Source organism: Leeuwenhoekiella parthenopeia (assembly GCF_020782115.1).
GTDB classification, from domain to species: domain Bacteria; phylum Bacteroidota; class Bacteroidia; order Flavobacteriales; family Flavobacteriaceae; genus Leeuwenhoekiella; species Leeuwenhoekiella parthenopeia.
On the sequence record NZ_JAJGMW010000003.1, the window covers coordinates 57672 to 112991 of the forward strand.

Annotated in this window: 66 protein-coding genes and 1 pseudogene (2 of these 67 running past the window's edge); 31 read left to right on the top strand and 36 right to left on the bottom strand. The window is 41.7% G+C overall.

Translation table 11 applies throughout. From position 1 onward, the window contains the following. A pseudogene (locus LLW17_RS02895) lies at window positions 1–175 on the top strand (glycosyltransferase) (its annotated part extends 146 nt beyond the left edge of the window); the annotation flags it as partial. Window positions 176–262: 87 nt separating this feature from the next. Here the strand turns inward: LLW17_RS02895 and LLW17_RS02900 are convergent. Both LLW17_RS02900 and LLW17_RS02905 read right to left on the bottom strand, forming a co-directional pair. Continuing rightward, window positions 263–1348: a sensor histidine kinase gene (locus LLW17_RS02900; RefSeq protein ID WP_228228767.1), complete on the bottom strand. Its 1086-nt coding sequence runs from the start codon at window positions 1346–1348 to the stop codon at window positions 263–265. Beyond that, entirely contained in the window at window positions 1349–2032 is a 684-nt protein-coding gene (locus LLW17_RS02905; RefSeq protein ID WP_099645649.1) for a response regulator transcription factor, read from the bottom strand. 161 nt (window positions 2033–2193) lie between these two features. Between LLW17_RS02905 and LLW17_RS02910 the strand changes: the two genes are divergently transcribed. Next, a complete protein-coding gene (locus LLW17_RS02910) occupies window positions 2194–3171 on the top strand; it encodes a LuxE/PaaK family acyltransferase (RefSeq protein ID WP_228228768.1) in 978 nt (325 codons plus the stop codon). A 140-nt stretch (window positions 3172–3311) separates the two neighbouring features. Here the strand turns inward: LLW17_RS02910 and LLW17_RS02915 are convergent, their stop codons facing one another. Both LLW17_RS02915 and LLW17_RS02920 read right to left on the bottom strand, forming a co-directional pair. After that, window positions 3312–3782, bottom strand: coding sequence for an Lrp/AsnC ligand binding domain-containing protein (locus LLW17_RS02915; protein WP_099645646.1), 471 nt, complete (start codon window positions 3780–3782; stop codon window positions 3312–3314). 98 nt (window positions 3783–3880) lie between these two features. Then, a complete protein-coding gene (locus tag LLW17_RS02920) occupies window positions 3881–5245 on the bottom strand; it encodes a saccharopine dehydrogenase family protein (RefSeq protein WP_228228769.1) in 1365 nt (454 codons plus the stop codon). 139 nt (window positions 5246–5384) lie between these two features. Here LLW17_RS02920 and LLW17_RS02925 point away from each other — a divergent pair, with 139 nt between their 5' ends. From LLW17_RS02925 to LLW17_RS18925, 4 genes are all read left to right on the top strand, one after another. Further along, window positions 5385–5771, top strand: coding sequence for a DUF423 domain-containing protein (locus tag LLW17_RS02925; protein WP_228228770.1), 387 nt, complete (start codon window positions 5385–5387; stop codon window positions 5769–5771). 71 nt (window positions 5772–5842) lie between these two features. Next, window positions 5843–7453: a phosphoenolpyruvate carboxykinase (ATP) gene (pckA, locus tag LLW17_RS02930; RefSeq protein ID WP_228228771.1), complete on the top strand. Its 1611-nt coding sequence runs from the start codon at window positions 5843–5845 to the stop codon at window positions 7451–7453. Window positions 7454–7531: 78 nt separating this feature from the next. Continuing rightward, window positions 7532–7771, top strand: coding sequence for a hypothetical protein (locus tag LLW17_RS02935; protein ID WP_228228772.1), 240 nt, complete (start codon window positions 7532–7534; stop codon window positions 7769–7771). Continuing rightward, entirely contained in the window at window positions 7762–8079 is a 318-nt protein-coding gene (locus LLW17_RS18925; RefSeq protein WP_228228773.1) for a type II toxin-antitoxin system RelE/ParE family toxin, read from the top strand. Before LLW17_RS02935 ends, LLW17_RS18925 begins: the two co-directional genes overlap by 10 nt. A 56-nt stretch (window positions 8080–8135) precedes the next feature. On the opposite strand, the gene LLW17_RS02945 is transcribed toward LLW17_RS18925, so the two are convergent. Both LLW17_RS02945 and LLW17_RS02950 read right to left on the bottom strand, forming a co-directional pair. Continuing rightward, entirely contained in the window at window positions 8136–8885 is a 750-nt protein-coding gene (locus tag LLW17_RS02945) for a uroporphyrinogen-III synthase (RefSeq protein ID WP_228228774.1), read from the bottom strand. Between the two features lie 17 nt (window positions 8886–8902). Beyond that, entirely contained in the window at window positions 8903–9643 is a 741-nt protein-coding gene (locus LLW17_RS02950; RefSeq protein ID WP_228228775.1) for a DUF4271 domain-containing protein, read from the bottom strand. A gap of 31 nt (window positions 9644–9674) precedes the next feature. Here LLW17_RS02950 and LLW17_RS02955 point away from each other — a divergent pair, with 31 nt between their 5' ends. From LLW17_RS02955 to LLW17_RS02965, 3 genes are read left to right on the top strand one after another with little or no spacing between them, the layout of a single operon-like run. Further along, window positions 9675–10406: a polyprenol monophosphomannose synthase gene (locus LLW17_RS02955; RefSeq protein ID WP_228228776.1), complete on the top strand. Its 732-nt coding sequence runs from the start codon at window positions 9675–9677 to the stop codon at window positions 10404–10406. Next, window positions 10407–11747: a dihydroorotase gene (locus LLW17_RS02960; protein WP_228228777.1), complete on the top strand. Its 1341-nt coding sequence runs from the start codon at window positions 10407–10409 to the stop codon at window positions 11745–11747. Continuing rightward, window positions 11747–12223, top strand: a complete 477-nt coding sequence (locus LLW17_RS02965) for a DUF4296 domain-containing protein (protein WP_228228778.1) — start codon at window positions 11747–11749, stop codon at window positions 12221–12223. Before LLW17_RS02960 ends, LLW17_RS02965 begins: the two co-directional genes overlap by 1 nt. Here LLW17_RS02965 and LLW17_RS02970 read toward each other — a convergent pair. Next, window positions 12213–13217 (bottom strand): NAD-dependent epimerase/dehydratase family protein, encoded by a 1005-nt coding sequence (locus LLW17_RS02970; RefSeq protein WP_228228779.1) that lies wholly within the window; start codon window positions 13215–13217, stop codon window positions 12213–12215. The genes LLW17_RS02965 and LLW17_RS02970 overlap by 11 nt on opposite strands. A 193-nt stretch (window positions 13218–13410) precedes the next feature. Between LLW17_RS02970 and tyrS the strand changes: the two genes are divergently transcribed. Beyond that, the gene (gene tyrS / locus LLW17_RS02975; RefSeq protein WP_228228780.1) at window positions 13411–14709 is read left to right on the top strand and encodes a tyrosine--tRNA ligase; all 1299 of its coding nucleotides are present in this window, start codon (window positions 13411–13413) and stop codon (window positions 14707–14709) included. Between the two features lie 62 nt (window positions 14710–14771). On the opposite strand, the gene LLW17_RS02980 is transcribed toward tyrS, so the two are convergent. The 4 genes from LLW17_RS02980 to LLW17_RS02995 form a co-directional block, all read right to left on the bottom strand. Further along, entirely contained in the window at window positions 14772–15083 is a 312-nt protein-coding gene (locus LLW17_RS02980) for a type II toxin-antitoxin system RelE/ParE family toxin (protein WP_228228781.1), read from the bottom strand. A 6-nt stretch (window positions 15084–15089) separates the two neighbouring features. Further along, window positions 15090–15320, bottom strand: a complete 231-nt coding sequence (locus LLW17_RS02985) for a hypothetical protein (protein ID WP_228228782.1) — start codon at window positions 15318–15320, stop codon at window positions 15090–15092. An 85-nt stretch (window positions 15321–15405) separates the two neighbouring features. Further along, a complete protein-coding gene (locus LLW17_RS02990) occupies window positions 15406–16116 on the bottom strand; it encodes a zinc metallopeptidase (protein WP_228228783.1) in 711 nt (236 codons plus the stop codon). A gap of 200 nt (window positions 16117–16316) precedes the next feature. After that, window positions 16317–19361, bottom strand: coding sequence for a leucine--tRNA ligase (locus LLW17_RS02995; protein ID WP_228228986.1), 3045 nt, complete (start codon window positions 19359–19361; stop codon window positions 16317–16319). Window positions 19362–19598: 237 nt separating this feature from the next. Between LLW17_RS02995 and LLW17_RS03000 the strand changes: the two genes are divergently transcribed. From LLW17_RS03000 to LLW17_RS03030, 7 genes are all read left to right on the top strand, one after another. Next, a complete protein-coding gene (locus LLW17_RS03000) occupies window positions 19599–20477 on the top strand; it encodes a cell division protein FtsX (protein WP_228228784.1) in 879 nt (292 codons plus the stop codon). Between the two features lie 67 nt (window positions 20478–20544). After that, complete coding sequence (locus tag LLW17_RS03005) at window positions 20545–20850, top strand: DUF3098 domain-containing protein (protein WP_228228785.1); 306 nt, start codon at window positions 20545–20547, stop codon at window positions 20848–20850. Further along, window positions 20851–21648 (top strand): undecaprenyl-diphosphatase UppP, encoded by a 798-nt coding sequence (gene uppP / locus LLW17_RS03010; protein ID WP_228228786.1) that lies wholly within the window; start codon window positions 20851–20853, stop codon window positions 21646–21648. Window positions 21649–21678: 30 nt separating this feature from the next. Next, on the top strand, window positions 21679–22383 hold the full coding sequence (gene truB / locus LLW17_RS03015; protein ID WP_228228787.1) for a tRNA pseudouridine(55) synthase TruB: 705 nt from the start codon (window positions 21679–21681) through the stop codon (window positions 22381–22383). Between the two features lie 146 nt (window positions 22384–22529). Then, window positions 22530–22862, top strand: a complete 333-nt coding sequence (locus LLW17_RS03020; protein ID WP_228228788.1) for a type II toxin-antitoxin system RelE/ParE family toxin — start codon at window positions 22530–22532, stop codon at window positions 22860–22862. A gap of 5 nt (window positions 22863–22867) precedes the next feature. Next, a complete protein-coding gene (locus LLW17_RS03025; RefSeq protein ID WP_228228789.1) occupies window positions 22868–23167 on the top strand; it encodes a helix-turn-helix domain-containing protein in 300 nt (99 codons plus the stop codon). A gap of 108 nt (window positions 23168–23275) precedes the next feature. After that, window positions 23276–24013: a hypothetical protein gene (locus LLW17_RS03030; protein WP_228228790.1), complete on the top strand. Its 738-nt coding sequence runs from the start codon at window positions 23276–23278 to the stop codon at window positions 24011–24013. Here the strand turns inward: LLW17_RS03030 and LLW17_RS03035 are convergent. Further along, window positions 23991–24629, bottom strand: a complete 639-nt coding sequence (locus LLW17_RS03035) for a thioredoxin family protein (protein WP_228228791.1) — start codon at window positions 24627–24629, stop codon at window positions 23991–23993. The two genes, LLW17_RS03030 and LLW17_RS03035, sit on opposite strands and share 23 nt — an antisense overlap. Window positions 24630–24722: 93 nt before the next feature. Between LLW17_RS03035 and LLW17_RS03040 the strand changes: the two genes are divergently transcribed. From LLW17_RS03040 to LLW17_RS03050, 3 genes are read left to right on the top strand one after another with little or no spacing between them, the layout of a single operon-like run. Further along, a complete protein-coding gene (locus LLW17_RS03040; RefSeq protein WP_228228792.1) occupies window positions 24723–25301 on the top strand; it encodes a DNA-3-methyladenine glycosylase I in 579 nt (192 codons plus the stop codon). After that, a complete protein-coding gene (locus LLW17_RS03045; protein ID WP_228228793.1) occupies window positions 25298–25852 on the top strand; it encodes a hypothetical protein in 555 nt (184 codons plus the stop codon). The genes LLW17_RS03040 and LLW17_RS03045 overlap by 4 nt, the downstream gene beginning before the upstream one ends. Continuing rightward, the gene (locus tag LLW17_RS03050; protein ID WP_228228794.1) at window positions 25833–26507 is read left to right on the top strand and encodes a DUF2490 domain-containing protein; all 675 of its coding nucleotides are present in this window, start codon (window positions 25833–25835) and stop codon (window positions 26505–26507) included. The genes LLW17_RS03045 and LLW17_RS03050 overlap by 20 nt, the downstream gene beginning before the upstream one ends. Window positions 26508–26521: 14 nt before the next feature. Here LLW17_RS03050 and aat read toward each other — a convergent pair whose 3' ends face one another. The 3 genes from aat to LLW17_RS03065 all read right to left on the bottom strand — a co-directional run bounded on the left by aat (window position 26522) and on the right by LLW17_RS03065 (window position 28532). Next, a complete protein-coding gene (gene aat, locus LLW17_RS03055; protein WP_434084769.1) occupies window positions 26522–27160 on the bottom strand; it encodes a leucyl/phenylalanyl-tRNA--protein transferase in 639 nt (212 codons plus the stop codon). A gap of 84 nt (window positions 27161–27244) precedes the next feature. After that, complete coding sequence (locus LLW17_RS03060) at window positions 27245–27619, bottom strand: DUF3127 domain-containing protein (protein ID WP_228228796.1); 375 nt, start codon at window positions 27617–27619, stop codon at window positions 27245–27247. Window positions 27620–27650: 31 nt separating this feature from the next. Next, entirely contained in the window at window positions 27651–28532 is an 882-nt protein-coding gene (locus LLW17_RS03065) for a flavin reductase family protein (RefSeq protein ID WP_228228797.1), read from the bottom strand. A 157-nt stretch (window positions 28533–28689) separates the two neighbouring features. Here LLW17_RS03065 and LLW17_RS03070 point away from each other — a divergent pair, with 157 nt between their 5' ends. The 3 genes from LLW17_RS03070 to LLW17_RS03080 are packed head-to-tail and all read left to right on the top strand — an operon-like array spanning window position 28690 to window position 30815. Next, window positions 28690–29841: a sensor histidine kinase gene (locus tag LLW17_RS03070; protein WP_228228798.1), complete on the top strand. Its 1152-nt coding sequence runs from the start codon at window positions 28690–28692 to the stop codon at window positions 29839–29841. After that, complete coding sequence (locus LLW17_RS03075; RefSeq protein ID WP_228228799.1) at window positions 29841–30428, top strand: NUDIX domain-containing protein; 588 nt, start codon at window positions 29841–29843, stop codon at window positions 30426–30428. Before LLW17_RS03070 ends, LLW17_RS03075 begins: the two co-directional genes overlap by 1 nt. Before the next feature lie 33 nt (window positions 30429–30461). After that, window positions 30462–30815: a hypothetical protein gene (locus tag LLW17_RS03080; RefSeq protein WP_228228800.1), complete on the top strand. Its 354-nt coding sequence runs from the start codon at window positions 30462–30464 to the stop codon at window positions 30813–30815. On the opposite strand, the gene LLW17_RS03085 is transcribed toward LLW17_RS03080, so the two are convergent. Next, window positions 30808–31197 carry an HIT family protein gene (locus LLW17_RS03085; RefSeq protein WP_228228801.1) on the bottom strand — a complete coding sequence of 130 codons (390 nt, stop codon included), beginning with the start codon at window positions 31195–31197 and terminating at the stop codon, window positions 30808–30810. The two genes, LLW17_RS03080 and LLW17_RS03085, sit on opposite strands and share 8 nt — an antisense overlap. Window positions 31198–31323: 126 nt before the next feature. Continuing rightward, window positions 31324–31800, bottom strand: a complete 477-nt coding sequence (gene greA, locus LLW17_RS03090) for a transcription elongation factor GreA (RefSeq protein ID WP_099645613.1) — start codon at window positions 31798–31800, stop codon at window positions 31324–31326. Between the two features lie 167 nt (window positions 31801–31967). Here greA and LLW17_RS03095 point away from each other — a divergent pair, with 167 nt between their 5' ends. The 3 genes from LLW17_RS03095 to LLW17_RS03105 all read left to right on the top strand — a co-directional run bounded on the left by LLW17_RS03095 (window position 31968) and on the right by LLW17_RS03105 (window position 33035). Continuing rightward, window positions 31968–32417, top strand: coding sequence for a Rieske (2Fe-2S) protein (locus LLW17_RS03095; protein WP_228228802.1), 450 nt, complete (start codon window positions 31968–31970; stop codon window positions 32415–32417). A 67-nt stretch (window positions 32418–32484) separates the two neighbouring features. Next, complete coding sequence (locus LLW17_RS03100) at window positions 32485–32727, top strand: hypothetical protein (protein ID WP_228228803.1); 243 nt, start codon at window positions 32485–32487, stop codon at window positions 32725–32727. Further along, a complete protein-coding gene (locus LLW17_RS03105; RefSeq protein WP_228228804.1) occupies window positions 32718–33035 on the top strand; it encodes a type II toxin-antitoxin system RelE/ParE family toxin in 318 nt (105 codons plus the stop codon). Before LLW17_RS03100 ends, LLW17_RS03105 begins: the two co-directional genes overlap by 10 nt. A gap of 107 nt (window positions 33036–33142) precedes the next feature. Here LLW17_RS03105 and LLW17_RS03110 read toward each other — a convergent pair whose 3' ends face one another. Next, window positions 33143–35365: a TonB-dependent receptor gene (locus LLW17_RS03110; RefSeq protein WP_228228805.1), complete on the bottom strand. Its 2223-nt coding sequence runs from the start codon at window positions 35363–35365 to the stop codon at window positions 33143–33145. A gap of 283 nt (window positions 35366–35648) precedes the next feature. Between LLW17_RS03110 and LLW17_RS03115 the strand changes: the two genes are divergently transcribed. Continuing rightward, window positions 35649–38060: a hybrid sensor histidine kinase/response regulator gene (locus LLW17_RS03115; RefSeq protein ID WP_228228806.1), complete on the top strand. Its 2412-nt coding sequence runs from the start codon at window positions 35649–35651 to the stop codon at window positions 38058–38060. Here the strand turns inward: LLW17_RS03115 and LLW17_RS03120 are convergent. The 3 genes from LLW17_RS03120 to LLW17_RS03130 all read right to left on the bottom strand — a co-directional run bounded on the left by LLW17_RS03120 (window position 38050) and on the right by LLW17_RS03130 (window position 40329). Further along, on the bottom strand, window positions 38050–39408 hold the full coding sequence (locus LLW17_RS03120; RefSeq protein WP_228228807.1) for a sigma-54-dependent transcriptional regulator: 1359 nt from the start codon (window positions 39406–39408) through the stop codon (window positions 38050–38052). The genes LLW17_RS03115 and LLW17_RS03120 overlap by 11 nt on opposite strands. A 203-nt stretch (window positions 39409–39611) precedes the next feature. After that, window positions 39612–39941, bottom strand: a complete 330-nt coding sequence (locus tag LLW17_RS03125; RefSeq protein WP_228228808.1) for a hypothetical protein — start codon at window positions 39939–39941, stop codon at window positions 39612–39614. A gap of 52 nt (window positions 39942–39993) precedes the next feature. After that, window positions 39994–40329, bottom strand: coding sequence for a hypothetical protein (locus LLW17_RS03130; RefSeq protein ID WP_228228809.1), 336 nt, complete (start codon window positions 40327–40329; stop codon window positions 39994–39996). Window positions 40330–40698: 369 nt separating this feature from the next. Here LLW17_RS03130 and LLW17_RS03135 point away from each other — a divergent pair, with 369 nt between their 5' ends. Next, window positions 40699–40875, top strand: coding sequence for a hypothetical protein (locus LLW17_RS03135; protein WP_228228810.1), 177 nt, complete (start codon window positions 40699–40701; stop codon window positions 40873–40875). On the opposite strand, the gene LLW17_RS03140 is transcribed toward LLW17_RS03135, so the two are convergent. The 8 genes from LLW17_RS03140 to LLW17_RS03175 all read right to left on the bottom strand — a co-directional run bounded on the left by LLW17_RS03140 (window position 40872) and on the right by LLW17_RS03175 (window position 47444). After that, on the bottom strand, window positions 40872–41465 hold the full coding sequence (locus LLW17_RS03140; protein WP_228228811.1) for a DUF6046 domain-containing protein: 594 nt from the start codon (window positions 41463–41465) through the stop codon (window positions 40872–40874). The genes LLW17_RS03135 and LLW17_RS03140 overlap by 4 nt on opposite strands. Window positions 41466–41643: 178 nt before the next feature. After that, complete coding sequence (locus LLW17_RS03145; RefSeq protein ID WP_228228812.1) at window positions 41644–42522, bottom strand: hypothetical protein; 879 nt, start codon at window positions 42520–42522, stop codon at window positions 41644–41646. Between the two features lie 18 nt (window positions 42523–42540). Beyond that, window positions 42541–43413: an HK97 family phage prohead protease gene (locus tag LLW17_RS03150; protein ID WP_228228813.1), complete on the bottom strand. Its 873-nt coding sequence runs from the start codon at window positions 43411–43413 to the stop codon at window positions 42541–42543. 5 nt (window positions 43414–43418) lie between these two features. Continuing rightward, window positions 43419–43757, bottom strand: coding sequence for a hypothetical protein (locus tag LLW17_RS03155; protein WP_228228814.1), 339 nt, complete (start codon window positions 43755–43757; stop codon window positions 43419–43421). Window positions 43758–43782: 25 nt separating this feature from the next. Then, entirely contained in the window at window positions 43783–44217 is a 435-nt protein-coding gene (locus LLW17_RS03160) for a hypothetical protein (protein ID WP_228228815.1), read from the bottom strand. Beyond that, complete coding sequence (locus LLW17_RS03165) at window positions 44214–45044, bottom strand: AAA family ATPase (protein WP_228228816.1); 831 nt, start codon at window positions 45042–45044, stop codon at window positions 44214–44216. The genes LLW17_RS03160 and LLW17_RS03165 overlap by 4 nt, the downstream gene beginning before the upstream one ends. Before the next feature lie 20 nt (window positions 45045–45064). After that, the gene (locus tag LLW17_RS03170; protein ID WP_228228817.1) at window positions 45065–47218 is read right to left on the bottom strand and encodes a TnsB C-terminal domain-containing protein; all 2154 of its coding nucleotides are present in this window, start codon (window positions 47216–47218) and stop codon (window positions 45065–45067) included. Between the two features lies 1 nt (window position 47219). Further along, window positions 47220–47444 (bottom strand): hypothetical protein, encoded by a 225-nt coding sequence (locus LLW17_RS03175; protein ID WP_228228818.1) that lies wholly within the window; start codon window positions 47442–47444, stop codon window positions 47220–47222. Window positions 47445–47548: 104 nt separating this feature from the next. Here LLW17_RS03175 and LLW17_RS03180 point away from each other — a divergent pair, with 104 nt between their 5' ends. Together LLW17_RS03180 and LLW17_RS03185 are read left to right on the top strand one after the other, a co-directional pair. Continuing rightward, complete coding sequence (locus LLW17_RS03180; protein WP_228228819.1) at window positions 47549–48157, top strand: helix-turn-helix domain-containing protein; 609 nt, start codon at window positions 47549–47551, stop codon at window positions 48155–48157. Window positions 48158–48233: 76 nt separating this feature from the next. Next, the gene (locus LLW17_RS03185) at window positions 48234–48455 is read left to right on the top strand and encodes a hypothetical protein (protein ID WP_228228820.1); all 222 of its coding nucleotides are present in this window, start codon (window positions 48234–48236) and stop codon (window positions 48453–48455) included. Between the two features lie 217 nt (window positions 48456–48672). Here the strand turns inward: LLW17_RS03185 and arfB are convergent, their stop codons facing one another. Genes arfB through LLW17_RS03215 form a run of 6 tightly spaced genes read right to left on the bottom strand, consistent with a single transcriptional unit; the run spans window position 48673 to window position 53156 of the window. Next, window positions 48673–49098, bottom strand: coding sequence for an alternative ribosome rescue aminoacyl-tRNA hydrolase ArfB (gene arfB, locus LLW17_RS03190; protein WP_228228821.1), 426 nt, complete (start codon window positions 49096–49098; stop codon window positions 48673–48675). Next, window positions 49098–50642: a DUF4301 family protein gene (locus LLW17_RS03195; protein ID WP_228228822.1), complete on the bottom strand. Its 1545-nt coding sequence runs from the start codon at window positions 50640–50642 to the stop codon at window positions 49098–49100. Before LLW17_RS03195 ends, arfB begins: the two co-directional genes overlap by 1 nt. Next, complete coding sequence (locus LLW17_RS03200; RefSeq protein WP_228228823.1) at window positions 50639–51199, bottom strand: AAA family ATPase; 561 nt, start codon at window positions 51197–51199, stop codon at window positions 50639–50641. The genes LLW17_RS03195 and LLW17_RS03200 overlap by 4 nt, the downstream gene beginning before the upstream one ends. Further along, window positions 51160–51792, bottom strand: coding sequence for a nicotinamide riboside transporter PnuC (gene pnuC / locus LLW17_RS03205; RefSeq protein ID WP_228228824.1), 633 nt, complete (start codon window positions 51790–51792; stop codon window positions 51160–51162). Before pnuC ends, LLW17_RS03200 begins: the two co-directional genes overlap by 40 nt. 3 nt (window positions 51793–51795) lie before the next feature. Continuing rightward, window positions 51796–52527 carry a phosphoglycerol geranylgeranyltransferase gene (locus LLW17_RS03210; protein WP_228228825.1) on the bottom strand — a complete coding sequence of 244 codons (732 nt, stop codon included), beginning with the start codon at window positions 52525–52527 and terminating at the stop codon, window positions 51796–51798. Next, window positions 52524–53156 carry a 4'-phosphopantetheinyl transferase family protein gene (locus LLW17_RS03215; protein ID WP_228228826.1) on the bottom strand — a complete coding sequence of 211 codons (633 nt, stop codon included), beginning with the start codon at window positions 53154–53156 and terminating at the stop codon, window positions 52524–52526. The genes LLW17_RS03210 and LLW17_RS03215 overlap by 4 nt, the downstream gene beginning before the upstream one ends. A 57-nt stretch (window positions 53157–53213) precedes the next feature. On the opposite strand from LLW17_RS03215, the gene ahcY reads away from it, so the two are divergent. After that, a complete protein-coding gene (gene ahcY, locus LLW17_RS03220; RefSeq protein WP_228228827.1) occupies window positions 53214–54530 on the top strand; it encodes an adenosylhomocysteinase in 1317 nt (438 codons plus the stop codon). A 61-nt stretch (window positions 54531–54591) separates the two neighbouring features. Here the strand turns inward: ahcY and LLW17_RS03225 are convergent, their stop codons facing one another. Next, window positions 54592–55320 carry the 3' portion of a hypothetical protein gene (locus tag LLW17_RS03225; protein WP_228228828.1) on the bottom strand. Its footprint extends 150 nt past the window's final position, so 729 of the gene's 879 nt are visible here — the last part of the coding sequence; the start codon falls outside the window, past its right edge; it ends in the stop codon at window positions 54592–54594.

Consider the following 55320-nt stretch of genomic DNA (forward strand, 5'->3'; position numbering starts at 1 on the left):
GATTGTAAATTTTATGGAGAGTCAGGATTTACAGGCAGCAATCTGCGCCAGCGATCTGGTTATAAGCCGCTCGGGATACACAACCATTATGGATTTGCTCAAACTGGGCAAAAAAGCCTTTTTTATTCCTACACCCGGGCAGACCGAGCAGGAATATCTGGCACGCAGACTTGAGGGCAAAGGGATTATTCCGTTTGCAGAGCAGGAGCGCTTCCGGCTTAAAGATTTAAGCAAAGCGAAATTATACAAGGGATTTGACAACCTAGTTCCCGCCTACCACGTCGACAACGGGCTTTTTAGGGAGCTCTTCGGCCTTTTCAAGAGTGAACGAAAACTCAGAACCCACTCCAAAGTCGCTTTCAACATAAATCTTTTCGTCATGGGCCTCAATAATATGTTTGACGATAGAAAGACCCAATCCTGAGCCACCCTCGCGTCGCGAACCACTCTTATCAACCCGGTAAAACCGTTCAAACAAACGCGGAATGTGTTCAGAAGCGATACCTTCACCATTGTCTGTAACCCGCACGATAACCTTATTCTGAATCAGGTTTTCAATCGTTATTTCGGTGGTGCCGTCCTGTTTTCCGTATTTGATGGAGTTTACAATGAGGTTGGTAAGCAACTGCTGAATGCGCTCGCGATCTGCATTTACCATTACCGGTTTTAGGTCCGCCCGTTCAAAAGTTAACGTGATATTCTTTTTTGAGGCTTTCATCTCGAGGAGCTCAAAGGTGTGCTGCACGAGCTCTACCATATCAAAATATTCATAGCGCAGGTTAAGATCACCTACTTCAAGTTTGGCAATCATATCCAAATCGCTTACCAGGTAAACCAGACGCTCTACTGCAGCAGCGGCACGCTTGAGGTACTTTTTAAGAATGGTTTTATCTTTCATCGCCCCGTCAAGCAGGGTGAGAATATAACCCTGAGTGGTAAAAAGCGGGGTTTTGAGTTCGTGAGCCACGTTCCCCATAAACTCCTTCCGGTACTCCTCTCGTATTTTTAAGGATTCGATTTCCAGTTTTTTACTGGCTGCAAATCGTTCTACTTCTTTAGTCAATGTAGACATATCTGTAGTGATTTGCCCGCGTTTAAGCGTGGTCACATCAAGCAGGGAGACGTCATCGTAAATCTTTTTGACGCGTTTGTAAATAAAACGCTCAACCCGCACCTGAATTAGAAAAACAGACAAAACAAAACATACGGGGATAAAGCAGAGCAGAAAAATCCAGTCAAATGCATCTTTTATATAGAAAAAAACGCTCACAAAGAGCGTTAGACAGACCGTTATGTACATCGATGAGAAGATCGCAAAACGGTATGATTTTTTAAAACTGGCTGCCATTTACACTACAAATTTATAGCCTACTCCTTTAATGGTTTTAAACTTTTTGTTGCCTATTTTTTCGCGCAGCTTACGTATGTGAACGTCAATGGTTCTGCCGCCTACCACAACTTCGTTACCCCAGACCTTGTCCAGAATATCCTCGCGCTTAAACACCTTGCCGGGTTTTGAAGCCAGCAGTGAAAGCAATTCAAACTCCTTACGGGGCAAGATCATCTCTTTCTTGTCTTTGATGATTTTATATTCTTCGCGGTTGATAATGAGATCTCCAATTTTTAATGAAGCGTCAGTCTCTTCTTCCTCCTTAAGTCTGCGCAGCAAAGCTTTTACTTTACTCACTAAAACTTTAGGCTTAATAGGCTTGGTGATGTAATCATCTGCCCCGGCATCGTAGCCGGCTACCTGCGAGTAGTCTTCGCCTCGAGCAGTTAAAAAGGTAATGATGGTTTCTTCCTGACCGGGGAGCTTGCGTATTTGTTCACAGGCTTCAATCCCATCCATCTCAGGCATCATCACGTCAAGAATGATCAAATGCGGATTGTGCTTCTTAGTCATTTTTACACCTTCTTTACCGTTTGAAGCGGTAAGCACCTGGTAACCCTCGTTGCTCAGATTGTAACCTATGATTTCCAGGATATCCGGTTCATCGTCAACGAGCAAAATCTTTATCTCTTTTTTCTTCATCAGTATAAAAGATTTAATGTAGCCGTAAAGATAAGTTTTAAATCGGGCTGCACGCGGCTTGTAAAATTTGGTAACATTAAAATAAAATAACAGTTTGTTTAAAAATAATAAATGTTCGAATGGTTTTCAATTTAAATACCTTTGCAGTCCTATTTTAGCCTATGCTGCCCCAACGCATTTTTGACATAAAAACCCCCGCGCAATTTAATCTGGCTGCGCTTCAATCCTTCCGGTATCAATGGGAGCACAACCCGGTTTACCGTCAGTTTTGCGAGTACCTCAACATCAAACCGGACGCGATTACGCGGCCTGAAGACATTCCGTTTTTGCCCATTCAATTTTTTAAAGAATTTACCATTACAGCTTCGCCAGACCCGGTACAAACTATTTTTACCAGCAGCGGTACCACCGGCAGCATCACCAGTAAGCATCATGTGGTTGATCTCAAACTTTACGAGCAAAGTTTTCGCGAAAGCTTTAAACTGCATTACGGCGATGTGAAAGATTTTACCATTCTCGCCCTGCTGCCTGCCTATTTGGAGCGCACCGGTTCTTCGCTTATTTATATGGTTGACCGGCTTATTCAGGACAGTAACAAACCCAATAGCGGATTTTACCTCAATAATTATGAAGCTTTAAGCGAAAAGCTAAGCGTTTTGGACGCCGCCGGCGAAAAAGTGCTGCTTATAGGCGTCTCTTTTGCCCTGCTTGATCTGGTGGAGCGGTATGACTTTAACCTGAAGCATAGCATCGTTATGGAAACCGGAGGGATGAAAGGCCGCCGGAAAGAACTCATACGCGAAGAATTACACGCTATTTTGAAGGAAGCTTTTGGCGTAGATGCCATACACAGTGAGTACGGGATGACCGAGCTGCTTTCTCAGGGATACTCTGCCGGAAACGGGATTTTTACCCTGCCTCCCTGGATGCAGATTTATATGCGGGATACCGAAGATGCACTGCAACTGGTTGAACCCGGAAAAACCGGCGGCATTAACGTGATCGATCTTGCCAATCACTATTCCTGCCCCTTTATCGCCACGCAGGATTTAGGCAAAAAAACAGACGACAATCACTTCGAAATTCTGGGTCGTTTTGACGCTTCAGACGTGCGCGGCTGCAATCTGATGGTGCTGTAAAAAATTTTGAAAAATCGTGTAAGTAAAAAAGTATATAACCGACTTAATGAGTGTTCATAATTGGTTGGTTAGTTAAGTTGGAAAACCCGGATGCTTTTGGTTAGGAAGCGCCGGGTTTTTTAGTGTTTTTATTTTCGAAATTACACCTGTATCTGTCTTTCTATCTGCTGATTTAGTGAAATAAAAGTTTCTGTTCGGGAAACGCCGTCAATCGCCTGAATTTTCTTGTTGAGCAGGTGCATCAAATGTTCGTTGTTTTTACACAGAATCTTGATAAAAATAGACCAGTTCCCGGTGGTGTAGTGGCATTCTATAACTTCCGGAATTTCTTCGAGTTGCTTTACTGCTTTGGGGTTGCTCACCGCGCGGTCCAGATAAATGCCGATAAACGCCATGGTGTTGTAGCCTAATATTTTGGGATCGATGATAAAACGCGAACCGGTTATGAGTTTGGCTTTTTCGAGTTTGCGCAGGCGTTGATGAATAGCCGCTCCGGAGATACCCACTTTACGGGCAATTTCCAGAATGGGCTTACGGGCATCGGTCATTAGCTCTCTCAAAATGATTTTATCAATACCGTCTATCGCGATTTCTTCGTTTACAACTTTCATCTGATAATTTTAAATTGAAATTTGAAACTAAAATAGACAATAAACCAACTAAATAACATCTTAATGCCTAAAAACACTTCAGTCATCAAGCCAGAAACTTACTGATGATGTGGATTGTAACCTAAATACGGAACCTCATATTCTTTAAAATGAATCCCGTATTGGGTGAGTTCGTCAAGAATGGGTTCGTAAACTTCGCGGTCAATAGGGAGTTGCACACCGGGTTTGGTGATTTTGCCATTTAAAATTTTAAGCGCCGCGATCCCCACCGGTAAACCCACTGTTTTAGCCATAGCGGTATAGGTTTGATTTTCACCCTCCAAAACCATTGTGGCATCTATCTGCTTTTTCTCTCCGTTGAGTTCGTACCCAAACTTATGATACATCACGATCATATCTTTATCCTCGGGAGCGAGCGTCCACTGATCCTCGAGAATGCGCTGCAGGCATTGCGCGGGGCTCGCATTTTTCAATCCCAGCTGTTTGTGATCGTTAAACAGATCGAGTTCGAGTAATTTATCCCACAGTAAATCATCCTGGTCTATCTTCAGGCCATGTCTTAGTTTCAGCTCAACCGAATCGGTAGGCGAATACGGCAGAAAAAGATTGGTAAACTCCCTATACGACATGGTTTCGGTATCCTGAAGCCTGTAGCTGTCATCGGTCATCCCCAGTTGAACAAACAGGTTCCAGGCACGTGAGAAACCTACCCGGCGAATGGTGCCGCGGTATAAGGTCAAAATAGCATCCAGCCCATAAATGCTTCGGTACTTGAGTGAATTGCGGTTTGCGTAGGCTTCAAACCTTCCGTAGCCTTCCACATCCAGAAATTCGGTGCGTCTAAACAGGCGATGATACGGGATGTATTTGTAGGTCCCTTCCTGAATAAATTCCGCAGCGCCACCTTGCCCGGCAAGCACTACGTTTCGCGGGTTCCAGGTAAATTTATAATTCCACAGGTTGGTATCGCTTTGGGGAGCAACCAGACCCCCACAAAACGATTCAAAAAGCAACATCTTGCCACCTGCATCGCGTATGCGGTCTATCACCTGCATCGCGCTCATATGGTCAATGCCCGGATCAAGGCCTATCTCATTCATAAAAACAAGGCCTTTGGCTTTTACCTCGGGATCCAAAGCCAGCATCGCATCACTTATATAGGAAGCAGTAACCATGTTTTTACCAAATTTCAGACAATCGCGGGCAACCTCAATATGCAGGACCGCGGGCAACATACTTATGACCAGATGAGCTTCCTGAATAAACTGTTGCCGTGCTGCAGCATCGTCGATATTAAGCTCTACCGCTTTGGTGTTGGGGTGTGACGCACAAGCTTTGCGAGCCTGATTCAAATCGAGATCGGCTACTAGCAACTGCAATTGCTCCTCCTGAGATTTACTGGAAAGGTATTTTATGAGTTGGGCCGTTGACTTTCCGGCACCGATTATTAAGATTTTTCGCATAGGAATGTAGTATTTTTGCCAAAGTTTAATTTACACAATTGCACTGCACAAAAAAGCTGTTTTAAAAGCATTCTATGAGGTTTTTGAAGAGATCATTTGAGCATCATATAACTGCAATTGCATTAACGTTTTGCGCAACATGAAAAAGAACATGCTCATCACCGGTGCCATTTTAGGCCTTCTTGCTGTCATTCTTGGTGCATTTGGCGCCCACGGACTAAAAGAAAGCCTGACTCCCGAAGCTCTAAACTCGTTTGAAACCGGTGTGCGCTACCAGATGTATCACGCCCTACTCATGCTTCTTGCGGCTGCAAGCTTTTCACTACCGGAGAAAGCTTTAAAAGCACTTTTTTACCTGTTGCTGAGTGGTATTTTGCTCTTCAGCGGTTCTATCTATTTACTCACCACAAAATCACTCACCGGCATCGATATAAGCGCTGTAGCCTGGGTGACTCCCATCGGCGGAGCCTTGCTAATTGCGGGTTGGGCATTGCTCGTGCTTAACCTTATCAAATTCACAAAATAATTAGTTAAAATTAGAAAATTGAATTTATTATTACCGTATTTTTGTCGCGTATTTATTAAAAATTCAATTTTATGGCTTTATCTGCCCTATCTACGAAAACGATTTCGTTATCGCAATACGGAATCAAAAATGCAACAATCGCTTATCAACTGGATCCCGAAGAGCTACACGCTATTTGTGTAGAAAAGGGCGAAGGAAAGACCACCTCAACCGGTGCACTTGCGATCAATACCGGTACGTTCACCGGAAGGTCTCCAAAAGACCGGTTTATCGTAATAGATGAGCATACCCGGGACCAGGTTTGGTGGGGAGAAATCAACATCCCTTTTGATAAGACCAAATTTGAGCGCTTGCGCAGGCGCATGCTCACATACCTTTCAGACCGAAAACTTTTTGTACGTGACGCCTTTGCCTGCGCTGATACCCGTTACCGCATAGGTATTCGTGTAATCAACGAGAATGCCTGGTCTAATTTATTTGCTTATAATATGTTTCTGCGTCCTACCGATGCAGAACTCGATAACTTCAAAGAAGACTGGCTCATTCTTAATGCTCCCGGATTTAAAGCAAACCCTGAGCTTGACGGTACGCGTCAGGAAAATTTTGCCATCATCAGCTTTGAAGAAAAAACCGTTTTAATCGGCGGAACCGGTTATACGGGCGAAATCAAAAAAAGTATCTTTTCAGTACTTAACTTCCTGTTACCGGTTACGCAGGAAACCCTGCCTATGCACTGCTCTGCTAATGTGGGCGAAAATGGGGAAACCGCTATCTTTTTCGGACTTTCTGGCACCGGAAAAACCACACTAAGCGCAGATCCTGATCGCAAGCTTATAGGCGACGACGAGCATGGCTGGACGCCTGATAATACCATCTTTAATTTTGAAGGCGGTTGTTATGCCAAAGTAATTAACCTTTCTGAAGAGCAGGAACCAGACATATTTAATGCGATTACAGCCGGTGCCCTGCTTGAAAATGTAGTTTTAGATGCCGATGGCGAAGTAGATTTTAGCGATACGTCAATCACGCAGAATACACGGGTGAGTTATCCCATTCACCACATCAGCAACATTCAGACTCCATCGATCGGTAAAAACCCAAAGAATATCTTTTTCCTAACTGCCGATGCCTTTGGAGTCCTGCCTCCTATTTCTAAATTGACTCCGGGACAGGCCGCTTACCATTTTATAAGCGGTTACACCGCAAAAGTAGCAGGTACCGAAGCGGGAGTCAACGAACCCATGCCTTCTTTTTCAGCTTGTTTTGGCGCACCGTTTATGCCGCTTCATCCTACTGTATATGCCGAAATGCTCAGCGATAAGATGAAAGAAGCCGGTGTAAATGTTTGGCTCATCAATACCGGATGGACCGGCGGACCTTACGGAATAGGCAAGCGTATGGCTTTAAAATATACCCGGGCGATGATCAATGCCGCTTTGAGCGGAGCTTTGGGCGAAGTCAATCACGAGAATTATCACATGCATTCCGTTTTTGGAGTCGCACAGCCCCGCACCTGTCCGGGTGTACCCGATAGTGTTTTGAGCCCCCGACAAACCTGGAACAACGACGAGGGTTATTATAAAACAGCTCATAAACTCGCTGCTGCATTTAAGAATAACTTTAAAAAATTTGAAGCTTACGCCAGTGAGGAGATTATGGCAGGGCAGCCACCATTGGGATAATTTAAAGGAGTATTAAGTATGATTCGATTCGTCTTATAAATTGGTATTTTCTTATTTTTTATAAAAAAGAATTGAACCATGGACTTGCAAACCAGAAAACTAGAATTCATTAAGGAATTCCTCAAAATCCAAAGTGAAGAAGTCCTATCGAGACTTGAAAAAGCTTTAAAAAAAGAGCACCTAGAGGAACAATTTGATTTTCTGCCATTTACGGAAGAAGAATTCAACTTTCGTATTGATAAGTCTTTGGAAGATTCTAAAAACCTGAAGTTGACCGAGGCTCATACATTGCTGGAGCAAATTAAGAAGTGGAACTGAAGCTATTTTGGACTGATTTTTCTCAATCCGAACTTAAAAAAATCTACAGGTATTACAGAGAGCAGGCCGGTTTAAGAATTGCTCAAAAGATTGTTGAGGGAATTTTAAACGAGAGTTTAAAGCTTATTTCGCAACCTCGACCCGGACAAGTTGAACCACTCCTGAAGCATCGAAACAAAGAATTCCGGTATTTGATTTATAAAAATTATAAGATTATCTACCTGATTCTTGAAGAACAGAATAGGATTGATATACAAGATGTTTTTGACACGAGACAAAATCCACGTAAAATAGAGCGTACCAAATGAAAAAGACCGTTCAGAAATTCTGAACGGTCTTTTTATATTTTAGAAAGTTAGGTTTTCTACTTTTTATTGTTCACCTCGTCTATATACTTTTCTAAAGCCATAGTCATGGAAGGCGTTTCCGGTGTAGGCGCCATAATGTTTACTTTAAGACCGGCCTCTTCAACTGCACGTACGGTTGAGTTACCAAAAACTGCAATACGCGTCTCGTTTTGCTTAAAGTCAGGGAAATTCTCAAATAAGGATTTGATTCCGCTGGGACTGAAGAATACCAAAATATCATAAGTCACATCTTTAAGGTGCGACAAATCACTGGTAACGGTTCGGTAAAAAATACCTCGATCCCAATTCAGGTTGAGTTCTTCAAGAACTTTAGGCACTTCGGGTTTTAATATGTCTGACGATGGAAGCAAAAACTTCTCATTCTTGTATTTTTTCAAAGTAGGTCCAAGCTCTGTAAAGGTGCGTTTCCCTACATAGATTTTTCGCTTGCGATACACCACATATTTCTGCAGATAATAGGCTACCGCTTCACTTTGGCAAAAATACTTCAGCGTATCGGGCACTTTATAGCGCATCTCATCAGCTATTCTGAAAAAATTATCAACCGCATTACGGCTGGTAAGAATGATGGCAGTGTATTTATTCAGGTCAATTTTTTGATGTCTAACTTCCTTGCCTGAAACCCCTTCTACATGAATGAAAGGAATGAAATCAACTTTTACTTTTTTCTTTTCTTGTAACTCAAAGTATGGGGAATTTTCAACCTTTGGTTCTGGTTGTGAAACCAAAATAGTTTTCACTTTCATAGACATTCTTCTAAATTTTAGCGCAACACTTCACTAAATAGCTTATATAAAATGAAGTAGGGTGCGATTTCAAGAGCGCAAAGGTACAAAATAAAATAAAACAGGTTGTTGAAAATTAACTTTTCATACCTGCGAAACGTGTTGAAAAGACTGATTAGGTTAAGGATTAAAAAGATACCTATTACTATTTGCAATACAAGTAGCGATGGCTCTGCCGCATAGACAAAAAAGGCGTTTACCGGAATCAGGATTAAAGCAAAATAACTGCGGTAACTCAGTTTATAAAACTGATAGGTATCCAGATGATCTTCGCCCTTAAAAAGCACTCCCAGGGTGCGCTCGGTAAAAAATTTGAGCGACACAAAAACCACGTAGACCAGCGTAATACGCACATAACCCACAAACGGACTTATGGTTTTAAACAGTTCGTATTTCTGAGCCACCAGAAAGACAAACAAAGAGATTGATAAAAACTGTACTGTAAACAGCAGCAGATTAAACGGATGTTCAAACTGGATATCTTTACTCGACTTGAGCAGGTATTTTTCATTCAGCGGCAGCTCACCAAAATCTACAAATTTAGATTCATAAGCCACCCGCGCAGCAGCAATGAGCACCAGGCAGCCCACCAGCACCAGGGTGATCCAGTCATTACTTATCAGGTTTCGCTCTATTGCCTGCACTTTACCGTTTTTGGAGAGGTTAAAATTACTATAAAACGCAGAGTTTAGCGAAATGCCGCTCTTATTAATATTCAAAATAAGTACATTTGTCCTTAAACTACTGTAGATGGCAAGTTCGCTCGTCATAATCCCCACCTATAACGAAGCAGAAAACATAGAGAAGTTGTTACGCAATATTTTTGCGCAACAACGGGCGTTTGAGGTGCTTGTAGTTGACGATAACTCACCAGACGGCACAGCTACCCTGGTAAAAAGTTTACAGCAGGAGTTTATAGACCGGTTACACATTTTAGAACGACCCGGTAAAAACGGTCTGGGCACTGCTTACATAGCAGGCTTTAAGTGGGCGCTGCAAGGCAAATACTCATATATTTTTGAGATGGATGCAGACTTCTCCCACGCACCAAATGATTTGGTAAGACTCTATAATGCCTGCGCCCGTGGCGGAGCAGATCTTGCAATAGGCTCTCGCTATATCACCGGGGTTAATGTGGTAAACTGGCCTATGGGACGGGTATTAATGTCCTATGTCGCGTCTAAATATGTGCGGTTTATAACAGGGATGGATGTGGCCGATACCACAGCAGGATTTATATGCTATAAACGCAGGGTTTTAGAAAAAATTAATCTGGACAAAATCAAATTTGTAGGTTATGCCTTTCAGATTGAAATGAAATTTAAAGCCTATCTTCTGGGCTTTAAGATTACCGAAGTTCCTGTTATTTTTGTTGACCGTACCAAAGGCACCAGCAAAATGAGCAGCAGCATATTTAGTGAAGCGGTTTTTGGGGTAATTACTATGAAAATGAAAAGTCTTTTTAAACGTTACGATATCTAAATGGAAAAAGTTTTAATCAAGGATGCACATATCGTAAATGAAGGAAGTATCATTCACGGCGATGTATATATTGAAGATGGCATCATCAAGGAAATCAACAGCAGCATCAGTGTAAAATCTCCTGATGTGCACATTTTTGATGCCGAAGGGCGGCATTTGCTTCCCGGGGTCATTGATGATCAGGTGCATTTTAGAGAGCCGGGGCTTACGCATAAAGCCGATATAGGATCAGAATCTGCAGCGGCAGTTGCCGGTGGCATTACCTCTTTTATAGAAATGCCCAATACTAACCCGCAGACCACCACTATAGAAAAGCTTGAGGAAAAGTTTGCCATCGCGGCAGAGAGCTCTTATGCCAACTATTCGTTTATGTTTGGTGGCACTAATGACAACCTCGAAGAAATTAAAAAGCTCGATAAGAAAGCCTGTGCCGGTCTGAAATTATTTTTAGGAAGCTCTACCGGTAATATGCTGGTTGATGATGAAAACGTGCTTCGCGAAATTTTTAAAAGCACAGACCTCGTTATCTCGGTGCATTGTGAAGATGAAGAAACCATACGCAAGAATATGGAAATATACACCGGCCGTTATGGTGATGACATTCCTATCAACCTGCATCCCATCATTCGCAGTGAAGAAGCCTGTTACCTGTCTTCTTCAAAAGCCATTGCTCTGGCTAAAGAAACCGGTGCACGTTTACATGTATTTCATCTTTCTACAGCGAAAGAAATGGAGCTGTTTACCAATAAGATTCCGCTGAAAGACAAAAAAATCACGGCTGAAGTTTGCATTCACCATCTGTGGTTTTCTGATGCTGATTATGACGAGAAAGGAACTTTAATTAAGTGGAATCCCGCGGTTAAAACGCAAAGCGATCAGGATGCCCTTTGGGAAGCTTTACTAGATGATCGCCTCGATGTGATTGCTACAGACCACGCCCCACATACGCTTAAAGAAAAGCAAAATGTGTACACCAAAGCGCCCAGTGGCGGGCCACTGGTTCAGCACGCGCTTCCGGCGATGTTAGAGATGTATCACGAGGAAAAAATAAGCCTGGAAAAAATCGTCGAAAAAATGTGCCACAACCCGGCCATTCTTTTTGATGTGGAAAAACGAGGTTTTATAAGACCTGGTTATCACGCAGATTTGGTTCTGGTGGACCTCAACAACCCGTGGACGGTGACTAAAGAAAACATTTTGTACAAATGCAAATGGTCGCCTTTTGAAGGAAGCACCTTTAAATCGCGTATTTCGCACACCTTTGTAAACGGAAAACTCGCTTACAAAAACTTTAAAGTGTACGATGAACGCTATGGGCAGCGATTAACCTTTGACCGATAATGCGTAACCTAAGCCTCCTCATACTGGTTTTCTTATCCCTTTTTGCCTGTCAAAATGTGGAACGGCCTGAAAAGCCCGACGCTTTTATTGAGGAGGAAAAAATGATTGATATCCTTTACGACATCAGCGTAATTAAGTCGTTGAAAACTTACAACATCAACGAGATGCGAATGCTCGACATAAAACCCGAAAGTTATATCTATGACAAGTATGATATAGACAGCATTCAGCTTGCCGAAAACATCAGTTATTACGCAGTTGACTTTAATGAATATGCTGAACTTTGGGAAAAAGTGCGCGCACGTCTGGCTGCCAAACAGGAAGAAGTCGAAGCAGAAATTGCAAAAGGTGATAGTATACAACGTGTTAAGTCAAAACCAATTCCTGATTCTTTAAAAAATCGAAAAATTCCGCAAAGCGAAATGCCTAAAGGACTTCAGATGAATGACTCGCTCGTGGAGTCGGTTAGCGGTTAAGATGACGGGCTACCCGCTTTAAAGTTTCAGAAAGCGGTGTGTATTCAAAACTCAATTCCTCTTTCAGCTTTGCTGAACTGTATACACTCGCTGAATATGCAGATCGTGCAGTACTTCTGAAGAGTTTTCGCTTTTTACCAAATAAACCCGCGAGCCAGTCTAAACGCCAGGCCAGTTCGAGTTGCCATTTTTTGAGCATTTTTGAAGGGGTTTGCACCCCAAGGGCTTCGGCGATTTTTTGAAAGAGATCTTCAAATTTCAGGTTATAGCCTACTAAAATATAGCGCTCATTTTTGATTTCGCTTTGCATAAGGCGCAGCAAGGCGCTTACCACATCCTGCACATCTACAAAACCGGAAGCTCCGGGAACATTATAACGCAATCCATTTTTAACCTGTCTGAAAAACGCACCGCTGCCCGAACTGTAAAAACCTTCTCCCAGAATAACCCCGGGATTTACCATCACCGCATCGAGTCCTTCCTGAGTACCACGCCATACCTCAAGTTCTGAGGCAAATTTAGAAATGCTGTAAACGCTGTTGTCTTTATTGGCTTCCCAATGTGTTTCTTCGGTAATTTTCTTTTTTGACTCGCCCAGTGCCGCCACCGAACTCACGTAACCAAATTTTTTTACGCCAAACTCCAGACTCAGATTGACCATGTTTGCGGTACCTTCCACATTGATTTTCTGAAGCCGGTTAAAGCGCTTGGGGTTAAACGAAATGAGTGCGGCACAATGATACACATAGTCCACGCCTAGGAAAGCTTCAGTCAGCGCGGGAATATCAGTCACATCTGCTTCAACCCACTCGATGGTTTCAAAAGCAGCAGGAGTTGCCTGAGCCTGCTCATTTTTCCACCGAAACAAATCGGCTACCGAATCAATACTTTTACGGGTTCTGTAGGTGGCACGCAGGTTTTTTTCGCCTTGCGCGATCAATGCATACAACAGATGCGAACCCACCAAACCGGTACCTCCCGTGACTAAAATCATAGCGGCTAAGTTAACGATATTCTTGCGTTCTTGCCGTGATGCTTTGGGCATTATATTTATCTTTGCAGCCTTAAAATAGTCACGAGACGACTGGCTGCAGATGTTTTAAAGAGATGTTTTTTTTACATCGATAAGAATCAGGCAGCATTAAGAACAAACTTTTAAATCGCGTATATCGCGAAAACTAGCAATTATGATTACCAATTTTGTTGAAGAACTGCAATGGCGTGGGATGATTCACGATGTGATGCCCGGTACCGAAGAACACCTTATGGAACAAATGCGCTCTGCTTATGTGGGTATAGACCCTACGGCAGACTCCCTTCATATTGGGCACTTGGTAGGTGTGATGATGCTTAAACATTTTCAGCAATGTGGTCATCGCCCCATAGCACTGGTAGGTGGTGCGACCGGGATGATAGGTGATCCTTCGGGCAAATCTGATGAACGCAATCTGCTTGATGAAGAGACCCTGCGCCACAATCAACAAGCCATTAAAGAGCAACTTTCTCGCTTTTTGGACTTTGAATCTGATGAAGAAAATGCAGCTCAGCTCGTAAACAATTACGACTGGATGAAAGACTTTAGTTTCCTGAGCTTTATACGCGATGTGGGCAAACACATCACCGTAAACTATATGATGGCTAAAGATTCGGTTAAAAAACGCTTGTCTGCTGAGTCTGCCGAAGGAATGAGTTTTACCGAGTTTACCTATCAACTTGTTCAGGGTTATGACTTTTTACACCTCTACCGCGAGAAAGATTTAACGCTGCAAATGGGCGGAAGCGACCAGTGGGGGAACATCACTACCGGGACCGAATTGGTACGCAGAATTGCCGGCGGCAAGGCCTATGCCATGACCTGCCCGCTAATTACCAAAGCAGACGGGACCAAATTTGGAAAGACTGCAGGTGGCAATATCTGGTTAGATGCTGAGCGCACCTCGCCTTATAAATTTTACCAGTACTGGCTGAACACCAGCGATGAAGATGCTGCCAAATACATCAAGATCTTTACCTTTTTAGGAAAAGAGGAAATCGAAAATCTGATTGCCGAGCATCAGGAAGCGCCACATCAGCGTGCCTTGCAAAAACGCCTGGCCGAAGAAGTTACTATAAGCACGCACGGTATAGAAAACTATGAGAATGCGGTTAAAGCTTCAGAGATTCTCTTCGGAAAATCTACAGCTGCAAACCTTAAGGCGCTTAACGAGAAGACCTTTTTAGATGTTTTTGAAGGGGTTCCGCAAGCGGAAGTAAGCCGTGGTGAGATTGAAGCCGGTCTGGATATCGTAGCCGCGTTGGCCGAAAAAACCGGTTTTCTGCAATCGAACGGGGAAGCCAGACGCGCCCTGAAACAAAACTCCATTTCAGTTAATCAGGACAAGGTGGAAGACGGCTATACCATTACTACTGAAGATTTGATCAACAACCGCTTTGTATTGTTACAGCGCGGAAAGAAAAATTACTTTGTGATCCGGGTGCTGGATTAAACCTTTAAAAGGTGCTAAATAATAGGAAACCCTCCATCATAACTGATTGAGGGTTTTTTATTTCATATATTTTTACGTCTGAGCATTTTAGAAGGATTACGCCTTACATCAAAAACGTCAACGATTAAAATTACGTTCTCTGTAATTCGGTAGATAACTTTATAGTTTCCGACCAAGAAATAGCGATGATTCTGATTTTTCTCGACTAAAGTTGGTTCTATTTGACCCAGCTTTGGATACATGCGAAGTTTTGCAGTAGCTGATAATATTTCTGTTCTAATTTTGTGCGCAACTGAGCGGCTGACATTTTCTACGTAGTAATCAAATACCTCTTTCAAGCTTTGGATTGCAAAACCAGACCAAACCAGTTCCATAAGGGATCACCAATTCTTTGATGATTGCTCCAAATCATCTTGAGTTTTAAAATCACCTTTCTCGTAACGCGCTTCAGACTCCTGAACTCGGGTTTTTAATACCTCATCAGATAAATCAAACTTCGGCAGGATTATTCCTTCGTCATCCAATTCTAAGAGTCTTTCAATTAATTCGTCAATCGAAAATTCTTCCGGAAAATTCTCAAGCTCTTTTTTCAATTCTGTCTTCGAAAGCATATCTTAAATTTTACAGAAAGTTAAACAAAAAACCCATTCAACAGAAGCTGTCGAATGGGTTTGAGCTTTACAATACTTTTAAGTATTAGCGTCGGCTTCCCAAAATCTGAAGCGCAAAGTACAATAAGGTTGCCAGCGAACCAATCGCTGCAACCACATAGGTACGGGCAGCCCATTTAAGCGCATCTTTAGCACCGTCGTGTTCCTGTCGCGTTAACATGTTTGCCGATTCTAACCAGGCCAGGGCGCGGTTACTGGCGTCGTATTCAACCGGCAGGGTGATAAATGCGAAGATTGTACCCATCGCAAACAATCCAAGTCCAATAAGTGCCACAGTCATTCCCAGACCGCTACCTATAATGGACATGAGCACCACACCACCAATGATTACAAACGTAGACATACGTGATGCCACACTTACCACAGGCACGAGCTTAGAACGCATCGTCAACCAACTGTAGGCTTTGGCGTGTTGCACAGCGTGACCGCATTCGTGGGCGGCTACTGCTGCAGCGGCGGCATTACGCTCATTATACACCGGTTCACTCAGGTTTACGGTTTTATTTGCCGGGTTGTAATGGTCTGTCAACTGACCCTGCACTGAAATCACCTTGACGTCATTAATCCCATTATCACTAAGCATTTTACGGGCAATCTCGGCACCGCTCATCCCATTTTGCAAGTGTATTTGTGAATACTCCTTAAACTTGCTTTTCAATTTGCTACTTACAGCCCAACTTACCAATGCGATAAGTCCCACCAGAATGTAGTAACCCATATATCCTCCTGTTATCATCTTTTTTAAAATTTAGTGTATTAAAACTAAAGAATATTCAGCAATAAATACACCGAAAATCATTTCTGCCGTTTTGGCAAAGAATTCAAAATCTAAAGTTGAAAATTCAATGCTACCGACTTGAAAAAATTACAGCGTAGCATTTTGTATTTTTAAGTTTGTGCTTCTTATTTCCAATTCCTCCTTTGGGGGCTAGGGACTTAGCCCACAAAGTTCACAATCTTACCGGGCACAACGATTACCTTTTTAGGTTCGCGGCCATCCAAATACTCCTTCGTTTTCTCGTGTGCACGCACGGCTTTTTCAATTTCTTCTTTAGAAAGATCCAGCGGAAGCTCCATCGTAAATCGCATCTTTCCGTTAAAGGAGATGGGGTATTCCTTACTGCTTTCTACCAAATGCTTTGGATCAAACTTCGGAAAGGGCGCAGTTGCTATCGAACCTTCATGACCCAGCAAACTCCACAATTCTTCTGCGATGTGTGGCGCGTAGGGCGAAATCAACACAGCCAATGGCTCCAGCACCTCGCGGTTGTTGCATTTTAAAGCTGAAAGTTCATTAACCGCAATCATAAAGGTTGATACCGAAGTATTGAAACTGAAGTTCTCAATATCTTCCTGTACTTTCTTGATGGTTTTATGCAGGGTTTTCATGGCCTCCTGCCCCCCGGCCCCCGAAGGGGGAGTATCATCTACATAAAACTCACCCAGGTTTCCATTGGGTTCAGTTTTGTGGTACAGCTTCCATAATTTTTTAAGGAAGTTGTGCACCCCGGTGATCCCGGCAGTATTCCAGGGTTTTGCCTGCTCTAACGGACCTAAAAACATCTCGTACATACGCAAAGTATCGGCGCCGTATTCCTCACAAATATCATCGGGATTAACCACGTTGTATTTGGATTTGGACATTTTTTCGACTTCGCGAGATACCTTTATACCTACTTCATCAAATGGGCTATTATTTGTTTGCTCACCTTCTTCATTAAGTATCAATGCGTTGTGATGAGCTGAGCTCCACTCCCGAAATTTCGAAATATTGACAAAATCTTTACTATTTACAAATTCTACATTAACGTGAAGTGGTGTAAATAGTAAATTAACCTCAATCCCTTTTATAGCTTCAGTTGTATTTTCAAGAATAAAATCACATACTTTCTTTCTTAAATCTAAATTTTCGTTTGATTGACCTTCGAGTTTGACGACAGCATTATAATCTAGAAAAATGGGATTTAATGTTGGTATTGTCTTTTCAGTACCATTAATAGATTGATAGCCTGAAACCCTATGAACAAACGCACTCTCCCCCAAAATCATTCCCTGATTGATCAGCTTTTTAAAGGGTTCTTCAACCGGTGCAAAACCGCGGTCTTTAAGGAATTTCACCCAAAAACGGCTGTACAATAAATGCCCGGTGGCATGCTCGCTACCGCCAATATACAAGTCCACATCCTGCCAATAGTCCATCGCTTCTTTTGAGGCAAAAGCCTCGTCGCGCAGGGCTTTCTCCATATATCTGAAGAAATACCAGCTTGACCCTGCCCAACCGGGCATGGTGTTTAGTTCCAGCCCATAAACCCCAGAAGGCAAATTATCAGCATCAGCTCCCCCTTTGGGGGTTGGGGGGCTTACAACTTCGTTTTTATTTGTGTCCCAATGCCACTTCGTGGCACGACCTAATGGCGGTTCGCCTTCTTCGGTGGGCAGGTATTTCTCTACCTCGGGTAATTCCAGAGGCAGATATTTGGGATCTATAGTTTGAGGCATTCCGTCCACATAATAGACCGGGAAAGGTTCGCCCCAGTAGCGCTGACGGCTAAAGACCGCGTCGCGCAAACGGTAATTGACTTTGCCTTTACCGGCGCCTAATTTTTCAAGCTCCTCTATCGCTTTGGGAAGCGCTTCCTTGTAAGCAAGCCCGTTTAAGAAGTCAGAATCTTTAAGCGGAGTTGCGTCCTTTTCGGCGTAAGCCTGCTCACTGATATCAACGCCTTCAAATATATTTTTAATCGGAATGTTGAAATGCCTTGCAAAATCCCAGTCACGTTGATCGCCGCAAGGCACCGCCATAACCGCACCTGTACCGTAACCGGCCAAAACATAGTCGCCAATCCAGATCGGGATAGGCTCTTTAGTAAACGGATGCTCAGCATACGCCCCGGTAAAAGCACCTGAAATGGTTTTTACATCGGCCATACGCTCGCGCTCGCTGCGCTTGGCTGTCGCCTCGATATAGGCATCTACTTCAGCCTTTTGCTCTGGCGTGGTGATTTCCTTTACAAGATCCAACTCAGGTGCCAGCGTCATAAAGGTCACCCCAAAAATCGTATCGGGGCGGGTGGTGAAAACACCAATTTTGAATTCTGAATTCTGAATTCTGAATTCTACAGAAGCTCCTTTTGAACGGCCGATCCAGTTAGTTTGTGAATCTTTAAGCGGCTGCGGCCAGTCGATATCCTGCAAACCGTCTAGTAAACGCTGGGCGTAGGCGCTGATGCGCATACTCCACTGCGTCATTTTCTTACGTACCACGGGATGCCCGCCACGTTCGGAAACGCCGTTAACGATCTCGTCGTTTGCCAAAACCGTCCCCAATGCGGGGCACCAGTTTACTTCGGTCTCAGCAAGGTAGGTAAGGCGGTATTTTAATAAGATTTCCTGTTTCGCTTTCGCGGAAGCGGTATTCCAATCCTCAGCGCTAAACACCTCAACGTCATCATCACAAACTGCATTAACCGAAGCATTCCCTTCGGCTTCAAATCTGGCGATCAGCGTATCGATGTGTTCGGCTTTGTTGGTGTCGTTGTTGTACCAGCTTTCAAAAAGCTGAATAAAAATCCACTGCGTCCACTTATAGTATTCCGGGTTTGAGGTGCGTACCTCACGGCTCCAGTCAAACGAAAAGCCTATTTTATCGAGTTGCTCGCGGTAACGCGCAATATTGGTTTCGGTAGTGATTGCGGGGTGCTGCCCGGTTTGAATCGCATATTGCTCAGCCGGAAGCCCAAACGAGTCATACCCCTGCGGATGCAAGACATTAAAACCCTGATGACGCTTATAACGCGCGTAGATATCACTGGCGATGTAGCCAAGCGGGTGCCCCACGTGCAGACCTGCCCCTGAAGGATAGGGAAACATATCCAGTACATAATATTTGGGCTTATCGCTGTTGTTTTCGGCTTCAAAAGTTTTGTGTTCTTTCCAAAACTGTTGCCATTTTTTCTCTATCGCGTTAAAATCGTAGTTCATCATGAATTGGTTTTCCAGACCTCACAGGTTTTAAAAATCTGTGAGGTCTTTTAAGAAGCGGCAAATTTACGATTTTAAAGGGATTTATCGTTTTGGCTTTGGGAAAGCACGAGCGGAGATTCACCAGGCGCTTTCAGTTTCTCAAAGCTCTTCATACAAAAAAGCTTAAGCTTACGTTTAAGAAGCACGAACTTTAGTATTTTTGCCCCTTAGTGTTCTAAAACAGTAACGAATAATATGGCCTCATCTTTTGAAAAATTTCAGCGTCGCAGATTAATTTCCTCCTATTTTTCGGTGGTATTGAGTATCGCGCTGGTGCTGTTTTTATTGGGTGTGCTGGGTCTTTTGGTGCTCAATTCTAAAAAAGTAGCAGACCACTTTAAAGAGCAGATTGCCCTTACCATTTACCTGAAAGACGAAGCAAAAGACGTTGAAATCAAACAGCTTGAAAAGAGCCTGGCACTCGCCGAGTACACCAAATCAACGCGATTTGTATCAAAAGAAGAAGCTGCTGAAGAGCACAGCAAAGAAATTGGCGAGAATTTTATGGATTTTCTGGGCTACAATCCCCTGCAAAACTCCATTGACGTGTACCTGAAAGCAGATTTTGTGGATGCCAACCGGGTGAAGGAAATTGCAGATGAACTCACCGCTAAGGATTTTGTAGACGAGGTCAACTACGACCAGCCGCTTATCTCTTTGCTTAACGATAACATCAAAAAAATAAGTCTGTGGATTGTCATCATCAGCGGGGTCTTTACCCTGATTGCAGTTTTGCTGATCAACAGCGCGATCCGGCTTTCGGTATATTCTAAACGGTTTACCATTAAAACCATGCAAATGGTAGGAGCTACCAAAGGTTTTATACGTCGCCCGTTTATCTGGCTAAGTATGAAACTGGGTATGGTAGGCGCGGTAATCGCTCTTGCAGGGATGGCCGCCGTATTGTATTACCTCAACCAGACTTTCCCGGAGTTGGAATTGCTGGCAGATCCGGTGATTTTAGCCATTTTATTTGTGAGCGTGTTTGCAGCAAGCATTGTGATTACCTGGTTCAGTACTTTTTTAGCCACACAACGCTTTCTGAATTTGAGAACAGACGAACTCTATTATTAGACTTAAGATATCAAACAAGAGATTTTAGACAAAAACTCTTAAACCATTAACTTTTAACCCCTTCAAAATGGGAGAACAAAAGCGGAAAAAACAAAACGAACTGCACCGCAGCAGTTTCATCTTTAAAAAGAAAAATTATCAGGTGATGCTTATAGGCCTGGGCGTGATTGCCCTGGGTTTTATCCTGATGTCTGGCGGTGGCAGTGACGATCCTAATGTGTTTAACCCGGAGATCTACCACTGGAGACGCATACGCCTGGCTCCGGCTTTGGTATTGATAGGTTTTGGGATCGAAGTCTATGCGATTTTGCTGAATCCCGATGCTAAAAAAGAATCTTCTGAAACATTTCCAAAAGATAAAGGCACCAAGTAAATGGATATAATCGACGCGATAATACTGGGTATTATACAAGGTCTCACCGAGTTTTTACCGGTATCTTCAAGCGGTCATCTGGAGCTTGGGAAAGCCATTTTAGGCGACAGTACCGTGCCCGAAGAAAGCCTATTGTTTACTGTAGTCTTACACTTTGCAACCGCGCTAAGCACGCTGGTTGTATTTAGAAAAGACATTTTTGACATTGTAAAAGGGCTTTTTCAGTTTAAATGGAATGAAGAAACTCAATTTGCAGTCAAAATTGTGCTTTCGATGATTCCGGCGGTTATCATCGGGTTGTTTTTTGAAGAACAATTAGAATCGCTTTTTGGCGGAAACATTCTGCTTGTTGGTATGATGCTTATCATCACCGCCTTATTGCTTTGGCTTGCCGATAAAGCCAAGGACACCCAGAAACCCGTAAGTTTTCAAAACGCCTTTACCATAGGTGTGGCACAGGCCATCGCAATGCTTCCCGGGATTTCCCGAAGCGGCGCGACGATTTCCACTTCGGTTTTATTGGGAAATGACAAGGCCAGAGCAGCCCGTTTTTCGTTCCTGATGGTGGTTCCCCTGATTTTTGGAAAGATTGCCAAAGACCTTTTAAGCGGAGACATCACCACCGAATCGGGCAATTTTACTGCGCTTTCTGTTGGTTTTGTTGCAGCATTTATAAGCGGATTGATCGCCTGTACCTGGATGATTAAACTGGTTAAAAAGAGTAAATTATCCTGGTTTGCCATCTATTGCCTTATTGTAGGCGTCATTGCGGTAGGCTTTGGCTATTACAACCTGTAATCCCAAAGAACAAGATCACACACATCATTTATGCAATTTTCGGAAGCAGACTTTAAAGAAGGTCAGATTTTACTTTTTGACAAACCGCTCAACTGGACTTCGTTTCAGCTGGTGAACAAAGTGCGCTGGCTCATACGTAAAACCTACAAGATCAAAAAGATTAAAGTGGGTCACGCCGGCACACTAGACCCGCTTGCAACCGGTTTGCTCATCATCTGCACCGGAAAATTCACCAAGCGTATTGAAGAATTTATGGGTCAGGAAAAAGAATATACCGGCACCATTGTACTGGGCGCCACCACTCCTTCCTACGACCTGGAAACCGAAATTGACGCTGTATTTCCCACGGCTCACCTCAGCGAGGAAGCCATTCACGCGGCAACAGCCCAATTTACCGGAAGCATTATGCAACAACCACCGGTTTTTTCGGCATTAAAAAAAGATGGAAAACGCCTGTACGAGTTTGCACGTGAAGGTAAAGAAGTTGACATTCCCAGCCGGGAAGTGCAGGTTTCGGCTTTTGAAATCACACGTATCGCACTTCCGGAAGTTGATTTTCGCATCAGCTGCAGTAAAGGGACGTACATCCGCTCCCTTGCACATGATTTTGGTAAAGCTTTAAATTCCGGCGGGCATCTTTCCGCTTTGCGAAGAACAAAAATTGGTGATTTTGAAGTGAATACCGCCACCGGTCTCGAAGCTTTTGAAGCTACTCTGGACGCTTCTGTTTTGTAAAGACAATTCCGGGCACGGCTCTTGCGTTTTGTTTAACAGGTCGCAAGGTTTAATTTGCTAAAATATTTCTTTACAAAACCTTTTGAAGCCTCAAATAACCTAATCTAAAATTTGGCGAATGTTATCTTTCGAGATAACTTTATAAGATGATCCGGGAAATAATTTTCTACGAAGACCATTTTATGAAGTTTTACCTTGGACAGGATGAAAAGGTAAAGCAAAAAATTAAATATGTTTTCGAGTTGATTAAGCAGGTTGACCGGGTTCCTGAAAAATTCCTGAAACATTTGACAGGAACAAACGGGCTTTATGAAATACGAGTAGCATACCAATCAAATAGCTATCGGATTTTTTGTTGTTTTGATGACGGTAAACTCGTAGTCCTTTTTAATGCGTTTCAAAAAAAGACGCAAAAAACTCCACAAAAAGAAATTGACACAGCAGAGCGTTTAATGAATGCCTATTTTAAGATAAAATAAAGCTTATGGAAAAGTATAAAGATATAAAGACATTTGACGAACTGATCGAGTTAGAACACGGAGCAATTGGAACGGAAAGCCGCAACAGCTATGAAGAAAGCGCACAACTATTTATCATTAGTGAAATGCTTAAAGCAGCCCGAAAAGAGGCAAAAATGACCCAGAAACAGCTTGCAGAAAAAGCCGGAACTAAAAAAAGCTACATCTCAAAAATTGAGAACGGAAAAGCGAATATTCAACTTTCAACCTTAATCCGAATTTTTGAACAAGGATTGAATCGTAGAGTTGGATTCACTTTTCTATAAGCAAGATTATACGGTCTAGCAACCCGTTAGCCGGAACAAAGGGTTGCTTCGCGGCTCTTGCGTTTTGTTTAACAGCATACCACCGCGGCTTTTTGTATTTTTATAGCCATGAAAATGACCTCGCAGGATAAAGCCATGTTGATCACCTTTAGCGGTGCGGCTTTTCTTTTTGTGGTATTTCTGTTTCTTACCGTAAAACCTTACGACACTTCGCAGGTAGAAGAATTTATTCCTATCCCTATCATTCAGGATGAGCCTAAAGAAGAACCAACGCCTCAAGAAGTCGAAGAACAAAAGCAATTGCAGTCTCAGCAAATTACCAATCAGGCACAGAGCAGCAACCGGGAAGTTCGGGAGGCCAACCGCTATTTTAGCCAGCAAAATCAGGTTAACGACGCATTGAAAACGGATTCTGAAACGCTGGAACCTTCAGAAGATACGGATGGTGAAGATGAAAACTTTCCCGATTACCGGGAGCGTATCGCACTCTTACGCCAAAAACGAAGGGAAGAACAATCTGCCGGAGATTCAAAAACGGCCGAAAAAATTTCAAAAGTAAACACCTCGAGCTACCGCCGTAGTACGGTGACGTATCAGCTTAAAGACCGTAATGCCGTGCAAATTCCTAATCCTGTGTACACCTGTGATGCCACCGGAAAAGTGGTAATCAATATTGAGGTTAACGGCAGTGGCGGGATTATTAAAGCCTACTTCAACAAAAGCGCTTCGAGCACGTCTAATGGCTGTTTGGTAGATCAGGCATTGGAGTATGCTGAGAATGCCATATTCAACAAAAGCGACCGTGCCACACAGCTAGGTTCGATTACATTCGAGTTTCAAGGTTAAGCACGCGCAAAATCTCGATCAATTCGCTCAAAATCGATTCCCCTTTATCTTTATTGTACCAAAGCTGCAGCGACTCTCTAAATTCCGAAGTGATCTCACCGTGTTCTGCTTTAAAATCTTCAACCAGCTTTTTTGCAGCCGAAGAGCGCGAACCCCAGGAAGCTAAAACTTCTTTGGTATGCGGATCCTGAATGACCAATTTTGGAATTGCCTTAGCTCCGTTTGATAAAAAGGCGTCCATCAATTGGGGATGATCGTCCCGCAATACCACTCTGAAGTCAATATTGGGTAGGATTTCAGCTATTTTTTGCATCACGGCAGTTGCCGGGGGCGCGTCACCACACCAGCTTTCGGTGAGCAACAGCCAGTTCAGCGGGCGGTCAAAACCACTGATGAGTTCCTGCTCAGCTTCAGTGAGCTTAAAGGTTTTATCCCAGCGTTTCATACGGCGGTCGTTGAGCAGGGTGTAATTTGATAAAGCTTCGGTTTGCGTATGGCCGGTGCTGGTAAACGATTGGGCATGCGAGCCCACCAGCAACCGGTAATCTGCGTAGGTCATTCCAGCTTTAAAAGATTGGGTGACCAAATCCTGGCGTTCTAAAGTAGTTATTTGCATAGACTAGAAGTCGGGCATTTTTTAACAAACTTACAGTCCCACACAGGCTTTCAGCCAATAGATTCAATATCTTTAAGGTCTAAATGCAGGACTATGAATAAGCACAGGTGTGGCTGGTGTGCAGGTGATGCGCTGTACGAAGCCTATCACGATACCGAATGGGGCGTGCCCATTTATGACGACAACACTATTTTTGAATTTTTAATTTTGGAAACCTTTCAGGCAGGACTCAGCTGGATCACGATTTTGCGCAAGCGCGAAAACTTTCGCGAAGCGCTGGATGATTTTGACTACAAGAAGATTGCCAATTACGGGGATGAAAAATTAGAAGAACTGCTCAACAACCCCGGAATCATTCGCAATAAACTGAAGGTTTACGCGACCGTGAGCAATGCCAAAGCCTTTATGAAAATTCAGGAGGAGTTCGGTTCGTTTTCCAAATACATCTGGAGTTTTGTAGATCACAAGCCCATTCAAAACCAGATTGAATATTATAAAGAAGCTCCGGCTACTACGGCAATTAGTGATGCCTTATCTAAAGACCTAAAGAAGCGAGGCTTTAAATTTACCGGCTCAACCGTAGTTTATGCGCATATGCAGGCCACCGGAATGGTAAATGATCACGAAATAAATTGTTTTCGATACGAAGAAGTAAAAGCAATGAGTTTATGAAACACCCAATTTTAGCTTTACTGATTGCACTCTCCAGCCTTACCTACGCACAAAACGTCAAGCAGGAGTTTGAACAGGGCATAGAGGCCGATGAGATGCCTCAAGCGGCGATCCGGTATTTACAAAGCCTGGAAGGAACTAAAAAGCGGCTTCAGTATTACCGCGAGCAGGACGGTGATCGGCAGAGTTTTGAAGCCAAGTTTAAGATTGGCAGATCAAAATACAGTGCAGAGTTTGACCGGGACGGAATGCTGGAAGACATTGAAATCATACGAAATCAAAAAGAAATGGGGACCAGCCTGACAGCTGTAAATGACTATCTGGAGACCAATTTTGAGCGGCATCGTATTGAAAAAATACAGGCGCATTATGAACCAAAAGCTGCATTTGACACAGCCAATCCCGGAATACCCGATGCCTGGGAAATTATTGTAGCTACAAAAAACACAGAAAACAAACTGGAGCGTTTTGAGATGACTTTTGACGCTGATGGTAACTTTTTAAAATCCCGTAAAGTGGTACGCCAGTCTTATGAATTTCTCCTTTTCTAAAGTATTTGTACTAATACTGCTGCCTTTTGGCCTATTTGCTCAGGACACACGCTACCTAAGCCAGCACGAGATTGCCTTTAATTACAGTCCGCCGTCTCGCTGGAGCTATAATTTTGAAATCACCAACCGCAACACCTTTCCGGAAGAAGACAAGCCCTACTCGGTGCAGCATCTGGAGTTTTCGCACTTTACGACTTATGAGAGTGGGTTCTACGGCAGTTTGAGTTTGGGATTACGCTATCGCAACCGGGACTGGTTTGAGCCCGGCCGCAGTAACGAGCTGCGACTTACGCAACAGTATAATTATGCCCGTAATTACAACCAATACCGGCTGGGACATCGTTTTAGAATCGAGCAGCGCTTCTATGATACTGAAACCGTTCACCGTGCACGTTATCGTCTCAATCTGGACTTTCCGTTGCAGGGATTACGGCTTGATGATGGGGAATTTTACACCGCAATAAGTCTCGAGACCCTGTACAGCATTTCGGCGTTGGAAAAGCCTGAACTCAATCAGCGATTTACCTTAACTCTCGGAAATCAGATCAGCGGCACCCTGAAACTGCAAATCGCTGCTGAGTGCCGAAAGGAAGATTTAACACTAGATCAGGAAAATCGCGTGTTTTTCTATACTTCGGCAAAGATTAAGCTTTAAGCTGAAAAGAATTCTTACTGAAGATATTCCAAAAACTTTTCCCGTGAAATTTCGCGTGCGCCCATGCTATCCAAATGCTCGTTATACACCTGGCAGTCTATGAGTTTGTAATCGAGCTTTTGAAGTTTTCGCGCCAGCGTAATCAAAGCGACTTTACTGGCATTGCTTGCGTGGCTAAACATACTTTCACCACAAAACACCTTTTTATCGGCCAGGTTGATCCCATATAAACCGCCCACCAGCTTAGCATCCTGCCACACCTCAACAGATTCTGCAAGACCTTCTTCATGCAGTTTGATGTAGGCTTCAACCATCTGGTTTGTAATCCAGGTTCCGTGCTGCCCGTCTCGTTTTACACGCTTGCAATTCAAAATCACATCGGTAAAGCAGGTGTTGTAAGTAACTTTGAAATGCCCCTGGTTAAATACATTCCGCATAGATTTTGAAACATGAACTTCTTCAGGAAAAAGAACCATGCGCGGGTCTGGAGACCACCACAACACCGGCTGACCGTCATTATACCACGGGAAAATCCCTTTTGCATAGGCATCCTTGAGACGGCTTAACGACAAATCTGCGCCTACTGCAAGCAGACCGTCTTCATCTGCATGGCGGTAATCTGGAAATGGTTGATCTGAGGTGATATAGACGATAATGCTAGATTTTAGAGGGTATAAACCGGAAACCCCCGAAACTTAGTGAAAGTATCGGGGGTTTCGGTTTGTTTTAACGCGATTTTAGAACGGTAAATCGTCGTGATCGTCATCATCAAAGTCTGATGCCGGCTCAAACTGATCTGCAGGTGGTACCGGAGGCACGCTTCCTGCCGGTGCAGATTGATCTGCATTTTCAATTCGCCATCCGTTAAGACTGTTGAAATATTTGGTTTCACCCTGTGGGCTTACCCACTCGCGACCTCTAAGATTGATGCTGATTTTTACGTTTTGTCCCGGTTTAAAGTTGTTGAGCAAATCGGTTTTATCCTGTACAAACTCGACCATGATGGTTTGTGGATATTGTTCTTCGGTAATTACAACTATTTCCCGCTTTTTGAAGCCGCTACCAAAGGTTTGAACGTCTCCTATAAGTTTTACTTTTCCTTGTACTTCCATTTTCTTCTGTTCTTCTTTAAATTTTAATGTCTTAAGCCAAAATCAATTTCCAGGCTTCCTGTATCTTATTGTTGCTGATCAATTCCTGTATTTTACTATGCAGGGCAGGGCTGTTTTTAGCTGCTGCCAAATCTTTAAGTTCGGCTTCCGTTTCTAAAAAAGCCTGAATTTCTTCCGTTTGCGGCAATACATCAACATTGCCCAGACGTCCCAAATCGTTTCCGGTGAGGATGCTGCTGGTTCTAAAGGCTTCCGGAATCTGATCAACACCAACCCCTAAGTTACGCAAAGGTTTTGGCACTTCAAACATCCCGTCAATCGCACGGGTGTACCAGTTGCCTCCCATTCGGGCTACCAGATCAATCTTATGATCGTCAATAGTACCCGCTTCGGTGAGAACGTTTTCGTGCAAATGCATACGCACCACCTCGCAAATCACCAGGTTTCCGGCGCCGCCCTGATCTCCCATAGCGACAACTTCTTTCACTTTACATTCGAGCTGTACCGGCGATTCTTTCACCCGAAAGGGCTTCACCGCTTCAGACTGTACCTTGGTAAAACCGGCTTTTATAAACTCGTCAACACCCGCATCATATTCGGTACTGGCCAATGACATTTGCTGTACCATCGCATAATTTACAATATTAATCACGACCTCTTTGGTCTCCAAAATATTGTCTAAGGTATGCTTGGTCGTATTGTCTCTGCCGCGACGCACGGGCGAAAACACCACGATAGGCGGATTAGAACTAAACACGTTAAAAAAGCTGTACGGTGCAAGATTAGGCCTGCCCTCAGCGTCCAGAGTGCTGGCAAAAGCAATAGGCCGCGGACTCACAGCCCCCGCAAGAATACCGTAAACCGTCGCATTATCGCTGGCGGCCGGATCAAGTGTTTGAGTCTTAAATTGCATCCCGCAAAGGTAGGCATACGCAGGTACACTTAAAACCGTTTTACAGACAATAATTCTTTGAGAAATGCTTTATATTTAATCGATGTCGATGAGCCTTAAGCACAGCTAAAAATTAGCACCGCCTTATAATCAACCCGACTTTTTAAGACCTCAGTTTATGAAGTTTAACAGAGATCAGCGCTTTGTACGCTGGTTTATCATTTTTGCAGCAGTTGTCATCACGGCACTGATTTTATGGAATGTCTCGCTGTTTTTTGATCAGCTGAAACAGGCCGAGCGGGATCGTATGGAAATCTGGGCTTCGTCAATGGAAGCTTTAAATACCGAAGACATCAACCAGTATTATGCGCTAAGCCAAAAAATCAATAGCCGCAACCAGTACATCCCCATCATTATTACCGATTATAAAGACAGTATTGTTAACAGCATCAATATCCCAAAGGGGGTTCTCGATAACCCGCAGCGCTCTCAGGAAATGCTTCGGGAAATGGCGGCAGAAAATGAGCCCATACGCATAGACATTTTGGGGGGCGATCTTTGGTATGCCTATTACGGGCATTCACCGGTAATCAACCAGCTTAAGTATTTTCCCGTGGTGCTGGTCATCATTGTCATTCTCTTTATTGCGGTTATTTATTTTTTTTACGCCACGTCAAAAGCTTCAGAACAAAACCTGCTCTGGGCCGGTATGGCCAAAGAAACCGCGCATCAAATAGGCACACCCTTGTCTTCTCTCGTAGGCTGGACCGAAATTTTAAAAACCGAAAATGTCAACCCGGAATACATCGAGGAAATCAATAAAGATATTGCGCGACTCGAGATTATAACCGGAAGATTTTCAAAAATAGGTAGCGTTCCGAAACTGGAAGCCAAAAACATCATTACCGTAACTCAGGAAGCATTTGAGTACCTGTCTAAACGCAGTTCTAAGCTTATCGATTTTCAAATTGATGTACCCCAGGGACAACTTTTTGTGATGCTTAACGAAGAGCTTTTTGCCTGGAGTATAGAAAATCTGGTTAAAAACGCCATCGATGCGATGAAAGGAAAAGGCACGCTTACCTTAATCATCAAAAGAGATACGCGCTATGCTAAAATTCTCATTAAAGATTCCGGAAAAGGCATCCCAAAAATGAATTTCTCAACCATCTTTGAACCCGGTTACACAACAAAAACCAGAGGCTGGGGATTGGGACTTTCACTCACCAAGCGTATCATCGAAGAATATCACGATGGACAGGTTAGAGTACTTCACAGTGAGATCAATAAAGGAACAACCTTTCAAATTGCCCTTAAACTTATCAATTAATGAACGACCGCCTTCGAAATATGAACGTGAGTATACTTTCAGACAACTGGTATACCCTCAAGAAAGTAGATTTTGAATATTTAAACAATCAAAATGTCTGGGAAAAGCAATCACGAGAGGCCTACGATCGCGGGAATGGAGCCGTGGTATTGCTTTACAATCCCGATAAAAAAAGCGTGATTCTTACCCGGCAGTTTAGAATGCCCACCTACCTCAACAAAAATCCCGACGGGATGATGATTGAAGCCTGTGCCGGTCTTCTTGATGAAAACGACCCCAAGACGGCCATTATTAAAGAGATTGAAGAAGAAACCGGCTACCGCATTACCGAGGTTGAAAAAGTTTTTGAATCCTATATGTCTCCCGGCTCTGTGACCGAAATTCTATATTTTTTTATAGCTACCTATTCTAAAGAACAAAAGGTTTCTAAAGGTGGTGGCTCTGAGGATGAAACCGAAAATATTGAGGTGCTTGAATATGATTTTCAGGAAGCGCTGAGACTGATTAAAACAGGCGAAATTAAAGACGCAAAAACAATCATGCTTTTACAATATGCCCAAATAAATCTGGGAGATCTGCTCAAATAATTTATTTTCGCAGTACCAACCTAAGCTTGATTTATGGCCGAAAACTACGTGAAATTTGGGGAATCAAAACTGCGCAATAACTGTCCTAAATGCTATGCTCAAGACGGATTGAAGTTTAGTTTTTACAATAAAATTGAAGATACTAAACTCTATACCCGTGCGACGAAACAGGTAAAAGGAGAGCTTAATTGCAGCCACTGCGAGTCTCAGATTTATCCTGCTTTATGGACCGATGAAATAGACCGAATCTATCTCTATAACCTGAAACGCGTAGGCAAACCGGAAACCTATCAACGCTTTAAGCCCCTCGCTATTTATATTTTGGCAGGAGTTGTTCTTGCAGGTGCTGCGGCAGCCTTTGGTATTTATTATTTAAAGACTAAATAGCCTCGTTGATTTCCTGAGCCAAAGCCGCCAATTCTTCAGAAGACATGGCCATTTTATTCAGGAAACGGGCATCTTCCATTGTAGTAAGCGGAATTAAGTGTACGTGAACGTGCGGAACTTCAAGCCCTATAACAGAGACGCCAATACGCTTGCAATCCACTACTTTTTCCAATCCCAAAGCAACCTTTCGGCTGAAAGCCATAAGCTCCATATAATCGGTTTCCGAAAGGTCAAATAGCTTGTTTACTTCCTTTTTGGGGATACACAAAGTGTGGCCTTTAGCATTCGGGTTGATATCCAGAATGGCGATATGCTTATCGTCTTCTGCTACAATGTGACCCGGGATTTCCCGATTGATTATTTTGGTAAAGATTGAAGGCATCTGGCGAGGGTTATTGGGTTATTGGGTTATTGGGTTATTGGGTTATTGGGTTATTGGGTTATTGGGTTATTGGGTTATTGGGTTATTTAAAAAAGATATTTCATTTTGCATATTTCGTATTTCCAATCAGTCTCTGCTGATTTCCAGAATATCAAACTTCATGGTGCCATTAGGAACGCTAACCTCGGCGACCTCCCCTTCCTTCTTGCCTAAAAGTCCTTTACCTATAGGAGAATCTACCGAAATCTTTCCGCTTTTCAGGTCGGCTTCACTTTGTGCAACCAGCTTATAGGTCATCACGGCTCCATTAGTCTGGTTCTTGATTTTTACGGTAGAATGCACCAAAACTTTTGAGGTGTCTAATTGCGACTCATCGATTATACGCGCATTAGCCACGATCTCCTCCATTTTAGAAATACGCATCTCCAGCATTCCCTGAGCTTCCTTAGCCGCATCGTATTCGGCATTTTCACTCAAATCGCCTTTATCGCGTGCATCGGCTATGGCCTGTGACGCTTTAGGACGCTCAACATCTTTAAGCTGATTGAGCTCATCCTTTAATTTTTTTAATCCTTCCGCAGTATAGTATGATACTTTACTCATAACTTCGTTTCTTTATGCACAATGTGTGTGGTGTATTTTCGTTTTCAGGGTGTGTTTACTCCAAAATGGAAAAGGCCAGAGGTATAAACACAAAAAATCCCATTATAAACGGGATTTGTAGTGCTAATATACGAAATTATTAATTCTTAGTTCTAAAATCTCACAAATTGACAATGTCGTTTTCTTCGGTTTACCTAAAAAAAATTAGCTGTATTCTGGGTTTAGTACTCGTAATGAGCTCCTGCAGTTCTGATGATGCCCGTATTAACAATCCCAATCTCACGCCCATTGCTTTCAGCGTTAGCCTAAATACCAATTTACCGGAATATAGCAATTTGCAATTCCCCGGTAATGCAGTTTATGTAGCCAATGTGGGAATACAGGGTGTTTTTGTAATCAACACCGGTACGGGAATACGTGCATGGGAGGCTGCAGATCCCAATCACGTGCCTAATCAATGTTCGGCAATGGTTTTAAACGGGGTTGAAGTAAGCTGCTCCTGTGAAGACAACACCTATAATTTGTACACCGGTCAGGATAAAGCTCAGGGCCAGCCTTATACCCTGCTTCCGTATCGGGTTGCTCAGGAAGGAAGTTTGATTATTATTTCGAATTAGGTTTACAACTCTTTGGCTTTTTAGTGTTTTTGTTGTTTGTATATTTAAGAATAAATAAAATCGCATTATGGATTTAGAAACTCGAAAAATATCATTTGTTCAGGAATTTTTACGATTACAAAATGAGGAAATCGTAACTGGTCTTGAAAATTTGATGCGTAGAAAAAAAGCAGAATTGCTCGATAAAAATCTCAAACCCTTGTCAATTGAGGAATATAATGCTGAGATTGATCAGGCAATGGAAGACTCAAAAAACGGCCGAATGATTAAAGCTGATGAATTACAATCGAAAATTAAGAAATGGAGCTAGAGGTTTACTGGTTGCAATTGGCCGAAAGTAAACTCGAAGACATATACGGTTATTATTCCCTGAAAGCAGGGAAAAGAATAGCCAGAAAACTAGTAAGCGGAATAGTAGATAAAACAATAGGTCTCGACAAAAATCCTGAAATAGGTCAAATAGAAACTATTTTAGAACACAGGGATCATGAATTCAGGTATCTGGTTTTCAAAAATTATAAAATCATTTACTGGATCAACTACGAGTTTAAACGTATTGAGATTGCAAATGTTTTTGACACCAGACAGTCTCCTGAAAAAATGGATGATATCCCATAGGGGATAAAAAAGTTTCAACTTGATTCTTCAGCCCTTCAATTTAAACCAAAAAAAAAACTGCCCGAAGATTAACCCCGGACAGCTTTCAATTACTCAATCATAAAGTTTTAAAATCGAACGCTGGCACCCACTAAAAAGTTGATTTTTGCCTGCGGATAGTATCTTGCTTCTTCAATGGTTTTTACCGTTCCTGGATTGGAAAAATCATCATCGTAGGTATAAAAATAGCCATTGGAGACGTATTCTTCACTTAGGAAATTGTTTACTAGCAACGTAAGTGTAATCGATTTGGCAAAGCCCAATGCTCCCAAATCATACTGTGCATTGAAGTCATTTACAAAATAGGCATCCAGCTTCGAGCTTTCTGCATCAATGTTGCCTAAATACTGCTCGCCAACATATTTAGACAATAATGACAGCCGCAATCCTTTCGTTGGAAAATAATCTATACGGTTTGCTGTCACGACATTTGGCGAATAGGAAATATTGGTATTTCCTAAATTCTGAAGTTCCCCATCCCGCTCAAAGAAAAAATCCCTATTTTTATTGGTACTCAACGCAATGTTAGGTGTCGTAGCCAGCATACCCGGTATGATCTCCAGGCCTGCCTCAATCTCCACACCCAGTCTATAGCTTGATCCGCTGTTTTGACGAATGGGCGCTCCCACATCATCAATAGCACCGGTAAGCACGAGTTGATTGCGGTAATCCATATAATAGGCATTAGCATAAATCCGGGCGCGATCTGTAGTATATCGGTAGCCCAATTCAAAATCATTAAGACTTTCAGGAACGGGATTTCCGTTTTCAAAATCGGTACGGTTGGGTTCGCGATTGGCCCGTGCGTATGACGCATAGATACGATTTGATTCATCTAAGGTGATAGTCACACCGGCTTTGGGATTAAAAAACGAATAGTTCTCGTCGATTATAAAATCTTCGCGGTCGTTATCTATCCCGTCTGTCTCATAACTTATAAAACGGCCCTGTACATCTCCAAAGACACTCCATATATCGTCAATTCTCCAGGTTGCTTTGGCAAATGTGGTAAACTCGTTCTTATCTGCAGTACCAAAATAGTAGCGGTATCCGGCTTCTTCAGTCTTCGAAAAATAGCGGGCCCAGACAATTTCGCCATAATGATCTCCACTATACAAACTACCAAAAATCCCCGCATCAAAATCGATGTTTTCGTCAGAATAATTGGTGGTCAAATTCGCCACATAATAGCGGTTATCTAACCAGCGACGGCGTATTAAATCGGTATCGGTTTGCAATTCGCCATCTACTTCATAAGGCTCCCAGCCTAAAGCTTCAAATGTTGCATCATTGGTGTACATTATATTTTCATAATACCAGGAATCCACATATTCCTCATAAAATCCGCGCCCCATGGTATAGTTCAACGCCAGATTTGTAGACCAGCCGCCACCGTACTTCTGGTTCCACAATAGCTGCACATGATCCTGCTTGTAATTATCAACCTGATTGTTGTAAAAGCCTTCAAAATTGCCTTCATCATCATACTGAAATCCTATGGGATTAAACCTGCGATCTGTTGCCAGGGTTTCGGAATCAATCCCGTTCCAGGACTGATAAGTGATCTCATGGCCACCAAAAACGATAGCTTTAAGCAAGGTGTTTTCATCCCGGAAAGAACCCTGAAGAAAATAAGATTTCAGATCTGAACTGGCGCGATCTACATAGCCGTCTGATTTAATGGCCGAAAGCCTTCCGGAAAAACTAAAATGATCACTAATGAGGCCGGTACCGAATTTTACATTAGCCCGGCTGGTGTTAAACGATCCGCCCGAAGCATTTACTTCGGCATACGCTTTATCGTCTGCCGCATCGGTCAGGATGTTTAAGCTGGCTCCAAAAGCTCCCGCACCGTTTGTAGAAGTCCCCACCCCGCGCTGCAATTGCACGCTCTGGATAGAACTGCTAAAGTCCTGAAGGTTCACAAAAAAAGTTCCCAGACTCTCTGCGTCGTTATACGGAATACCGTTTATAGTCACATTGATTCCCTGATTTCCCGTACCCCGTACCCGGAATCCTGTGTAACCAATGCCGGCACCGGCGTCTGAGGTGGTGACCACACTGGGCAGGTAGTTGAGCAAAATAGGCAAATCCTGCCCCAGATTGCGCTCCTCGATTTCCTGTTTAGAAAGGTTGCTGTAGGTGATGGGAGAGTCGGCATCAACCCTAATGGATTGCACCAGAACTTCGTCCAGTTTGTTGACTTCGGTCGTGTCTATGACCGGTTTTTGTTGTGCGAGTGCGCCAAAAGTTGTTAGGCTGGCAGCACAGGCGAATAAAAGAGTTTTCATCCGTAAAATGATTTTTACGAATAAAAGGGGCAATTATTCCGTGTTACTATTAGTTAATAAATGCAATGTTGCTTAAAATTCAACCGATCGTCACCGGCATTTTAAGCGTTTCCCTTGGCAGCATTATCCGCCCAGGTTCATTGGGTATGATCTCAGCTCGCTTTCCGGTCACCCGGAAGTTTAAGCACCCCTTTGAGATTAGGCGGCAAATGTAAGGCAATAAAACTGTTTTTATAAAAGATTTAAGGAGTTTTCCCTGCTTCAGACTTAATTTTAATTTTCAATGAAAAACACCAAAAGATCCATAACGCTCAAAGTACTTACTGGTTATATAATGATCGGATTGCTCGTATTTTTGGCTATTTGGCTTATTTACCCCGAATTAAAAAAAGTAATCTACCCCCCTCAACAAGAGCAGACGGCCAATAAAAAACTCACGTACATCAGCAACGCGCTTAGTTATTTATACAAGGCTGAAACTATAGGCAGAACCGCTATGGCCACGGGGTCTCTAGATCAGTTTAATACCTATACCCAGGTGGCAGACAGTATTGATCAGGCGATAGACTCACTACAGTTAATTACTGCAAGAAAAAATCAAAAAACGCAGCTCGACAGCATTCAACTATTGCTGGGTGAAAAAACCAAGAATATCAAAACCATGGTGCGCCTGCGCCAGGAGCAATATTCACGTAATTATTATGACGAAGCTTTATCTGAATTGATCAAAGAAGACATCTATTTTGAAGATTACGCTAATGATCCGCGACTCGATTCTTTGGACCCCTATTCAAAAAAAGTAGTGGTTGATTTGATGGAATACATTAGAAAAGACAACGCCGATAAAGATCAAAACATGACGGCAATGGCCCAAACCGTTAGGGAAACCCTTGCCAGGATCGAAGCTCGCAAGAAAGAACTGGAATTAAATATCATCAACAGGGAAAACAATTTACTGGGTAATGATCGTAACCTCAACCTGAAAATTCGCAATCTCTTAAACGCTCTTGAACGCGAAAGTTCTCTTACGGCAAGAGAGCGCGAGGCAGAACTCAATAACCGCATTGCTGCTATTACTAAAACACTTCAAATCATAGGCCTTATAAGTATCGTCCTGGCAATCGGGTTTATCATACTTATTTTCAAAGACGCCTCACGCAGCCAGCAGTACAACAAGGACTTGCAGAAAAGCAACGAGGTGACTCAATCGCTTTTAAAAAGCCGCGAACAATTGATGGCTACCATCACGCACGATATGCGTTCGCCATTAAATACGGTCATAGGTTTTACCGATTTGCTCAAAAAAACACCCTTAGAACCCAAGCAACAGCGCTATCTGGAAACTGTAGAAAAATCTGGAGATTATATTCTGAATCTGGTCAACGACCTGCTCGATTTTTCAAAACTTGAAGCCGGTAAAATCAAGATTGAAAACATTCCGTTTAATCCTGAAAAACTTGTAAATGATGTGCTTGTCGTGAGTTTACCCAAACCGCTTAAGGAAGGGATTGAGATAACTACACATATAGGCGAAGAAGTAAATCAGCTATTTATAAGTGATCCCTTTCGCATAAAGCAAATTTTAAGTAATCTCGTAACCAACGCTTATAAATTTACCCAGAGCGGAAGCATTACAATCACAGCAAATTACCAATCGGGTGAGTTAATTTTTAAAGTTATAGACACCGGATGCGGAATTCCTAAAGAGCAACAAGAGCATATTTTTAAAGAGTTTGCACAGGCCGAAAAAACCACCCAGCGTAAATTTGGAGGCTTTGGTCTGGGACTTTCTATTTCCCGGCGACTTACCACATTGCTCAAAGGTGACCTGAAATTAGAAAGCACACCTCATAAAGGGAGTACGTTTACCCTAATCATACCGGTTAAAAAGTCAGGACAGCTTGAAGAAAGTCCTTCAAAAAATCAAAGCCCGGCAGCCACAGAAAAAATTCTTATTCAGCACGTTTTGCTGGTAGATGATGAACCGGCACAATTGCAACTTGCCCGGGCATTATTTGCAAATTATGATTTGCAGGTAACTACTGCTTTTAACGGAGCGGAAGCTTTAGAACTCCTCAATAAAAATAGACCTGATCTTATTCTTACAGACATTCAAATGCCGGTGATGGATGGAATTTCATTGATAAAAGAATTGAAAAAAAGCAAACAGTTAAAAACAATTCCGGTTATTGCGCTTAGTGGTAATGCTACCTTAAAAAAATCAGATTACCGGTTTTTCGGGTTTGCCACGCATTTAGAAAAACCCTTTAAACCCGCTGATCTCATACAGACTGTTGAGACTATCGGGATGCTGAAAACCAAAGCTTCAATTGCAGAAGGGGATCACATAGAATCAAAAAAAACGCATTTCTCACTAAATCAACTACGGGCTTTTACCGGAAATGATCAACAGGCGCTAGCCAGCATACTGCATATTTTTACCACCAGTACAGCTGAAAATCTGTTAGCATTAGAGCAAAACAAGCACGATACTGACAGTATTAAAGAGATTGCTCATAAAATGTTGCCTATGATCCGGCAACTTGAAGCGCACACCTTAATCGCCCTTCTGGAAAAGCTGGAAGGTTTAAAGCCTAATGAGCAGCCAAAAAGTAATCTTTCAGAAATTCTTGCAGAAGTACGGGAGCAAAGTCAGATTTTGCTCGAAGAAATCGGGCAGTATCTTAAAGCTTAATCCCGTAGTGTTTTAATTTATTATAAAGCGTTTTTCGGTCGATATCCAGCAGGCGTGCAGCTTTACTTTTATTTCCTCCCGCCTGTTCCAGAGCATCCAGTATGCGCTCCTGCTCATTTTCGGCATTATAAAGCGAAAAGGGATTATGCGTTGTATCGCGCTTCACCAGCAATTCTTGTGGTAAAATTGAAAGGGGAATAATCTCATCGGTACTCAGCAAAACCGAACGTTTAACTACATTTTTTAATTGTCTCAGATTGCCCGGCCACTCATAATTCTTTATCGCTTCGACAGCCTCGTCTGAAAACCCGGTTACCTGTTTTTCCAACTCTGCGTTTGCCTGATCCAGAAGAACATAAACAAAAAGCATCAAATCTTCCCGACGCTCCTTAAGACTGGGCATCCTGATCGAAAATTCATTCAACCTGTGATAAAGATCCTCCCTAAACTCACCAGCTTCAATGGCTTTTTCCAAATCTTCGTTGGTTGCTGCTATAACCCGTATGTCTACTGAAATTTCAGTATTACTACCCACGGGCTTTACTTTGCGCTCCTGTAATGCCCTCAGGAGCTGTACCTGCAACTCGTAAGACAAATTACCTATTTCGTCAAGAAATAAGGTTCCGCCATTTGCTGCTTCAAAATGCCCCACTTTGTCAGAGACAGCTCCGGTAAACGAACCCTTTACGTGACCAAAAAACTCACTCCCGGCCAGTTCTTTTGGTATTGCACCACAATCAACAGCTATAAAAGCAGCTTCCTTTCGCTTACTCTTATCGTGAATACTTTTGGCTACATATTCCTTCCCCGTACCGCTGTCACCTATGATTAAAATAGACATGTTTGTTGGGGCAACGAGATCTACATAATTATTCAGCTTTAACGCTGCATCGCTCACACCTACTATAAAGTCTGATTTCGCGCCCGAAGTACTCCCTGATACAGCTCCGGTTGATTTCGTATTTTGTTGGTCTGCACCTTCCTGGGGCTTTACTTCAAGATTTTTTTTAATGATGCTGAGAAGTTCATCGGGACGTACCGGTTTTGAAATATAATCAACAGCACCCCGCTTCATCGCTTCGACAGCTTTATTCACTTCAGCATAACCGGTCATCAGGATAACCGGACACACCTTACTGCTGTCATTTACCCACTTCAATATACTCAGCCCATCGTCGTCAGGCAATCGCACGTCGGTAATGATCAGATCAAATTGCTCTTCTTTCAACTTATTCTTAGCCTGAGATGCTGTGAAGGCAGCAGTCACCTGAAAACCGTTCTTTTCTAAAAAGGTTTCCAGCATTTTACAAAATGCCACATCATCTTCTATTAGTAATATTTTGGCCAAACCGATAAATTTTATTTAAAAGTACAAACACCTTTAATTTTGCTAGAGTTCCGTATCCTAAAAAAGGTTAAACAAACCCATTTTTAAGAGAACGTTCCAGATAGGTATATGGTATACGCAAAAAAGCCCCGACTTGCATCGGGGCTTACCTTTTGAATCATTAACCATTCTACAATTAAGAATTCAAAAATGGGAAACTTAACCTACTCTTTGGGCTCAATCCATTCACCGGCAGCATTGATGTATGCTGTTTCGGCTTCAGCTCCTTCTTTTTCAAGCGTGAGTTTAAAAGTTTTCATTTCGGCATCTGCCCAGGCTTCAGTCACAGTTGCACCGGCCTTATCTTCTTTTACCGCATCTGTTACTGTAACAGGCAGATCAGAAACTTCAATAGGCGTGTATTTTTGAACGGGTGCTTCTACCTGTGTTTTCGCTACGGCCATCTCACCACCGGTTTGTTCCTGAGCATTTATATTCTGTGTAGCGAAAAGCAAAGTTGCTGCTGCGGCTACGGTCATTACCAGATTTTTCATAATTAAAGTATTTTGTGCACGAGTAGTGCGGATTATTGAATTTGATTAAAATTTATTTTTTCTGAATTTTCACCCACTTACCTTCTTCATTGATGTAAGCTGTTTCCATCTCAGCGCCTTCAGCCTGCAACATGAGTTTGTAGACTTTGAGTTTCTCATTGTAGAACGCCTGATCAACAGTTGCCCCGGCCTTATCTGCCGCTACTGCAGCAGTTACTTTTTCAGGTAAAGCTGAAGTTTCTACCTTTTCAAACCCATCCTGTTGTACAGGTGCCTGAACTTCGGTTTTGGTCATCGCTACATCTTCTGAAACGTTTTGAGCATTTATATTTTGTGTTGCAAATAGCATTGTTGCTGCTGCAGCTGCGGTCATAACTAGACTTTTCATAATTTTTAGATTTTATAGAATTGTAATTTGTTTTATTCAAGAGTTTCATTCGTAAACTCGGGAGATATAATAACAAGATTGTACCAAAACCTGAAGCAGACCTATTGATCCTATAAAGTTTTGAATACTAGATAACTAAAAAATACTGCGAAGAATCAGAAACTGTGGAACAGCATATATTCCACAAAAAAAGTGTGGATTTTTTCCACACTTTTAGAAAACATTTATCTGAAAACTAAAAATCTATAATCGATTTTTAAAAGTAAAGTTTTAGTTTTTTAAAAACCTATCTTAACTAAATAAAAAGAGAGTTTAAAAAGTGGTGAAAAACATATATTATCCAAACTCTCATTTTTGTATATTTGCTTTATGAAGACTGCTAATCCATACGCTAATAAAGAGGGAAGACCTGTATTAGGTAAATTCTTTGAATTTGCAGCGTGGGAACGTGAGCAGGAACTAAAAAGGCGTTCTAAACTACCTAATAACGAAATAGAACGCCTTGAAGCTGCTGAAAACAACTTAGCTAACAAAATGCTAAGTTAATCATCTTGAAGCTCTAATAGTACCTTATACGGCTTATTACTGTAAGCCTTAATCTCGTAGGCTTGCACATTCTCACCTTTAGTAAAAGGAAAACTAAACTCCTCAATAACGATTTCTAAGATACCCAATTCATTCAAGGGGTGAGAATACACACTTAAAGACTGTGCCTCTCTTAAAAAGACTGCAAGCAGCTGAAAATCATATATAGGAAAGCAATCCTCATACTTACCATACATTATAGAACTCATTAAAATACCTTTGATGTTTATTTCATAATCATCTTGGTTCCAACGCTCTTTAATAGTTCCGTTAAGTGCCTTTCCTGGCTTATTTGAAATTTTGCGAGGTTTACGCCTTATTATAGTGTTTTTGCCTTGAATATCAACTATAGGTTCATAAGGCAATAAAAATTTGACTTTACGTGGTTCTGTCTCTCCGGGAGGTATTATGATTGCTTCAAGATATAAAGGGAAATATTGATTTTCAGCCGATATAAACGATCTTTGAGAAAGACTTATATCATTGACATCCTGTACAAATAAGTCCTGTACAATCTTAGGCAAATAATTATTAAAGTTATCTGTATTCATAGTTTTAATTTATATTTTTGAAATTGATTGGTGCTATGGTTATTTATTGACTTCGCATCCCCAGAGCCGCTAAAGTGAGTACACATTTTAGCGGCTTCTTTATTACGCAAAAAACCGTCTATAGAAATAGACGGCTTAATGACCTGAGAAACTTCTTTTAAAGAACGTTTAGCGAATCTTAGACCTTAGAGCCTACTATTGCGCCTATTGCTTTATTACGTATTGGCAGAGCTATAAATCTCTTATCAAATCCTACTACCGTAGCTCGTAACTCTGGATCGTTTTGACGCTCATACATTTTAACTGTACCGTCTGCTTTCATAACCTCTTCTGAAGAGAAAGCAAAAGAGCTAAACGTATCAGTTTCTTCTGCTATAGAACCAAAAGGCTTTTTCTGAAAAGTGGTAGCGTTGTAAAGAGGATTCTTAGTGAACTCTAACATGTTGAAACCTGCAAATCTTTTTGGCTTACCATTTACAAAGTCAGTAATATCCTTAAAGGCTTTTAAATCGTGTAAAATTAAATCCTCAGTGTGATGAGGGTCTAAAACTAGATAACGCATATCGTAAGGGACATCTAAATCGTCAAACTTGCGTTTTAACAATAGAATATTTTCAACAGTTACACGCTTTGTTCCCTCTCCATTGTCTGCTCCTGTAGTTGGGATGACTGGTGTTAATATTCCATCAGCATTAGGGGCGTAAGCGTGTGCAGCTTTCATAAAGGTTTTCTTTCTCAGGCTCATTCTATGACCATAAAGAACCGTTTCCATTTTATCGTAACTGCGTTCTACTTCATCTGGATGCCTCACTAAGGTATTCTCAGTTTCAAATAAATCTAGCTCAAAAGACAAAGGCGTATCGTCACGCTCTTTTATCACAATTGGGTAGGTTGTATTGTTTATCAATACATCAGGATCAAATCCAGCATCAGCCATATTGATAATATCATACTCAGCCATCGGGCTAAAGTCTCGGGCAAAGTTTAGAAATGATGCCTCGGGATAATAATGTTTCATAATCTGGCTAGTCCAGATTTGCTTGTTTAGTGTACTCATGTTTATATAAAATTTAGATTATTTTTTAAATTGATTATCAACGAGCTGTTGAAATAAAACGGGATTGTTTTCTAGTTCCTTAGGAGCGTATAATCTGTAGTCTTCTAAATCCCATTCAGCTTTAGCCTTGGTGCTAGTATCCTTACCAGAATTGGTGATTTTACGCTGCTCAACGAGTTCTAAAAGCGATAAGGTTTTAAGATTTAACAAACTCATTACAGTAGCCTTACCCTTTTTAAAATCCTCTTTAAATAGCTTTGTGTAAAGCTCTTTTGTAACTGGGTCTAACTTCTTACGTTCGCTCAGTAGTTCAAGTAATTCATGAGCCTCTTCCTCTTGATGGTTTTCTACTTTTTCTATCTGAGCTTTGAGTTTGATATTTTCAGAATTCAGGTTTTGAACTAGTTTTAATATCTGGGAGTGTTCTGGGGTCTGATACAGCTTTAATAAATTTGTTGCTGTATTGGTTGCCGTTAATTGTATTAGGCTTAGTTCTGCTAACTCTTCATCATTATAAAGGCGTAAGGCATTTTGATTTGAGCCAACATCAACAATTGATATTTCATAAAGCTTGCATTTTTTTATAGTATCGCCCGCTCTATCATCAGGATTAAACTTTATACCTACGCTTGCGCTCTTTAGAAAGCCTCTCTCAACCTTTCCTGCTATCTCCTTAGCTTTGGGGTCATCCATATCAAAAACGGCATCAGCGTAAAGCTTATCACTTTCTACAGATAGGTTTTCCCAACGTCCAATTATAGTGGGGCGTTCGTGCATATAAAGCATAATAGGGTTTCTCTCAAATTGGGTAAGATCAATACCGCTTGTGAGTAGTTTAAAGCCGTGATCGTTTAGGCTCTCGTCTGATACTAAAAATCTGTGTTTCTTCATTGTTATTATTTAAGGTTATGTATATCTCTAAAATCTCCTTTGTTGTATCGGTCATCCAGTAAAGCATCTAAAAACTCAGATTCTTCTAAAGTGACCATTTGCGAAGCCACTTTTGAAAGCCCGTAGATTACATCTATATCAACTTTATCGTAATCGTTTAACTCCATAAATGAAAGATCTTTAATGGCGTTAATGATGCTTCTTAATGCTTTGGCTTTCTCAAGATGTGTATCAAACGAAACCAAAGCGGTAGTTAAAGGCTTGTCAAGTGTTTGCTCTTTTGAAAAAAAACAGTTAACCTCTTTTAAGGCTTCCATGTTTATTTTTGTGATTCTATTTTCCATAATTTAAAAGCGTTTTAAAAGGTTATTATTTACCGTTTCTTCTTGTTTTTCTAGAGGGTAGCTCTCCGTACATTTCACGGTAGTGTTTATTGAAAAAAATCATTTCTTTACGGCTAATACTTAAGTCATTCACAACGCTGATATATATTAAGCCTAAGCAGTAGTTTTTATCTTTTTTACCACGGTCATCTATATGACCTACTGCCTTTTCATATTTTATCAAATGCACCAACAATTTATCAACCTCCCCTATGTGCATTTGATACCAGTTCCAGAACTGAGGCAGTTTAAGCAAGTACATATTATTAGGGTGATGGCGTTCTAGCATAAGATTGCCATACTCCCAGATCATTACATGCCAATCTTCCTCAGTGATTTCAAATAAATCCATTAGAAGCTCTTTATCTTTAGCTATTACCTTCTTTGATTTATTACCTTGCGATTGCGTTGTTGTTTTCATTCTGAATACTTTAAGTTGTGAATAGAATTGCGTACATATCTGAAATTGCCTAGCCTGTACATAGCTCGAATGCTTTCTTCATCGGTTACACCGTTATTCATACAGATGCTTTTTATCTCAAGCTTACTAGGCTCTACTAAGTGTTGCCATTGAGCTACACGGCCGTAGAATTCTGGCATTCCTATTTTGTTTTTGTCTGAGCCTTTTTTGATATTCAATAAGAGGTATTCTACACCTGCTATAATGATTCCGGCATTGTTCTCTATACCGTCCAGCATATCTTGTATGTACATCAGGCAATTAGCGGAAAGCTTACTGGCTTCATCGATAATCAAAAGGGAATCCTCTTTTTTATTGAACTCTTCAATGATATATTTAACCATTTCAAAGTCTGAGGCTAAGTAATTTATACCCATTGATTTTAGTATCTCGCTTAAGAACTGCTTAGACCTCATAGAACGGGTACAAGTGACCATAAACGTGTTAGAATGGCTCTCGTAATAGTTTACTAAGGCGGTTGTTTTACCTGCACCTGTGTAACCTATAATACCTATCATTGTGCGACGGTTACGAGCTTCATCGCATTTGTTTTGAACGGTTGAAAAGTTTGTTGTTTCAACTATAGCCCAATCTTTAGCCCTGAAAAAGCTTTTGATTTTGTGCAGCATACTATCGTTTACACGCTCCCAAACATTATTTTGAATATTAGAGAGGGTAGCAGAACTAACACCTATCATTTCGGCTAGTTTCTTCTGGCTCACTTCTTTTTTCTGAGTAAATTGACTAACTAAGTCTTGAATCTCTTGTTGTAATTCGGTTTTTTTCATAGTTTTGAGTAACTTTTATATCATTTTTGGTTGGGCTTTCCAACCACTTTTAAAGAGCCTAATTTGAGGGGCTCTTTTTTTTGTAATAACCTCTCGTGTGCATCAGGGTTAACACCTTTTCGGGTGATGACTTTGATAGGTTTAAAATTGCGCTCCTCTTCATCATCTTTACTTATATTCTTTTGTTGTAAAAACAGATTATGGAGTTTAGTCTCCTCAGCGTTAACCGTGTTTTTATCTAGGCTTAACGGGTGTGCAATTTCTAGTTCATCTTTATTAATAGCCCTAAGTCCCTTATCTATAATATCCTCGGTTTGCTCTTTTAAGAAATTGTTGTAGCTCTTATTTTTAGCCTCAATTATGGCAGTTTTAAGCTCTTCATTTTCGTCTCTATCTGCTACAGACATGTGTATATCTACGGCTTTACGACATTCACAAATAGGTGTGTCATGCTCCAAATCAAACAGCATAACCGTATCTAGATCGTTAGGATCATAGCGCACTGCAACCCTAACCCCTTGCAAAGTGGCTTTAAGTTCATGTTGGTGTATCTCGTAGCAATATTCTGTTTTGCGGTATTTTAACTTAACCATACCACGTTTTATAGTATGCTTGGTTTTAGTCCAGAACATAAGCGCTGTTTTAACTGCATCCATTTCTACAGCTTTTGGCTTTGGCATACCTCTGTAAACAGTACTAGGGGCTTTCTTTTCGCCTAGTGAGCGTTGGTTATAGGTTGCAATCATTACAGAAATACGATGCATCATTTCTTTAGTGGTAACAGTTCGTTTTCTGGCTATTTCTGCTAAAAAATCATCATTAGGACGAGCGTTTAAACGCTTGCTTTTTATACCCTCACCTATGTAGTCATCGTATAAGGCACACTCTACAGATTGAAATGCACCAAAGAACCGCTCTATGTAAGATTTATCTTTTGCATTGCGTACTTTGGAATGTCTCCAGTAAACAGATAGCTTTTCCATTTGAGCTTTTAGCTCTATAATTTCTTCGGTCTTATTTGCAGAAAAGTTGTCTGAAACGATCTCAGCAGGTAGATGCCCCTCACTCATTACAGCCATTTTAAGAGCTTGCATAATGCTATAGCGGTCTTCGCTATGTGCAATATCAAAACCTACTATTTTACGGCTGCAAACGTCTATAACAGCAAATAAATAGAGCCTTATAACCTTAGTGCGGCTCTCATTCCAACAGAAAAACTGCACAGGAGTACCGTCTATCATCCACACATTACCCGGGTATGTAGGTAATTTTCTAACAGCGTGTGGTAATAACCAATCGTCAAAATGTTTCGCACCGTATCTATGTTGATTTACAAGGGTTTTAAACTTCTTATCCTTACTCATTAAGCTTTTAACCCAACTTTCAGTAACTGTAGGTTTGCCCTCCTGTAAACAGTGGTGATTTATTAAATCTGTAGCAACACGGTAAGCGTAAACTTTAGGATGACTCAATATAGAAAGCGCTAAAGCCTTGTGAAATTCGTCTGTTTTCTGGCGGTGATTGTTCTGCTTTGTATTCTTTATAGCAATCATTTCTATAAAACTTTGATCGCTATACTCTCTAGCCTCTCTGAGGTCTTTTAAACGCTTTCTAAAGTGAACAAGGCTATCAGTATTAGTAGTTAGTGTTACGCGTGTTCTAACGTCTAAATAGTGGTCAAAACCTACAGAAACCTTACCTCTAAAGGCTTTGTACTTTGTTCCTGTAATTTCGAGCATTCTAACCCAAAACGCATGATCTTTGGCAGATTGAGCCGCAAGCTCTTCACAACGTTTAGGATTGTGGGCGTACCACTCACGGTAAGTTTCTAAATATTTAAACCATTGGGTATTGTAAGCCTCTACTAATGACTGTCGCTCTTTGTCAAACCTAAAAAGCTTATCTTTCTCAGCTTCTTGTAGGGCTTTTTCTAGTGCTTCTTGTTGCTCTAGGTATTGTTTTTTAGCATACTCATTTGAAGTTGGTATATTGTATTTCTTCCGACTTCTTGGCGGTACGCTATCAAGATTAACCAAATAACCTTTTCCGTTTGGGTTTGGAATGTTTTCCCACGAGTTTGACTTACCAGTGCGGAACTCCGATAAAGCTTTTAGAACAAAGCCTTCGGACATTCCTAATTCTTCAAGTACATGATGAGAAACAAAACCTATCATACTAACCATTTAGATTGTTCTCACACTCTTCTATTGAAGCCTGAATTTTCTTCCTAACCTTAATAATCGCTTTATTCATTTGAATAAAGGTTTTAAACGAGCAGTCCTCACCGTTTAAAAAGTTGTAAACTGTTTTATGAGATAAACCGCTTTCCTCAACAATTAATTTTTTTGAGCCTCTTGGAAGATTAGCATAGACTTCCTTCAATTTTTCGTTTATTTGCATATCAGTTACCGATTAATTATGACACAAATATATCAATAATTGATATTTAAATACCTAAAAATGAAATTATTTTTTGATAGACTAACTAAATCAATAATTATGTTATGAGTGAGTACCGTGAAATTTTCAGAGCAATAAGAAAAAAGAATAAACTTTCTCAAGAGGAATTTGGAGAGGCTCTAGGGGTTAGTAGAAGTGCAATAGGTCAGGTTGAGTTAGGGAAAAACAATATGTCTGGCGATATGGCCATTAAGATATCTGAGAAATTCGGGGTTTCTATCGAACACTTGTTAAGTCGTGATTTAACTGGGGTTTTGAGTGATCTTGATATAGATCAGGTGATTCCTAATGAATTCGATGTATGGGAGAATTTAGACTTTCACGCGGAATCAGGTTACATACTTCACGCGATAGATAAAATTGAGGTAGCAAAAATATTGATCGATAAATTCCGCAAAGACAAAAAACTGAAAGCTGAGCCTCTTATTTATGACACTATCAGTGCAAATAATAATTTAGAATCACTCAAACAACAGTTTTTAAAGGAATCAAATGGTTTTCAGCAGAACCCTAAATTTGTCTACAAACTAAAAAAACTCATAGACGCCTGTCTTCAAGCTATTTATATTGATCTCTTCAATACAGTGGGTATGGGTTACGATGGATGGAATGAATATTATAAGTCTTCACCAAGGTTTAATAACAAAAAGTAACCTAAATAGTAAGTCTACCGTAATAAAATGACACTTAAATATCAAAATGACACGTAATTTTATATAGATTTGTTCTATGAATTACGATGAGAAAAAAAAAGGTACAGAACGTAACAAATTACTACGCTACAAAAAGATTTTAGACGTTTACCTAGAACACAAAACAGAAGATATACCAACAGCTGTAGTATATCGCAAGTACATCTACCCACAATTTTTTATTAGCCGCACAACGCTTTATGCGGTTTTAGGTACGCCAGTAAACAAATTGCTCAAAGAACTGGGCGAAGACGTCTAAAACGCGGTTTAATCTCCTTTTAAATGGCGTTTAATCACTACTTTACAGAAGAAAATAACGGTATAAACACTTTATAGCGATATGCAGCTATTTAAAATAACGGTATAATATCGCTAAATAGCGGTATAATTTAGTTAAGATAGGTTTTTAAAAAATCGCCTAAAACGCTGTGAAGCCTTATTTTTACTAGCTTGAAGCCCTTTTTTTAGTGTTTCTCTTAAGATATGTTTTTAAAAGACGGGGATAAATCAGGCGGTTTACGGTTTGCCTTTTTCTGGGCGTTTTGCTTTTTAGATTCGAGCCTACGCTTTTTGGACGCCAAAGTAGGCCGGGTCTTTTTTCGTTTTTTGGGTATTACCAAAGCTTTCTCAAGCAACTGGACCAAATTTTTAAAAACTTCTTCCTTGTTTTTATGCTGACTTCGGCTTTGATCGTAGGACAATACCAACTGGTTCTCTGTAGTGAGTTTGGAAGCCAAACGTTGACCTAATCGCTCTTTTTGCTCCTCTGTAAAAACAGCCGAAGCTTCAAGATCCCAGTGTAGCATGACCTTTGTAGATGTCTTATTCACGTGCTGGCCTCCGGGACCACTACTGCGCACCGCTTTAAACTCACATTCAGATTGCAGGATTTCCTTATTCATTAAGACTGCGCCTGGTGAGCCGGTTTTAAAAGATCATTCACCGTTTTAACCGGGTTGAAAGTTTCCAGAGGTACTTCAACAAACAAGGTGTTCCAGCGGGCCATTGCGCCATTCCACAATCCCGGAAGTTCGAGGGCTTTAATCTCGTTACTGCCATCGGTTTTATAAGCGATAAAAGCCAGATCGGGATTTACGTAGTCGAGCAGGTTGTATTTTTCGCCCTTGTAATTGCGCACCCCGGCAACAATATCAACCGGATTGAAATGGGTAGACTGTTTGAAAATTTCCTGCTGATCTGCATCCTTTTCATTCACCTGAGCGCTTTCAATAATCTGAAGGGCTACTTTTCCGCTTTCATCTTCCACCCAAAACGGTCCGCCGCCGGGCTCACCTTCATTCTTAACCATTCCGCAAACGCGAATAGGACGATCAAGCAATTCGGCTAAATACGCTTTCTTTTCGCTCTTCGAAAAACTCATATAGGCATCATCAATACGCGTACTAAAATCTTCTTTTAAAAATGCGACCAATTCATCAAGCTGGGCATCGGTGATGCTGTCTTCGTCTAAAAGTGCTGCATATTTAAAAACCTGCTCCTGCTTTTTAAGCAGTAAACCGGCCAAAATACGCTTGGAGCGTGCCAAAGCGTGAATCTGATCCTGTACCAAAACATTATCAATGTTTTTGATAAAAATCAAATCGGCATCCACATCGTTGAGATTTTCAATAAGCGCCCCATGACCGCCCGGTCTAAATAATAATTTACCGTTTTCCTGACGGTACAATTTATTATCCATCGTAACCGCAACGGTATCGGTTTCCGGTTTCTGAAACGAATAACTTACGTCAAAATTCACCCCCGTGGTATTGCTTACCGAAGCATGAATGGTATCGTATTCCTTCCTGAAAGCTTCTTCGTGCTCCGGAGAAACCGTAAAATGCAGGGATGCGTGATCGTTTTTAGCCGCATAGGCCGCTGCCTCGTGCAAGTGCTCTTCAAAAGCAGTTGCCTTATAACAACCGTAATAGTGAAAGGGTATTAAACCTTTGGGCAAACTGCCGTAATCTTCACCATCTGATGCCATCATGGTTTTGATAAAAGCATATTTTTTGGCATTCTCATCCTCCAGAGCCGATTTATCAAGCTTATCCATAATATGATGGTAAAACGGAAAGTTTTCGTAGCCATCAAAAAAAGCCTGCATATGTTTATCACCTGTGCGCTCTAAAAATGCATCAATAGGTTCTTTTTCGGGATTGTATTCTTCGAGAAACTGATAGATTTTTTTAAACATTCGGCTGGCTGCGCCAGATGCCGGAGTGAATTTCAATAAATCGAGTTCTTGCTTTTTACGTTCATAAGCGTCAAGGTATTGTAACTCCTCATCGTTTGAAAGTTTAAAAATACCATCAGAAACGGTTGCGGGCGCGACAAGCTTAACGTTGGGCACTCCGTTTACAAATAGTTCAATCTGTGATTTGACCTGATCGAGCGTCAACCCATGATTTTTAATTTCGTTGATTTCCTGGTCTGTAAAGTTCAATTTAGTCTGGTGTTTAGTTGATTGGTAATTTGTTTGATGCGCTCCTCCAGATTGCCTTTAACGAGCATATAGGGCCGGTTGTGTTGAATTAACGCCTGTTCAAAAAGCCTGAACATCTCTTCACGCTGGCCGGGTCGATCTCTTAGATCATCTGCCTGCCAGGGCACATCTATATAAGTAAGAATATACAGATCATATCTGGAAGTCAAAGCGGCCTCCCGCACGCGCTCATCACACCAACCGTCAAAATAGGCCTCACTGTAAACCATTGTTTCCAAGAGGTCTGTATCACAAAATACTATTTTTTCTTCAGAATTAACAGCGGTGTTTTCCAATTTCATTTGTCCGGCAGCAATGGGGAAAATATCATGAGGCTCGCAAATTTTTTGCTGCTCATCCCATTTTTGCTGAAGGTACTCGCGTGCAAATTCGGGTACCCAGGTGCCGTTGTAGTGTTCTGAAAGTTTTTGGGAAAGCGTAGTCTTGCCGGTACTCTCCGGACCGAAGAGTACGACTTTTAAGCAATTACCGGGTTTTTGTTGAGGTATTTTTTCCAAGAGATATAGCCGTAAATAGCAAGCCCAGTAAAAATAAGATATTGTAAACTGGTAAATGTGAAACCTTTGTAAAAATACAGCGGTACCGAAATTACATCTCCAAGTATCCAATAGATCCAGTTCTCAAGCTTGCGGCGCGCCATAAGCCACATTCCTACAAAGAAAATTGCTGTGGTAAACGTATCTACATAAGCCGTCCAGTCATTCCACTTATCAAAAGCCGTATACACGATAAAGACAAAAACGATAGTGGCGATAAATAGGATTGCTGAAATCTGATGCTCTTTGGCAGTGGTTGATGTAATGGGCGTCACGTGCTCTGCATCTACCTTGCGCGTCCAGATGTACCAGCCGTAAACACTCATCGAAAAATAATAGGCGTTGATCATCATATCACCCAGTAAACCCCATTTAGCCAGTAAATACACGAAAATAGCGGTGCTGATCATCCCAGTAGGATACACCCAAATATTATTTTGCTTTGAAAACCATACTGAAAGCAAACCGAAAATAACACCTATTAGTTCCAGTACAATGGAAGACGTCTCATAATCGGAGTACTGCCCAAACAGGAAATCGAGTGTTTCAGCCATAGCTTAAATTCTAAAATTTCCGTTTTCAAAGGCGGTGCCTACGACAACAAGGTCTGCCCCGGCGGAATATGCACGTTCCAGCTGTTCCCGGGTTCTAATCCCACCGCCTACAATAAGTGGAATATGGATCGCTTCCTTCACTGCTTTTATAATTTCGGCAGAAACGGGAGTTTTTGCTCCGCTTCCGGCTTCGAGATAAATTAATTTTTTACCGGAGTATTGCCCTGCAAGCGCAACGGCTACAATATGACCAGGATTATCCTGCGTGAGCGGTTGCGTTTTGCTCACCCGCTGCACTGCGGTCTCAGTACCTCCGTCAATCAGGATATAGCCGGTGGGAATGATTTCTAAGGCTGAATTTTTCAGCTTATCGACCGATTTGATTTGTTGCCGAATGAGATACTCGGGGTTTTCACCCGAAATCAAACTCAAAAAAAGAAGCGCATCTGCTTCGGCGGTTATCTGATTGTGATCCCCCGGAAAAAGAACCACAGGCAAACCGGAATGTTTTTTAAGCTCCCGTACCGCAAGCTGTGTTTGTGCTGCGGTTGCCGTGCTTCCGCCTACAAAAAGGTGTGTGGTGTGATCAGGAAGCGCTTCAATCTGCTTTTCCAGATCCTGAAGCCTTAGTTCTTCAGGATCAAAAAGAATCGCAAAGCAAGGCTGCCCGAGTGCTGCTGCCCGCTCCAGTTGTGAGTAGATAACACTTCCGCTATGCGTAAAATTGCTGATCATAGCGCCAGGGCGTAAACGCAGGTAAAACCTTCAAACTCCAGGAAATCGATCGCATAATTGCTTTTATTGCCTTCGTAACTAATACTTGCCGTGGTTTTTGAATCCTCAAAATCGAAATCTTCCACATAGATATGCTTCAGAAAACTGATACCCTTAACCCCATAAATTTTATACAACGATTCTTTGGCACCCCAAACAATCGTAAGCTTTCGTATCAAAGCATCCTCATTGGCCAACGTGTGGTATTCCTTAAGCGGCGTAAAGCGTGAGGCGATACGCAGAATTTTATCGCGCTGCATTTCGATATCAATACCCACTTCGGTATCGTCGCTGACGATTATCGCCGTAAAATTATAGGAGTGGGTGATCGAGATGTATTTGCCGTCCCGAAGATGGGGTTTCCCATTATCGGTGTAGTACAAATCCTGATCGGTATAGCCCGCCTCGTGCAACAGGTGTCTGATGCTAAGGAATCCCCTTCGGTGCAACTCCGATTTCATACTCTCTAAACGAGCTCTGCAATGCGAAGTCAGATTTACATTTTGTTCCAAATCTTCAAGAGGCTCTTCTACCTTCCAGATGTAAATCGAGGTAGTGGGATTTGGCGTTATTGTTTTGAAAAGTGGCACGTTAAGTAGCGGATATTACGTATTTTTGCAAAAAATAAGAATTGTAAATATAAGACTATGTCAACGAAAACAGTGCAGTACGTTCCTTATAAAGTCAGAGATATTTCTTTGGCCGCCTGGGGAAGAAAAGAAATTGAATTGGCCGAAGCAGAGATGCCGGGCCTTATGGCTTTACGTGAAGAATACGGAGCAGAGCAGCCTCTGAAAGGAGCTCGTATTGCCGGTTGTTTGCATATGACCATTCAAACCGCAGTTTTGATTGAAACCTTGGTTGCTTTAGGAGCTGACGTTACCTGGAGCTCCTGTAATATTTTTTCTACACAGGATCATGCCGCAGCAGCGATCGCAGCAGCAGGCATCCCGGTTTATGCGTGGAAAGGAATGAACGAAGAAGAATTTAACTGGTGTATTGAACAAACCCTGTTTTTTGGAGAAGACCGCAAGCCGCTGAATATGATTCTTGACGACGGTGGCGATTTAACCAATATGGTGCTTGATCAATATCCGGAATTAGGCCCCGGTATAAAAGGCCTTTCTGAAGAAACCACAACCGGAGTTCACCGTCTGTACGAGCGTATGAAAAAAGGCACACTTCCTATGCCTGCCATCAACGTTAATGACAGTGTAACCAAGTCTAAATTTGACAATAAATTTGGTTGTCGCGAGAGTGCTGTTGATGCCGTGCGTCGCGCAACAGATGTGATGCTTGCCGGTAAGCGCGTAGTAGTATGCGGTTACGGGGATGTTGGTAAAGGTACCGCTGCTTCTTTTAAAGGTGCTGGTTCTATAGTTACCGTTACCGAGATTGATCCTATTTGTGCCCTACAGGCTGCTATGGACGGTTTTGAAGTTAAAAGACTGGAAACCGTTGTTGCCAATGCAGATATCGTGATTACCACAACCGGTAATAAAGATATCGTACGCGGGGAGCACTTTAAAGCTATGAAAGACAAAACCATAGTATGTAACATCGGCCACTTTGATAACGAGATTCAGGTTGCCTGGTTAAACGAAAATTATGGTGACACCAAAGATGAAATCAAGCCTCAGGTAGATAAATATACCATTGACGGTAAAGACATTATTTTGCTGGCGGAAGGACGTTTGGTAAACTTAGGTTGCGCAACCGGTCACCCCAGTTTTGTAATGAGTAACTCTTTTACAAACCAGACTTTAGCACAGATTGAGTTGTGGAAAAACAGCGACAATTATCAAAACGAAGTTTATATGCTTCCTAAGCATTTAGATGAAAAAGTTGCTGCTTTACACTTAGAGAAAATAGGTGTAGAATTGACCAAACTTAATGAAGAGCAAGCCGATTATATTGGCGTTGAAGTTGAAGGGCCATATAAGCCGGAATACTACAGATACTAGTTTAAGATCTGAGATTTTAAACTTTAGATATTAGATAAAACCCTCGCAGTGATGCGGGGGTTTATTTTTTCACCAGAGTCATCTGCGCTTTTTCGCCCTTTTTAAGGTTTGTTATGGTACGAACGAAGTTGGGTGTATCTTCTACTTCAAGACGCACCGTATTAGGTGCAGAAGTACCTTCACTCACCGCCTCAACACGAATAACCGTCTGAGGTTTTGCCAGACGAACTTCCAGTATTTTTTTGTCGTGTAAAACCGTATAATTTTCCAAAACGGGTTTATCATCAATAAATAAATTAACCTGATCTCCGTCTTCCTTTCCGGCATCATAAATCACGAGCTTGATCTTTTGATCCCGCGTGTAAATATTCAGGTTTTCGTTTTTAGCAATTATGTTTCGGCTTATGGTATCAAGCACTCGGCCCACGCTCACTTTCTGTTTTACGGAGTCTGCGATTCGGCCGGTACGCTGAATCTTGCGATCTATTTTTACCAGACGCTCAGCGATTTTACCCTGATCGTTGAGTAAAATTTCGCCATTCAGACATTTAGTCCCATCGGCATACTTTCCTTTAAATGCACCGCTAAAAGCACCGGTACGGTCTAAATTGCGCACCTTTCCTTCAAAATGAACAAAGCAAAAATCCTTTTGCACCACCGGAGACTTGGTGTACACAATATCGTATTCTGAAAATGTAAGGCGACTATTTTTTTCGTCGTAATAGCCTTTAATATTCGATTTTGTCTCGTGTTTACCCGTGTAATCGGTTAATGAATATCCTTTGATGGA

Coding starts and splice junctions, on each gene's coding strand:
- LLW17_RS02915 (WP_099645646.1), bottom strand. CDS start 3,782: ATGAAAGTTGTAAACGAAGAAATCGCGATAGACGGTATTGATAAAATC.
- LLW17_RS03155 (WP_228228814.1), bottom strand. CDS start 43,757: ATGGAAAATAGAATCACAAAAATAAACATGGAAGCCTTAAAAGAGGTT.
- LLW17_RS02910 (WP_228228768.1), top strand. CDS start 2,194: ATGCTGCCCCAACGCATTTTTGACATAAAAACCCCCGCGCAATTTAAT.
- LLW17_RS02900 (WP_228228767.1), bottom strand. CDS start 1,348: ATGGCAGCCAGTTTTAAAAAATCATACCGTTTTGCGATCTTCTCATCG.
- LLW17_RS03020 (WP_228228788.1), top strand. CDS start 22,530: ATGATCCGGGAAATAATTTTCTACGAAGACCATTTTATGAAGTTTTAC.
- ahcY (WP_228228827.1), top strand. CDS start 53,214: ATGTCAACGAAAACAGTGCAGTACGTTCCTTATAAAGTCAGAGATATT.
- LLW17_RS03150 (WP_228228813.1), bottom strand. CDS start 43,413: ATGAAGAAACACAGATTTTTAGTATCAGACGAGAGCCTAAACGATCAC.
- LLW17_RS03040 (WP_228228792.1), top strand. CDS start 24,723: ATGAATAAGCACAGGTGTGGCTGGTGTGCAGGTGATGCGCTGTACGAA.
- LLW17_RS03165 (WP_228228816.1), bottom strand. CDS start 45,044: ATGAAAAAAACCGAATTACAACAAGAGATTCAAGACTTAGTTAGTCAA.
- LLW17_RS03180 (WP_228228819.1), top strand. CDS start 47,549: ATGAGTGAGTACCGTGAAATTTTCAGAGCAATAAGAAAAAAGAATAAA.
- LLW17_RS03175 (WP_228228818.1), bottom strand. CDS start 47,444: ATGCAAATAAACGAAAAATTGAAGGAAGTCTATGCTAATCTTCCAAGA.
- LLW17_RS03170 (WP_228228817.1), bottom strand. CDS start 47,218: ATGATAGGTTTTGTTTCTCATCATGTACTTGAAGAATTAGGAATGTCC.
- LLW17_RS03110 (WP_228228805.1), bottom strand. CDS start 35,365: ATGAAAACTCTTTTATTCGCCTGTGCTGCCAGCCTAACAACTTTTGGC.
- LLW17_RS03080 (WP_228228800.1), top strand. CDS start 30,462: ATGGCCGAAAACTACGTGAAATTTGGGGAATCAAAACTGCGCAATAAC.
- LLW17_RS02960 (WP_228228777.1), top strand. CDS start 10,407: ATGGAAAAAGTTTTAATCAAGGATGCACATATCGTAAATGAAGGAAGT.
- LLW17_RS03065 (WP_228228797.1), bottom strand. CDS start 28,532: ATGCAATTTAAGACTCAAACACTTGATCCGGCCGCCAGCGATAATGCG.
- LLW17_RS02905 (WP_099645649.1), bottom strand. CDS start 2,032: ATGAAGAAAAAAGAGATAAAGATTTTGCTCGTTGACGATGAACCGGAT.
- LLW17_RS02995 (WP_228228986.1), bottom strand. CDS start 19,361: ATGAACTACGATTTTAACGCGATAGAGAAAAAATGGCAACAGTTTTGG.
- LLW17_RS03000 (WP_228228784.1), top strand. CDS start 19,599: ATGGCCTCATCTTTTGAAAAATTTCAGCGTCGCAGATTAATTTCCTCC.
- LLW17_RS03115 (WP_228228806.1), top strand. CDS start 35,649: ATGAAAAACACCAAAAGATCCATAACGCTCAAAGTACTTACTGGTTAT.
- LLW17_RS03145 (WP_228228812.1), bottom strand. CDS start 42,522: ATGAGTACACTAAACAAGCAAATCTGGACTAGCCAGATTATGAAACAT.
- LLW17_RS03185 (WP_228228820.1), top strand. CDS start 48,234: ATGAATTACGATGAGAAAAAAAAAGGTACAGAACGTAACAAATTACTA.
- LLW17_RS03125 (WP_228228808.1), bottom strand. CDS start 39,941: ATGAAAAATCTGGTAATGACCGTAGCCGCAGCAGCAACTTTGCTTTTC.
- LLW17_RS03005 (WP_228228785.1), top strand. CDS start 20,545: ATGGGAGAACAAAAGCGGAAAAAACAAAACGAACTGCACCGCAGCAGT.
- LLW17_RS03135 (WP_228228810.1), top strand. CDS start 40,699: ATGAAGACTGCTAATCCATACGCTAATAAAGAGGGAAGACCTGTATTA.
- LLW17_RS02970 (WP_228228779.1), bottom strand. CDS start 13,217: ATGATTTTAGTCACGGGAGGTACCGGTTTGGTGGGTTCGCATCTGTTG.
- pckA (WP_228228771.1), top strand. CDS start 5,843: ATGGCTTTATCTGCCCTATCTACGAAAACGATTTCGTTATCGCAATAC.
- LLW17_RS03030 (WP_228228790.1), top strand. CDS start 23,276: ATGAAAATGACCTCGCAGGATAAAGCCATGTTGATCACCTTTAGCGGT.
- LLW17_RS02965 (WP_228228778.1), top strand. CDS start 11,747: ATGCGTAACCTAAGCCTCCTCATACTGGTTTTCTTATCCCTTTTTGCC.
- LLW17_RS02925 (WP_228228770.1), top strand. CDS start 5,385: ATGAAAAAGAACATGCTCATCACCGGTGCCATTTTAGGCCTTCTTGCT.
- LLW17_RS03050 (WP_228228794.1), top strand. CDS start 25,833: ATGAATTTCTCCTTTTCTAAAGTATTTGTACTAATACTGCTGCCTTTT.
- LLW17_RS03210 (WP_228228825.1), bottom strand. CDS start 52,527: ATGATCAGCAATTTTACGCATAGCGGAAGTGTTATCTACTCACAACTG.
- LLW17_RS03140 (WP_228228811.1), bottom strand. CDS start 41,465: ATGAATACAGATAACTTTAATAATTATTTGCCTAAGATTGTACAGGAC.
- LLW17_RS03045 (WP_228228793.1), top strand. CDS start 25,298: ATGAAACACCCAATTTTAGCTTTACTGATTGCACTCTCCAGCCTTACC.
- LLW17_RS02945 (WP_228228774.1), bottom strand. CDS start 8,885: ATGAAAGTGAAAACTATTTTGGTTTCACAACCAGAACCAAAGGTTGAA.
- pnuC (WP_228228824.1), bottom strand. CDS start 51,792: ATGGCTGAAACACTCGATTTCCTGTTTGGGCAGTACTCCGATTATGAG.
- truB (WP_228228787.1), top strand. CDS start 21,679: ATGCAATTTTCGGAAGCAGACTTTAAAGAAGGTCAGATTTTACTTTTT.
- LLW17_RS03075 (WP_228228799.1), top strand. CDS start 29,841: ATGAACGACCGCCTTCGAAATATGAACGTGAGTATACTTTCAGACAAC.
- LLW17_RS03105 (WP_228228804.1), top strand. CDS start 32,718: ATGGAGCTAGAGGTTTACTGGTTGCAATTGGCCGAAAGTAAACTCGAA.
- LLW17_RS02955 (WP_228228776.1), top strand. CDS start 9,675: ATGGCAAGTTCGCTCGTCATAATCCCCACCTATAACGAAGCAGAAAAC.
- LLW17_RS03160 (WP_228228815.1), bottom strand. CDS start 44,217: ATGAAAACAACAACGCAATCGCAAGGTAATAAATCAAAGAAGGTAATA.
- uppP (WP_228228786.1), top strand. CDS start 20,851: ATGGATATAATCGACGCGATAATACTGGGTATTATACAAGGTCTCACC.
- LLW17_RS03060 (WP_228228796.1), bottom strand. CDS start 27,619: ATGGAAGTACAAGGAAAAGTAAAACTTATAGGAGACGTTCAAACCTTT.
- LLW17_RS02985 (WP_228228782.1), bottom strand. CDS start 15,320: ATGCTTTCGAAGACAGAATTGAAAAAAGAGCTTGAGAATTTTCCGGAA.
- LLW17_RS03100 (WP_228228803.1), top strand. CDS start 32,485: ATGGATTTAGAAACTCGAAAAATATCATTTGTTCAGGAATTTTTACGA.
- LLW17_RS02935 (WP_228228772.1), top strand. CDS start 7,532: ATGGACTTGCAAACCAGAAAACTAGAATTCATTAAGGAATTCCTCAAA.
- LLW17_RS02920 (WP_228228769.1), bottom strand. CDS start 5,245: ATGCGAAAAATCTTAATAATCGGTGCCGGAAAGTCAACGGCCCAACTC.
- LLW17_RS03025 (WP_228228789.1), top strand. CDS start 22,868: ATGGAAAAGTATAAAGATATAAAGACATTTGACGAACTGATCGAGTTA.
- LLW17_RS03035 (WP_228228791.1), bottom strand. CDS start 24,629: ATGCAAATAACTACTTTAGAACGCCAGGATTTGGTCACCCAATCTTTT.
- greA (WP_099645613.1), bottom strand. CDS start 31,800: ATGAGTAAAGTATCATACTATACTGCGGAAGGATTAAAAAAATTAAAG.
- LLW17_RS03070 (WP_228228798.1), top strand. CDS start 28,690: ATGAAGTTTAACAGAGATCAGCGCTTTGTACGCTGGTTTATCATTTTT.
- tyrS (WP_228228780.1), top strand. CDS start 13,411: ATGATTACCAATTTTGTTGAAGAACTGCAATGGCGTGGGATGATTCAC.
- LLW17_RS02980 (WP_228228781.1), bottom strand. CDS start 15,083: ATGGAACTGGTTTGGTCTGGTTTTGCAATCCAAAGCTTGAAAGAGGTA.
- LLW17_RS03085 (WP_228228801.1), bottom strand. CDS start 31,197: ATGCCTTCAATCTTTACCAAAATAATCAATCGGGAAATCCCGGGTCAC.
- LLW17_RS03130 (WP_228228809.1), bottom strand. CDS start 40,329: ATGAAAAGTCTAGTTATGACCGCAGCTGCAGCAGCAACAATGCTATTT.
- arfB (WP_228228821.1), bottom strand. CDS start 49,098: ATGAATAAGGAAATCCTGCAATCTGAATGTGAGTTTAAAGCGGTGCGC.
- LLW17_RS02990 (WP_228228783.1), bottom strand. CDS start 16,116: ATGATAACAGGAGGATATATGGGTTACTACATTCTGGTGGGACTTATC.